This window comes from Alteromonas genovensis (assembly GCF_010500895.1).
GTDB lineage: Bacteria > Pseudomonadota > Gammaproteobacteria > Enterobacterales > Alteromonadaceae > Alteromonas > Alteromonas genovensis.
Window position 1 is genome coordinate 1 of sequence record NZ_JAAAWO010000016.1, and the last position, 56,901, is coordinate 56,901.

At 44.7% G+C, this 56,901-nt stretch carries 61 protein-coding genes and 1 riboswitch; of the genes, 31 read left to right on the forward strand and 30 right to left on the reverse strand.

All coding sequences use genetic code 11. From position 1 onward, the window contains the following. Positions 1-107 (reverse strand): TA system antitoxin ParD family protein (locus GTQ48_RS17845; protein WP_420837616.1); only part of this gene is annotated, 107 nt, incomplete at its 3' end. A 222-nt stretch (positions 108-329) separates the two neighbouring features. Between GTQ48_RS17845 and GTQ48_RS16470 the strand changes: the two genes are divergently transcribed. The 12 genes from GTQ48_RS16470 (at position 330) to GTQ48_RS16525 (ending at position 7,254) form a co-directional block, all read left to right on the forward strand. After that, positions 330-608 carry a type II toxin-antitoxin system RelE/ParE family toxin gene (locus GTQ48_RS16470; protein ID WP_012517116.1) on the forward strand — a complete coding sequence of 93 codons (279 nt, stop codon included), beginning with the start codon at positions 330-332 and terminating at the stop codon, positions 606-608. After that, positions 608-901 (forward strand): HigA family addiction module antitoxin, encoded by a 294-nt coding sequence (locus GTQ48_RS16475; protein ID WP_032095616.1) that lies wholly within the window; start codon positions 608-610, stop codon positions 899-901. Before GTQ48_RS16470 ends, GTQ48_RS16475 begins: the two co-directional genes overlap by 1 nt. A 185-nt stretch (positions 902-1,086) precedes the next feature. Beyond that, entirely contained in the window at positions 1,087-1,284 is a 198-nt protein-coding gene (locus tag GTQ48_RS16480; RefSeq protein ID WP_163107642.1) for an addiction module protein, read from the forward strand. Positions 1,285-1,717: 433 nt separating this feature from the next. Next, positions 1,718-2,041, forward strand: a complete 324-nt coding sequence (locus GTQ48_RS16485) for a putative quinol monooxygenase (protein ID WP_203565285.1) — start codon at positions 1,718-1,720, stop codon at positions 2,039-2,041. A 148-nt stretch (positions 2,042-2,189) separates the two neighbouring features. Then, the gene (locus GTQ48_RS16490; RefSeq protein WP_163107643.1) at positions 2,190-2,537 is read left to right on the forward strand and encodes a hypothetical protein; all 348 of its coding nucleotides are present in this window, start codon (positions 2,190-2,192) and stop codon (positions 2,535-2,537) included. 455 nt (positions 2,538-2,992) lie between these two features. Continuing rightward, the gene (locus tag GTQ48_RS16495) at positions 2,993-3,238 is read left to right on the forward strand and encodes a hypothetical protein (RefSeq protein WP_163107644.1); all 246 of its coding nucleotides are present in this window, start codon (positions 2,993-2,995) and stop codon (positions 3,236-3,238) included. 51 nt (positions 3,239-3,289) lie between these two features. Then, positions 3,290-3,460: a hypothetical protein gene (locus GTQ48_RS16500; protein ID WP_163107645.1), complete on the forward strand. Its 171-nt coding sequence runs from the start codon at positions 3,290-3,292 to the stop codon at positions 3,458-3,460. A gap of 316 nt (positions 3,461-3,776) precedes the next feature. After that, complete coding sequence (locus GTQ48_RS16505; RefSeq protein WP_163107646.1) at positions 3,777-4,244, forward strand: hypothetical protein; 468 nt, start codon at positions 3,777-3,779, stop codon at positions 4,242-4,244. Positions 4,245-4,300: 56 nt separating this feature from the next. Next, positions 4,301-4,645 carry a DUF6694 family lipoprotein gene (locus tag GTQ48_RS16510; RefSeq protein WP_163107647.1) on the forward strand — a complete coding sequence of 115 codons (345 nt, stop codon included), beginning with the start codon at positions 4,301-4,303 and terminating at the stop codon, positions 4,643-4,645. A gap of 136 nt (positions 4,646-4,781) precedes the next feature. Further along, positions 4,782-5,213, forward strand: a complete 432-nt coding sequence (locus tag GTQ48_RS16515) for a hypothetical protein (RefSeq protein ID WP_163107648.1) — start codon at positions 4,782-4,784, stop codon at positions 5,211-5,213. A 559-nt stretch (positions 5,214-5,772) separates the two neighbouring features. Then, positions 5,773-6,102: a hypothetical protein gene (locus GTQ48_RS16520; RefSeq protein WP_163107649.1), complete on the forward strand. Its 330-nt coding sequence runs from the start codon at positions 5,773-5,775 to the stop codon at positions 6,100-6,102. 114 nt (positions 6,103-6,216) lie between these two features. Continuing rightward, a complete protein-coding gene (locus GTQ48_RS16525) occupies positions 6,217-7,254 on the forward strand; it encodes a serine hydrolase domain-containing protein (protein ID WP_163107650.1) in 1,038 nt (345 codons plus the stop codon). A gap of 105 nt (positions 7,255-7,359) precedes the next feature. Here the strand turns inward: GTQ48_RS16525 and GTQ48_RS16530 are convergent, their stop codons facing one another. The 5 genes from GTQ48_RS16530 to GTQ48_RS16550 form a co-directional block, all read right to left on the reverse strand. Further along, complete coding sequence (locus tag GTQ48_RS16530; RefSeq protein ID WP_239060166.1) at positions 7,360-8,106, reverse strand: hypothetical protein; 747 nt, start codon at positions 8,104-8,106, stop codon at positions 7,360-7,362. A 421-nt stretch (positions 8,107-8,527) separates the two neighbouring features. Continuing rightward, positions 8,528-9,349 carry a hypothetical protein gene (locus tag GTQ48_RS16535; protein WP_163107651.1) on the reverse strand — a complete coding sequence of 274 codons (822 nt, stop codon included), beginning with the start codon at positions 9,347-9,349 and terminating at the stop codon, positions 8,528-8,530. Between the two features lie 120 nt (positions 9,350-9,469). Continuing rightward, positions 9,470-9,766, reverse strand: coding sequence for a YfcL family protein (locus GTQ48_RS16540; RefSeq protein ID WP_163107652.1), 297 nt, complete (start codon positions 9,764-9,766; stop codon positions 9,470-9,472). A 56-nt stretch (positions 9,767-9,822) separates the two neighbouring features. Further along, on the reverse strand, positions 9,823-10,953 hold the full coding sequence (locus tag GTQ48_RS16545; RefSeq protein WP_163107653.1) for an ATP-NAD kinase family protein: 1,131 nt from the start codon (positions 10,951-10,953) through the stop codon (positions 9,823-9,825). Further along, on the reverse strand, positions 10,950-11,528 hold the full coding sequence (locus tag GTQ48_RS16550) for an elongation factor P hydroxylase (protein WP_163107654.1): 579 nt from the start codon (positions 11,526-11,528) through the stop codon (positions 10,950-10,952). The genes GTQ48_RS16545 and GTQ48_RS16550 overlap by 4 nt, the downstream gene beginning before the upstream one ends. A 208-nt stretch (positions 11,529-11,736) precedes the next feature. On the opposite strand from GTQ48_RS16550, the gene GTQ48_RS16555 reads away from it, so the two are divergent. The 4 genes from GTQ48_RS16555 to GTQ48_RS16570 all read left to right on the forward strand — a co-directional run bounded on the left by GTQ48_RS16555 (position 11,737) and on the right by GTQ48_RS16570 (position 15,181). Then, a complete protein-coding gene (locus GTQ48_RS16555) occupies positions 11,737-12,447 on the forward strand; it encodes a DUF8198 family protein (protein WP_163107716.1) in 711 nt (236 codons plus the stop codon). Between the two features lie 42 nt (positions 12,448-12,489). Next, on the forward strand, positions 12,490-12,957 hold the full coding sequence (locus GTQ48_RS16560; protein ID WP_163107655.1) for a thioesterase family protein: 468 nt from the start codon (positions 12,490-12,492) through the stop codon (positions 12,955-12,957). Between the two features lie 85 nt (positions 12,958-13,042). Then, positions 13,043-14,281: a retropepsin-like aspartic protease family protein gene (locus GTQ48_RS16565; protein WP_163107656.1), complete on the forward strand. Its 1,239-nt coding sequence runs from the start codon at positions 13,043-13,045 to the stop codon at positions 14,279-14,281. 138 nt (positions 14,282-14,419) lie between these two features. Next, a complete protein-coding gene (locus tag GTQ48_RS16570) occupies positions 14,420-15,181 on the forward strand; it encodes an META domain-containing protein (RefSeq protein WP_239060172.1) in 762 nt (253 codons plus the stop codon). 76 nt (positions 15,182-15,257) lie between these two features. Here GTQ48_RS16570 and GTQ48_RS16575 read toward each other — a convergent pair whose 3' ends face one another. Further along, positions 15,258-15,671 carry an EAL domain-containing protein gene (locus GTQ48_RS16575; RefSeq protein WP_163107717.1) on the reverse strand — a complete coding sequence of 138 codons (414 nt, stop codon included), beginning with the start codon at positions 15,669-15,671 and terminating at the stop codon, positions 15,258-15,260. A 123-nt stretch (positions 15,672-15,794) separates the two neighbouring features. Next, a riboswitch (TPP riboswitch) is annotated at positions 15,795-15,906 on the forward strand. Between the two features lie 222 nt (positions 15,907-16,128). Here GTQ48_RS16575 and thiC point away from each other — a divergent pair. The 6 genes from thiC to thiH are packed head-to-tail and all read left to right on the forward strand — an operon-like array spanning position 16,129 to position 22,883. Then, positions 16,129-18,096 carry a phosphomethylpyrimidine synthase ThiC gene (gene thiC, locus GTQ48_RS16580; protein WP_163107658.1) on the forward strand — a complete coding sequence of 656 codons (1,968 nt, stop codon included), beginning with the start codon at positions 16,129-16,131 and terminating at the stop codon, positions 18,094-18,096. Between the two features lie 3 nt (positions 18,097-18,099). Further along, positions 18,100-19,746, forward strand: a complete 1,647-nt coding sequence (thiE, locus tag GTQ48_RS16585; RefSeq protein WP_163107659.1) for a thiamine phosphate synthase — start codon at positions 18,100-18,102, stop codon at positions 19,744-19,746. Then, on the forward strand, positions 19,736-20,614 hold the full coding sequence (locus GTQ48_RS16590; protein ID WP_239060167.1) for a HesA/MoeB/ThiF family protein: 879 nt from the start codon (positions 19,736-19,738) through the stop codon (positions 20,612-20,614). The genes thiE and GTQ48_RS16590 overlap by 11 nt, the downstream gene beginning before the upstream one ends. Beyond that, positions 20,611-20,982 carry a sulfur carrier protein ThiS gene (thiS, locus tag GTQ48_RS16595; RefSeq protein ID WP_163107661.1) on the forward strand — a complete coding sequence of 124 codons (372 nt, stop codon included), beginning with the start codon at positions 20,611-20,613 and terminating at the stop codon, positions 20,980-20,982. Before GTQ48_RS16590 ends, thiS begins: the two co-directional genes overlap by 4 nt. Before the next feature lie 2 nt (positions 20,983-20,984). After that, positions 20,985-21,758 (forward strand): thiazole synthase, encoded by a 774-nt coding sequence (locus GTQ48_RS16600; RefSeq protein WP_163107662.1) that lies wholly within the window; start codon positions 20,985-20,987, stop codon positions 21,756-21,758. Next, positions 21,759-22,883: a 2-iminoacetate synthase ThiH gene (gene thiH / locus GTQ48_RS16605; protein WP_163107663.1), complete on the forward strand. Its 1,125-nt coding sequence runs from the start codon at positions 21,759-21,761 to the stop codon at positions 22,881-22,883. A gap of 259 nt (positions 22,884-23,142) precedes the next feature. Here thiH and GTQ48_RS16610 read toward each other — a convergent pair whose 3' ends face one another. After that, the gene (locus tag GTQ48_RS16610; protein WP_163107664.1) at positions 23,143-25,185 is read right to left on the reverse strand and encodes an NADPH-dependent 2,4-dienoyl-CoA reductase; all 2,043 of its coding nucleotides are present in this window, start codon (positions 25,183-25,185) and stop codon (positions 23,143-23,145) included. 54 nt (positions 25,186-25,239) lie between these two features. Then, on the reverse strand, positions 25,240-26,079 hold the full coding sequence (locus GTQ48_RS16615; RefSeq protein WP_163107718.1) for a crotonase/enoyl-CoA hydratase family protein: 840 nt from the start codon (positions 26,077-26,079) through the stop codon (positions 25,240-25,242). Between the two features lie 366 nt (positions 26,080-26,445). Between GTQ48_RS16615 and GTQ48_RS16620 the strand changes: the two genes are divergently transcribed. Next, the gene (locus GTQ48_RS16620; protein ID WP_420837617.1) at positions 26,446-27,069 is read left to right on the forward strand and encodes a TetR/AcrR family transcriptional regulator; all 624 of its coding nucleotides are present in this window, start codon (positions 26,446-26,448) and stop codon (positions 27,067-27,069) included. A 41-nt stretch (positions 27,070-27,110) separates the two neighbouring features. Here the strand turns inward: GTQ48_RS16620 and GTQ48_RS16625 are convergent, their stop codons facing one another. After that, positions 27,111-28,760, reverse strand: coding sequence for a GMC family oxidoreductase (locus GTQ48_RS16625; protein ID WP_163107666.1), 1,650 nt, complete (start codon positions 28,758-28,760; stop codon positions 27,111-27,113). Positions 28,761-29,008: 248 nt separating this feature from the next. On the opposite strand from GTQ48_RS16625, the gene GTQ48_RS16630 reads away from it, so the two are divergent. Beyond that, entirely contained in the window at positions 29,009-29,761 is a 753-nt protein-coding gene (locus GTQ48_RS16630; protein WP_239060168.1) for a DUF1439 domain-containing protein, read from the forward strand. Between the two features lie 111 nt (positions 29,762-29,872). On the opposite strand, the gene GTQ48_RS16635 is transcribed toward GTQ48_RS16630, so the two are convergent. From GTQ48_RS16635 to GTQ48_RS16645, 3 genes are read right to left on the reverse strand one after another with little or no spacing between them, the layout of a single operon-like run. Next, positions 29,873-31,312 carry a wax ester/triacylglycerol synthase domain-containing protein gene (locus GTQ48_RS16635; protein ID WP_163107667.1) on the reverse strand — a complete coding sequence of 480 codons (1,440 nt, stop codon included), beginning with the start codon at positions 31,310-31,312 and terminating at the stop codon, positions 29,873-29,875. Continuing rightward, positions 31,312-31,989, reverse strand: coding sequence for a TetR/AcrR family transcriptional regulator (locus tag GTQ48_RS16640; RefSeq protein WP_163107668.1), 678 nt, complete (start codon positions 31,987-31,989; stop codon positions 31,312-31,314). Before GTQ48_RS16640 ends, GTQ48_RS16635 begins: the two co-directional genes overlap by 1 nt. A gap of 15 nt (positions 31,990-32,004) precedes the next feature. After that, positions 32,005-33,213, reverse strand: a complete 1,209-nt coding sequence (locus GTQ48_RS16645) for a DUF445 domain-containing protein (protein WP_163107669.1) — start codon at positions 33,211-33,213, stop codon at positions 32,005-32,007. A gap of 260 nt (positions 33,214-33,473) precedes the next feature. Between GTQ48_RS16645 and GTQ48_RS16650 the strand changes: the two genes are divergently transcribed. Both GTQ48_RS16650 and GTQ48_RS17950 read left to right on the forward strand, forming a co-directional pair. Beyond that, on the forward strand, positions 33,474-34,943 hold the full coding sequence (locus tag GTQ48_RS16650) for a DUF3336 domain-containing protein (protein ID WP_163107670.1): 1,470 nt from the start codon (positions 33,474-33,476) through the stop codon (positions 34,941-34,943). Between the two features lie 59 nt (positions 34,944-35,002). Further along, entirely contained in the window at positions 35,003-36,436 is a 1,434-nt protein-coding gene (locus tag GTQ48_RS17950) for a hypothetical protein (protein WP_163107671.1), read from the forward strand. Positions 36,437-36,609: 173 nt separating this feature from the next. Here GTQ48_RS17950 and GTQ48_RS16660 read toward each other — a convergent pair whose 3' ends face one another. The 3 genes from GTQ48_RS16660 to fadR all read right to left on the reverse strand — a co-directional run bounded on the left by GTQ48_RS16660 (position 36,610) and on the right by fadR (position 38,815). Next, positions 36,610-37,419: a hypothetical protein gene (locus GTQ48_RS16660; RefSeq protein ID WP_163107672.1), complete on the reverse strand. Its 810-nt coding sequence runs from the start codon at positions 37,417-37,419 to the stop codon at positions 36,610-36,612. Between the two features lie 125 nt (positions 37,420-37,544). Beyond that, positions 37,545-37,904, reverse strand: coding sequence for a phasin-related domain-containing protein (locus GTQ48_RS16665; protein WP_163107673.1), 360 nt, complete (start codon positions 37,902-37,904; stop codon positions 37,545-37,547). Positions 37,905-38,104: 200 nt separating this feature from the next. Continuing rightward, complete coding sequence (fadR, locus tag GTQ48_RS16670) at positions 38,105-38,815, reverse strand: fatty acid metabolism transcriptional regulator FadR (protein ID WP_163107674.1); 711 nt, start codon at positions 38,813-38,815, stop codon at positions 38,105-38,107. Between the two features lie 439 nt (positions 38,816-39,254). On the opposite strand from fadR, the gene nhaB reads away from it, so the two are divergent. Genes nhaB through GTQ48_RS16685 form a run of 3 tightly spaced genes read left to right on the forward strand, consistent with a single transcriptional unit; the run spans position 39,255 to position 41,917 of the window. Next, on the forward strand, positions 39,255-40,838 hold the full coding sequence (nhaB, locus tag GTQ48_RS16675) for a sodium/proton antiporter NhaB (RefSeq protein WP_032095954.1): 1,584 nt from the start codon (positions 39,255-39,257) through the stop codon (positions 40,836-40,838). Between the two features lie 3 nt (positions 40,839-40,841). Further along, positions 40,842-41,369, forward strand: a complete 528-nt coding sequence (gene dsbB / locus GTQ48_RS16680) for a disulfide bond formation protein DsbB (RefSeq protein WP_163107675.1) — start codon at positions 40,842-40,844, stop codon at positions 41,367-41,369. Then, positions 41,366-41,917 (forward strand): GNAT family N-acetyltransferase, encoded by a 552-nt coding sequence (locus GTQ48_RS16685; RefSeq protein ID WP_163107676.1) that lies wholly within the window; start codon positions 41,366-41,368, stop codon positions 41,915-41,917. The genes dsbB and GTQ48_RS16685 overlap by 4 nt, the downstream gene beginning before the upstream one ends. 21 nt (positions 41,918-41,938) lie before the next feature. On the opposite strand, the gene GTQ48_RS16690 is transcribed toward GTQ48_RS16685, so the two are convergent. From GTQ48_RS16690 to GTQ48_RS16750, 13 genes are all read right to left on the reverse strand, one after another. Beyond that, positions 41,939-42,442 carry a YcgN family cysteine cluster protein gene (locus GTQ48_RS16690; protein ID WP_163107677.1) on the reverse strand — a complete coding sequence of 168 codons (504 nt, stop codon included), beginning with the start codon at positions 42,440-42,442 and terminating at the stop codon, positions 41,939-41,941. Beyond that, a complete protein-coding gene (locus tag GTQ48_RS16695) occupies positions 42,442-43,107 on the reverse strand; it encodes a fumarylacetoacetate hydrolase family protein (protein WP_163107678.1) in 666 nt (221 codons plus the stop codon). Before GTQ48_RS16695 ends, GTQ48_RS16690 begins: the two co-directional genes overlap by 1 nt. Next, positions 43,107-44,078 (reverse strand): lytic murein transglycosylase, encoded by a 972-nt coding sequence (locus GTQ48_RS16700; protein ID WP_163107679.1) that lies wholly within the window; start codon positions 44,076-44,078, stop codon positions 43,107-43,109. Before GTQ48_RS16700 ends, GTQ48_RS16695 begins: the two co-directional genes overlap by 1 nt. A 1-nt stretch (position 44,079) precedes the next feature. Continuing rightward, positions 44,080-44,376 carry a YcgL domain-containing protein gene (locus tag GTQ48_RS16705; protein ID WP_163107680.1) on the reverse strand — a complete coding sequence of 99 codons (297 nt, stop codon included), beginning with the start codon at positions 44,374-44,376 and terminating at the stop codon, positions 44,080-44,082. A gap of 109 nt (positions 44,377-44,485) precedes the next feature. Continuing rightward, the gene (gene rnd / locus GTQ48_RS16710) at positions 44,486-45,643 is read right to left on the reverse strand and encodes a ribonuclease D (RefSeq protein WP_163107681.1); all 1,158 of its coding nucleotides are present in this window, start codon (positions 45,641-45,643) and stop codon (positions 44,486-44,488) included. 60 nt (positions 45,644-45,703) lie between these two features. Further along, positions 45,704-47,356, reverse strand: coding sequence for a long-chain-fatty-acid--CoA ligase FadD (fadD, locus tag GTQ48_RS16715; protein ID WP_163107682.1), 1,653 nt, complete (start codon positions 47,354-47,356; stop codon positions 45,704-45,706). 121 nt (positions 47,357-47,477) lie between these two features. After that, on the reverse strand, positions 47,478-48,317 hold the full coding sequence (locus GTQ48_RS16720) for an alpha/beta hydrolase (protein WP_163107683.1): 840 nt from the start codon (positions 48,315-48,317) through the stop codon (positions 47,478-47,480). 95 nt (positions 48,318-48,412) lie between these two features. Next, the gene (locus tag GTQ48_RS16725) at positions 48,413-49,141 is read right to left on the reverse strand and encodes a Slp family lipoprotein (protein ID WP_163107684.1); all 729 of its coding nucleotides are present in this window, start codon (positions 49,139-49,141) and stop codon (positions 48,413-48,415) included. A 449-nt stretch (positions 49,142-49,590) separates the two neighbouring features. Further along, entirely contained in the window at positions 49,591-49,887 is a 297-nt protein-coding gene (locus GTQ48_RS16730) for a hypothetical protein (RefSeq protein ID WP_163107685.1), read from the reverse strand. Between the two features lie 45 nt (positions 49,888-49,932). Beyond that, positions 49,933-50,676: a tRNA (adenosine(37)-N6)-threonylcarbamoyltransferase complex dimerization subunit type 1 TsaB gene (tsaB, locus tag GTQ48_RS16735; RefSeq protein WP_163107686.1), complete on the reverse strand. Its 744-nt coding sequence runs from the start codon at positions 50,674-50,676 to the stop codon at positions 49,933-49,935. A gap of 12 nt (positions 50,677-50,688) precedes the next feature. Continuing rightward, positions 50,689-52,611: a DNA repair helicase YoaA gene (locus tag GTQ48_RS16740; RefSeq protein ID WP_163107687.1), complete on the reverse strand. Its 1,923-nt coding sequence runs from the start codon at positions 52,609-52,611 to the stop codon at positions 50,689-50,691. A 119-nt stretch (positions 52,612-52,730) separates the two neighbouring features. Next, entirely contained in the window at positions 52,731-54,041 is a 1,311-nt protein-coding gene (locus GTQ48_RS16745) for an alpha-amylase family glycosyl hydrolase (RefSeq protein ID WP_163107688.1), read from the reverse strand. Between the two features lie 67 nt (positions 54,042-54,108). After that, on the reverse strand, positions 54,109-55,041 hold the full coding sequence (locus GTQ48_RS16750) for a sulfite exporter TauE/SafE family protein (protein ID WP_239060169.1): 933 nt from the start codon (positions 55,039-55,041) through the stop codon (positions 54,109-54,111). A gap of 136 nt (positions 55,042-55,177) precedes the next feature. Between GTQ48_RS16750 and GTQ48_RS16755 the strand changes: the two genes are divergently transcribed. Then, complete coding sequence (locus tag GTQ48_RS16755) at positions 55,178-55,660, forward strand: DUF2244 domain-containing protein (RefSeq protein WP_163107689.1); 483 nt, start codon at positions 55,178-55,180, stop codon at positions 55,658-55,660. A 115-nt stretch (positions 55,661-55,775) separates the two neighbouring features. Next, positions 55,776-56,021: a DUF6482 family protein gene (locus GTQ48_RS16760; RefSeq protein WP_032095937.1), complete on the forward strand. Its 246-nt coding sequence runs from the start codon at positions 55,776-55,778 to the stop codon at positions 56,019-56,021. Positions 56,022-56,068: 47 nt separating this feature from the next. Here GTQ48_RS16760 and betI read toward each other — a convergent pair whose 3' ends face one another. Next, the gene (gene betI, locus GTQ48_RS16765) at positions 56,069-56,644 is read right to left on the reverse strand and encodes a transcriptional regulator BetI (protein ID WP_239060170.1); all 576 of its coding nucleotides are present in this window, start codon (positions 56,642-56,644) and stop codon (positions 56,069-56,071) included. Between the last annotated feature and the right edge of the window lie 257 nt (positions 56,645-56,901).

The window sequence follows — 56,901 nt, forward strand, 5'->3', positions numbered from 1 at the left end:
TTTGCCCAATGCTCAATCTGTTTAGGCATCGTTCGGTTTAGTGCTTTACCCATAATGGTAGCTTTCTCAACTAGATCTTGGTCTAGTCTTACGCTCGCGGTTGCCATAATATGTCTCCTTATAATTCATTATCACATTGTAGCAATGCGCTACAGGTGTGGCAAATTGCGTATAACAAACGCATCAATTCAGTCGCTAGCGCTCCTTGGGACAAAAACACGTAGGCTCCCTGCGCTGCGCTTGGTATTCTAGCCTACGTATTTTTGCCCGTTATGCGGGCCGTTAGGCGTCAAGTTGCACCGCGTTGCGCAATACGCTACACTCTTTCCATGATTAAGTCATTTAAACATAAGGGCCTGAAGCTATTTTTCGAAAAAGGGAAAACTTCAGGCATACAGACTAAGCACGCGAAAAAACTTCGCATGCAGTTAGCTGCTATTCACACCGCGCAAGATATTGATGACATTAATTTGCCAGGCTTCTCTCTACATCAACTTAAAGGGGAAAGGTCAAACATTTGGTCGATATCTGTCAACGGTAACTGGAGAGTAACTTTCGAGTTCACGGATGGTAATGCTTACATCTTAAATTACGAGGATTATCACTAATGAATATGCATAACCCACCACACCCCGGTGAATTTATTGAGTCCATTTACATGGAGCCACACGGCATAAGTTGCAGGACACTTGCAACCCATCTTGGTGTAGCCGCTTCTACACTAAATCGTGTCGTTAAGGGAAAAAGTGCAGTAACGCCAGAAATGGCATTAAGGTTATCAAAGGTATTAGGGCGCAGCCCTGAGAGTTGGCTTAGTATGCAAGACAACTATGAACTTTGGCAGGCAAAGCAAAACATCAACTTGGATAACGTCCAGCCAATAGATCTGCATGCCGCCTAACAATCACATTAAGCCGCTCGCAGGCGCGCTAGGACAGTAACACGTGGGCTCTGTCTCTTCGCTCGGATTTTAGCCCACGTATTACTGCCCCTTATGTGGGTAGTTAGCTGCTTCAGTGAAATCGAAATGTTTTTTGTCTAATAAACAATTATACTTGTAGCACTCGATATATTAGGAGACCTGCTATGAAAATAGAGAACCTCTCAACTATAGAAAAAGTTGAACTCGCCCAGAGGATTTGGGACTCAGTAGCTGCAAAACAAGATTCTATTGAATTATCAAAAGAGCAAGCTCAGCTTCTTAACGCTAGAATAAAGTCCTTCGAAGCTGACCAAGACTTTGGTTCAAGTTGGAGCGACGTTAAGAGCAGAATCACTGGCTAATGAGATTTATTTTATCTATCAGGCCGGAAGCAGAAGAAGATATCAAAGACGCATATTCTTATTACTGCGCAAGGCCCAATATCGGAAGGGAAAGTTGCAGTCAAAAATAAGATACATCTTGCAGCTAGAAAAGCGTGCCGTTCTAGATATTACGAATTTAGTAGGTCTAAATTTGGAGAAAATATTAGTCTTAAAGGCATTTCAAATTCTACATCCTCAGAAGGCTGGCACGGTAATCAATCTTCAATATTAGAAGCTGTTGCTACTATCATGTGTTATGAGGGTTAGGTTAACAAATGGCATATAACAAAGCGCTTAACACGTGTAGCACTGCATGCCACACTGGGACACAAACGCAGCGCGGCTTCACCATTATCGCGCTGCACATGCGCCCCTTAGCTAGGTGTTATGTGCCAATCAGCATCGAGAACTAATGATGACAGGTAGAATAGTTATTGTCGGTTATAAGCCAAAGAAAGGTAAACAAGCTGAGCTTGAAGCTCTTGTAAAATCACACATTCCTACTCTCAGGGCGGAGGGCTTAATCAGTAATCGAGACGCTATTTCTATGCGTTCAGAAGATGGAACCATTATCGAAGTATTTGAATGGGCATCTAAAGACGCTATTGAAAAAGCCCACTCTAACGTGAAAATACGGGAAATGTGGGTATCTTTTTCAGAGGTTTGTGACTATGTACCGGTTTCTCAAGTTAAAGAAATCTCGTCAGTCTTTTCGGAGTTTACACCGTTAAGTTAATGCATGAATATTAGCTTAAAGTTAGCAGCCACGTTGTCATAAATACTCGCTTAGCGCGTATAGGACGTTAATACGTAGGGTGGCTTCGCTATTACTCTCCGCGTGCCTACGCCCGTTACAAAAAAGTTAAGCACTCAAAAGGAAAACTATGAAAACGTTGGCTTATTGTACTTCTTCTTTCGCTTTGGGGGCGCTTATTGCTGGATTCCTAGGGTATATTTTATTCATTCATAGCATTCAATCATCCAATTTTTCTGAGATGCGTACATTCTCTCAGTCCGTTAGCCTTTTGACTCAAGGCAATGAGAAGAATTTGAAGGCCTACCACTGTGCAAATTTAGAAACGAGTTTAAGTATATTTGAAGACCTCCAAGGTCTATTTTTATCAAGTAAAAAACTCTTCGGAACAGAAGAGCAAACGAATAAATTTATATTAGAAGTTAAAGAGCAATTGAGTAACGAGGGTGTTTGTAAACATGCCTTACAAAACGCTTAAGTCTTTCGCCAAAAGCGGGCTCACTGAAACACAATCGCAGCGCGCCTTCGGCTATTTTGCGCGCTACTTTTTGCCCCTTAGCTTAAGGTTAGAAGCCAAGGGGGATCATGGCTCGCCGAACTGAGTTCAAGGGTATTGTAAGAAACTTTACTCATATGCTTAATGGTCGTAATAACGATCATCTTGGTTACTGGGCAATAGGACAACTATGTTTACTTGCCAAGCGTAGGAATATCTCTTCTATCACAATCAATTTGTTAGCAGTAGAAAACAGCTGCAATGAAGAATGCCTTAAACCATTTTCTGTAAGCATGCGCAAATTGCTTAATGAGATGCTAAATTCTCATAAAATTCCTGCAGCATGGCTTACGTCAGCCACTCGTTCGCTGGGACGCCGACACGTGAGCTGCTTCGCATTTTAGCCAAGTTGAGTTTAAAAAAAGGAAACATAATAAATGGATTTTAACTCTCATTTCTTTTCATCAATGTCTATGTGGGCAATCTTGCCACTTATTGCAACTATAATTGTGCACCTCGCGTTTAGTGCCGCTATATTTAATGACTCCAGCAGATTAAACGAAGAAAATCGACAACTAGCGTTTGTGGGTCCAGTAATTTGGTCACTCGCTGTATTGGTAGGTGGCGTTTTTGTAGCCGCCGCCTATTGGCTAATTCATCACTCAGCATTGAGTAAGCCTTGAGTTTCATATCATATAACAAGCGTTTTAAGGCGTCTGCTGGTACACAAATTCATGGGCTACTTTGTAGTGTCGGGTCTACTCAGTGAATATTTTATTCAAGCATATCTGGTAGGTGGCTTTTTGCTTATTCCATTTCAAATTTTGGCGTTAATTGCGGCCACACTAGTAGGCTCTAAAGTCAGAAAGTTGATTGGCTCGAATTCAGACCCCGAATTCAGATAATATTTGCAATGTTACTTAACAAGAAAATTTATGATTGGAGAAGTATTGGAGTTGAGGATAAAGCATGAGTTATACGTTCAAATGGGAGTGGCTTGCCATTAACATGCAAAGAGGTATGCCCTGTGAGTAAAGTTGTTAGAATCAAAGAATATTTAATTTTAACTGTCGATACTATTGATTATTATGCTGGTGTTTAGTCCATAAAATTTAGCGGAACGGACTCACTGAGACAGCTACATAGCTCGCCGCCCTAGGCAATTTACGCGCAATGCAACTGCTCTTTTGCTTAACGTTAGGTGACAAGGAAAATTTATAGATGGGACCAGATTATTCAGGGTATTCAATTGCAGAGCTAGAAGATGCTCTAGCCAATATAGATAGAGAAGCCTTTCCAGATCGAGTTGAGCGGATAAAAGACGAGTTAAATTCACGACACCCATTAGGGAAAAATAATCCAAAGACACTCGATGATAATTTTGAATCAAACGAACAGTTCTTTAGGTGTCCAAGCTGTGAAGAAAAAATAGGCTTCTTTTCTAAAACTGCCAATAAGTGGGGAAAAAGAAAAGTTTGCCCACACTGCAACTCACCCTTTGAAACAATGTTTAAGCTGAAAGTATTCGCTATTGCATTCATACCAGCGCTCATTATTAATTTATTTGTCTTACGCCCGCTTGTAGTTTCTTTGGGCTTTAATGGAGCTTTTAGCACCGGCATTTTATGTGGCATTATTACAGTTCTTACTATGCGTTACAGGAAAATACGAAGCCCTAATACCGCCTAAAAACCAGACCAACTCACTCACTGCGTTTTCAGGGATAGACATATTTAAGGAAGACTATGAGAGTTTTATTTTTATCAGTTGCGTTTATTTCTTTATTGGGTTGCGCCAGTACCAAAGAAGAATTTGTTTTCAATGGAAGCAGCGAAACGTCGATCCAAAACGATATTAGCTACATGCTACAAAAGCTACCCAATCGTAAAAGAGTCGACTTTGCTGCAGCATTGGTTGCTATACAATTTTCTGACGTTACTAGTGCTGTTGACTTGCTTGATGACCCCACTATGGAGTCAATCAATTACTATATTTTAAGCAAAAAGATGGATGGCCTTACCTACAAACAAGTAATGGAGTTGGCAGCCAATTCACCGACTAAAGTTTCAGTGAAAGTATCACCTCATTAAATGTTACAACGCGCTTAATTTATGTGCCAAATAGCAGGTACACTGAAACGCAAGCATGGCTTTACTTCGTCGCTATCTTAGCAAACTACTATTAGCCTGATAGCAAGCTATTAGGCTTTTTAAAAGGAACTTTGATATGGAAATGAATCTAAAAAATAAGCCTTTGGCAAACAGGTCTCTATCTTTTGCTGCCGGCGTTTTATTTGTCTGTTTGTCGATAGTGATTATGGGCTATGGCGCTGCAGTTGCCGTCCCAGAAAAAATGCTATTACCCTTAATGCAACTTTCACCAACTTTGGCACTGTCATTAACAAGCTTCATCACCATTGGTCTGCCGCTCACACTTTCGTTTTATCTGCTCGCGATAATTTTTAGGCGGCTTTTTAATATGGTCAATTCTTCCTTTCTTATCGCTCCGTTCATTCTGTTTATGGTATATGGCTTAGCTACTATCGCGCATAATAATGACGATATGTGGTACAACCTTGCGCTTACATTAGCAAAGCTATTGCCGGTTTTGTTGTGTGCTATCTTTTTAGCTCGGCGAAATGTATCAACCAACAACTAGGTAAGAGGGAGCAGATGAGTAAAGAGGTTATAGGGAAATATATTACGATATTAGGTTTATTGCTTTTTTGGGCACTTCCATTGGGAATGGTAGATGCGCTCTTCCCATCTACTCTTCATTTCAAGACATAAGCCTTTTCAGTACCAATAAACCTAAAATAACCCCAGAAGAGATGTCAATGTTGAAACCTATTGTGGTGGGTTTTGGTCTTTTTATGCTGGGGATAATGTTTCTATTAATTTCCGTTACAGTACTAAAGTACCGCACAAGTTGGCTGTTTTGGACTTTGATATTTTACTCATTCTTATTGCTTTTTATCATTCCGATTGGCACTTTGTTCGCATTTATAGGGTTGATGACGTTAGGTCTGAATAGGAAGAAATTTGGTTCAAAGGGCCGGGTTACATAACAAAACATAGAACGGGTTCTGACAAGAGCCTCCAGAATCGTTTATTGTGGGTTGCGTTTCAATAGTCGCCACCTTTATGTTACTTATATATTTTTATCAGTAATGTCACAAAACGAAAATCCAGTGTAAACACATATAAATGGAATTTTTATGAAACTAGTACCCTACTCCCATTTAAAGCCGAATAACCTAGGCGCATTATTGTTTATCGCGCCTTGCCTAGCCTACTTGGGATACGTTTTCTTTGGTCTTGCTTTGGCGATTTTTCTTGCTGTTTCGTTGAGCTACTTTTCCCCAGGTGAGCAAATGCTGGTCAGAGGAACCCTTACTTACAGCGCTCAACCGGTTTTATTCAAATCAGTTATGGTTGGCTTCTATGGTATTGGCGCATCTATCCTCACTCTCATAATATCGAGCCTCTGCGCAGCACTAGTATCTTGGGAATCCACTTTTTCAAACCCTAAGCATGAACGCATATAAACTCGCTAACTTCCTTTACTCGGTAGCTTACATTCAGAGCAGTTTTTGCCGTTATGCCCTTGGTTTCTGCATTCGTTATTAAAAGTAATTAGAGCAATAACCGACTGAAGCGATATGAACAAAAATCAAAAGAAAAAAATTCTGAGAATCCCCCTTCTAATAGCGACTATAACTTCTTTGTACTTTGTACCGTGGCTATTAGTAAAGGCATGGATTCTGCCGCTGCCAAATACGGTTCAGGAACAGCTAGATGAAGCCATTGACCATGGTTTCGACGGAATGATTGTTTATATAGACCGAACTGGTCAGCCCCCGCAGTATGTTGCTTCGGGTTGGCACAATAAAAAAGCTAAAATACCCGCCAAACCTCATGCACTGTTTAAGATTGCCAGCATCAGCAAGCTATATGATGCAGTGGCCGTTACCAAATTAGTAAGCAGTGGACGACTTCATTTAGATAAGACAATTGCCGAATATTTACCTGAACTTGTAGGAAGAATCGAAAACTCAGACACAATCTCATTGAGATTATTATTACAGCATAGAAGCGGTATTCCCAACTTTACGGATGCTCCGAATTTTTGGGCTGCACCTACACAAAGCTATGAAGAAAGTATCGCATTGATCCTAGATAAGCCGGCCAACTTTAAACCCGGTGAAGATTATGAATATTGCAATACAAACTACCTATTGCTTAATAAGATAATGGACGATGTACTCGGTTATGATAACTTCCGTTTCATTCAGAAAGAAATTCTAATGCCGCTGAATTTGAACAATACCTTCAGTTCGCTAGAGGATGTGAGTATGGAGCATGTAATGAGTGGCTATCATGTAGGTCATCCCTTTGATTTAAAAAAAGATGAACATGGCATGTTGGCTACGGCAGAAGACGTGGGCACATTCGTGAGAGCACTGAACGATGGTTCAATGTTTCGAGCAGGAGAACAGGAAATCTATTCTTCCATTTATGAATATGAACATTCAGGTTGGGTGCCGGGATATCAGAGCTTTGCAGAATACAATAAAGAACTTGATACCGTCGTAATTGGGTTCTACGGCACTACCGACTCCGAACTGTACAATTGGAACTTGTCACAAATTATAAATAACAGGATCGTTAAAATTCTAAAAAAGCAGAATAGTTCATGATAGATGTACACATCGGTGCGACACCGATGGGCGCATTGGGAAACTCGCTGATCGCTGAAGAAGCGTGCAAGCAAAAGTACTCACAAAACCGTCGTTAGTGGCTGTCTACTTTGCTATAAGGCCCAGCTCTGAAAATTTAATAGTATCAAGTGAATCAAACTGAATAGCGCAGCCCTGTTCAATCATGGTGAGCCAGGCAAAGCGCAGCGCATCGGCTCGCTTTCCTGTCCAAAAATCTTTGGTTTTATTAATATAGGCAACCACTGGCTTAGTGTAACCATCGCGGTAGATACGGCGGATAAAGGTGAAGTCAGGCCCAAATGATTCCAAAACAGCTGAGTTACTCACATCAATTGACGTTAACAGCTCATTGAAGGCATCTTGGTTACGCCCCTGCCGATAGGCCACCCACGCCCTCGCTATTCCAACAAAATGCGCTTCCGTACTAAAATTATCAAATACATTACCGGCTATTTGCTGATCTCTGCTTAGGCGTTCGCCGTGCTGAAACATAAGGTCAATCTTGGCGTTCACGGTTTTTACCGGCTCAAATTGAGCGCTGTAAATAAGGTGTCGGCTCAAATCCCCTATCACCTGATACGGATTGCTTTTCGCTTGGCTGCTTCGCTCGTAGTCTCGCTGAGTACGCTTCATCATTCGCTTGTTTTTGCGTTCAAAATAGTCGAGCCGCTCTTCAACAAACTGCTTGTATTTCGGGTCAGTACAGCCTGTTGCGCTCAATTCTGCCTGCTCTTTTTCAACAAATGCGGGGGCAGGCACACTGAACGCCAATTCGCTAGCACTTATCAATAGGACAACAAAGCAAAATTGCGTAATCGAGTGCAGTGACATTTAACTTACCTTGTTAATAATTATCAGGGCGTGTTGCTCTTTGTTGTACGAGTTTTGGGCTAAATGGAAGCATTTTGTTTGCGAAACAGTCCCGTAGGCCTAGCGGGCTAAGTCAAAGAGCCCAAATAAAAAAGCGGCGACAAAAAGTAAAGTGCTTCCATAACGCCCCCTTCGGGCAGCGCCTGTGAGCTATTCATCCTTTGTTGAATGGTTTCGATTTAGCCCGCTAGACCTTCAACCATTCGCCTTGCCTAAATAGCTCACAGACCGCTGCAAAAATGTACAGCAAAGAGCAACACGCCCTAACTACATACTCAAAATACGTATAGATTGATCTACTTCGCAGCTCGTTCTAGAGGACGGATGGCAATAAAAAGCCCCGCATTAGCGAGGCTTTAGAAAGAGATAGCATTCGTGAGGCTTAAAATCTAAACGTACCTAATAGCGTTAATGAGCCTAGTGTGCCTTCATCGGTATCAACACCAGCACCAAAGCGAATTGATGAATGCGCATTAAACCAATAGTTGGTGCCCAACTCTATGACGTTTTCAGAACCAAAGCGATCATTGTTCTCGTGTATTGCCATAACGCCTACACTCCAGTTGGCTTTGAAGTAGTAATCCGCATCGACTTCTAACGTAAGCTCATCGTCAAAGTGCGTACCTTTAAGCTTGATATCCCAACCTGGTTTAAAGCTTGAAGGATTGAAACCGAAGCTTGTATAGCGAGCAAATACACTGGCACTGAATTCAGAATCACCAAAACGTTGCACATCGCTTCCACCATCAAAAGCCCTAAAGGTTTCATCAAGGTCGTAAAAGTCTATTCCTGCTCCCATTTCCCAATTTTCAGAAACAAACTTTGAAACATCAACGCCAAAACGCTGTAGGGTTGCATCGTAGAATCTGTTGTCGTCAGTAGTTCTGCCGTAACGGCCTCTTACCACTAAATCGTCTTGAGAAAACCATTCCCCGGTAACATTAAACTGATCGACGTTATCAATACCGAAATAGTCTACCGATATATTGTTGCTGCGCTGAAGGTATGGGCTTATTGCGTAAGCCTGCTCGCCGATATTTACCGTATCAAAATAATGACGGTAGCTGGCACCAATGAAATTATCATCTGCATCTCTGACATCAGAGAAACCAATGCTGACTTCATGGTTAATTGGCGTAGTTTCGGCAAATACGGTAGGAGTAGCTAGAGCGAGGGCGCAAAGGGCTGCACGTGTAACAAACATAATAAATCCTTTTTATAATGCTAGCACCGTTATCTATTCGATGCTTCTAAAAAACGAGAGCACAATATAATAGAAGTTATCTGAACATAAGATGAATAAATGAGGCAATTATTGCTGAATTTACAATGCATTAAATAAGCGAGACCACAGCGCATTGACGAGTTTTGCATCGTCTTTTTCAAGCTCGTTATTTGCAAACGCACGCTCTAAGCTCGTCGTCATGTTTTCATCAAGCTGCTTAATGGTTGCGCTTTCTTTCATTTCTAATTGGCGAGACTCTACTGCAAAATGCCCCTGCAGATAACTGGCGATAAACAGCTCATCATCATCTCCATGATTAACAACATCATCTAGTGCAGCTTCAATTTTTGCGATTTTTTCTACCACGTCGTGTGGTGCAGCAGCAGGTGGTAACACTCTCTTCTCCTTTGTTATTGCTTAATTCATTTTTACAATTTGTTTTTAAATTCGTTTTAAAGTGCGTTGTACAACACTTTGTCTTTATAGCCGGTGATAATAGTGAATGCTCCAGCAAGTTCCTCATCTAATTGTGGGTCGCCAGAGTCTAACCGAAGGGGTTTGCCATCTAGCGCTTGAACCTTTTGTTTGGTTGCCACAACTATCATGTTTTCTTTGCCCAACTGGCGAATAAAAGCAGGGCTTAACTGCTGATTGCCTCGCCCTAGTATGTGCCCCTGACCGCCGATAACGGTAAGTACCACCTTGCTCGGTTTGTCGCGAGTTAGCTCTATCAGTTCTGATGCCGTCACATCGTTGGCAACAAGCTCTCCGTTTTTGATGACATCGACACCGAGCAATGTGTTGTCTAACCCCAGATACTCCATTACCGAGCCTACGGTTGAGCCAGAGCCCATCACAAATAAGGTGTCTGGTTCGTCCTCCATAATCTCCGATACGTAGGCAGAAATATCATCAAGCACCAAAGCCTCGTCTTCCTTGCCTCCCATTTTTACTGCTTGAACGTAAGTCAGTTCGGCGGGAACTCGCATTTCACCGTAATGCTTGGCTATGACTTTACCGCCTCTAAAGGCATCTTCATCTATGTCGCGCACCTCTGCGTCCATGACACTGACTAACTCTCCAGCAATCATTTGGCTCACTACCTGCCCGGCAGCTGCCGGAGAAACGCAATACACGCCAGAATGAATTTTACATCCAGCGGGAACGCCGAGCACAGGGATGGCTTCACCTACAACGCGACATATATTGCGAGCGGTTCCATCGCCACCGGCGAATAACAACAAATCGACACCGGCTTCTACCATTGCATGGGCTGCATTTTCTGAATCTTCGCCTTCGGTTTGCACTTCAGGGGCGTGATAAATAACCTCGCAAGGAATACCCAAAGAAGCACAAACGGTTTCACCCATGTCACCCGATGCGGTGAGTACCGTAACTTGCCCTGAAAGCGCGTCTAGAATACTCAGCGCTTTGGCCATTTTTTCATTGGCTTTTTTCTCGGCTCCCATGGCGAGGGCCTTTTCTCTTATTTGAGCGCCATCACTTCCCTTTAATGCAAGCGCACCGCCAATACCCGCAAAGGGGTTTACAATAATTCCTAGCCGAAAACTTGGCTTACTCATGCGGCGTCATCTCCAATGCATCTAGTTGATGAAGTGTCGTTGTTTTCATCAAGCGAAAACGTGGTGGCGAGCGCCGAGATAAAGCGCTGGGCTCTATGGGGAAAACCAGCTTGCCTGTAGTGCGCTAACTGTGCGGCAACGTTTGCGGTAAACCCTTCTCGGTCAGGTTCGGCCCCATTGAGGTTATCAGTGCTGACCTGAAACTGCCTTCCCGCGGCCTCAGTAAACGCCCATTCAATAGCCTGGGGCTTTATTTCTACCTTTTCAAAGTCGAGCTGTTGCTGTGTATCTCTGCCATCTGGACAGTACCAATATCCGTAATCTTCTAACAGCCTGCGTTTGTCACCGGCAATGCACCAGTGCGCCACTTCGTGCAGTGCGCTAGAAAAAAAGCCGTTTGCAAAAACAATTTGGTGATAGTTGCAATGCTTACTCGCGGGCAGGTAAATGGGTTCATCACTCCCAAGCACTAATCGCGTGTTGAAGTCGGCAAAGGTGCTATTGAACAACGCGATAAGCGTTGGCACATCGGTGTCTACTTCGCTTAATTCGTTGTGGTGGACAGGGGTATTCATATCAACTCACGCTTACTTCTTATGGCTAGGAGGAAATATCTCAAAGCTTTGATAAACACTGACTATCGAGAATGCGTACTTTGAGCACGCAATTGATTTTGCGGGATTATACCAGTAAAGAAATGACTTCTCACTTGAAAGCTAGACGCGCATGAGTCAATCTACGTTTACAACACTAACCGCCCTCTTTGACGATGGAGTGAGAATTTTGGCGCAAGAGATCATTAAACATATTCATCGAGTTAATGCTCAGCGAGACTTGGCAAACAAACTCAACCTAATGGCGCTTATTCATCAACTTCAAGACTGGCAATGTCAGCGGCTTTTAGTATCTCACGATGACCTTGCACAACAGCAGCGCTATCAAAAAGCGATGGCTTTTTTCGTAGAAGAGCTTTACGGCCCCAAAGACTTTAGTCAACGAGATGCCGATTTGGTAAGAGTGATCCCGAAACTTGCCAAAGTGCTACCAGAGAAAGCAATGAACGCCATGAATGACGCACTGTCGTTAAATGCGCTGTCTTTCGATTTAGACATGGAAATGGCGCAATATTTAAATAAACATTTTGCTACACAACCGATTAACCGCGATTCTTACGCGCAAGCCTACCGAAGCGTAGGTCGAAAAAATGACCGAGAAAGCCAAATTACCATAATTTCACACCTTGGCGATCAATTAGCCGATGTCATCAAGGTTCGAGGGATTGGTATGCTAATTTCGATGTCTCGGCGGCCTGCCAAAATGGCTGGGCTACTGGCGCTACACGAATTTTTAGACCGAGGATTCAATGCATTTAAGGCAATTGGTGATGTTCAAAGCTTCATTCAGCCGGTGTTAGAACGCGAAACCAGGCTAATGGAAATATTACTAAGTGAAAACACCACACTGCCAGAAGATAACCCGCTGCCAGTGGTTTAAACCGAATAGATAGCAAGCATATGAACATGAAAGGAAAATTGCGTGACCGAGCATACGTTAAACTGGATGTATGATGCTCCATTTATTCAACATTGGCATATTGATGATACTCATATTGACCACTATAAGCATGTGAATAACGTGGCCTATCTGTCGCAGTTAGAAAAGCTCGCGTGGGCCCATTCTAATGCCCTTGGCCTGCAATTTGCCGATTACCAATCGCTTAATAGGGGCATGGTGATTAAGCGACATGAACTCAACTATCACCTTCCTGCTCACCTAGGTGATACCTTAGAGTGCGCAACCTGGATAGTGCAATGCGATAAACGCCTTACTCTTACTCGTCAGTTTCAATTTATTTGCCCTGAACGTAGTAAAACGGTATTTGATGCGCTAACCACCTTTGTTTGCGTTAGCCTTGATACCGGAGTGCCTAAGCGAATGCCCGCTCAGTTTATTGATGCCTACCACTCTGCCTGTATAACAACTGGCGACATTGCAAAACCCTAATTCGTTAACCCAGATACGCGACTAGCGAACTATTAAACATAATGATATTTACCTCCATTGCACAATTTTCTATAGGCTGAGTTAAATGAACCGCATGCTTCTGATAACACTGTTGCTGGTGCTCACCGCTTCGCTACTGCTTAATGTTTATCTTTGGCAGCGCTTTTCAAACTCTCCGCAGTCGAATCCTCGCTCAAATCCCCACTCAAATCCCCACTCAAATAAGAACGCGTTAAATCAAAACCTTGCAGCGCAAAACGATGATGCTATCTCGCCTAACGGGTCGCGCTCTGAAGAGGCATATAAACGCAGTGGTAGCAATAGTATCGACGGTGCCAGAAACATAGATGATAGAAACATGGATGCTAGAAACACAAATGGCGCATCGATTAAAGGGATGCGCTCACTGTCAGAGCTCAATGCGTTACTACAAAGTGGTGATATGGCCGCACTGGCTGCGTCCCTCAACAGACAGCTGAAAATATCGCCGTTAAGTGAGCCCTTATTGCTGTTAGAGGCAGAGCTTATAAGACAAACCAAGCCGTTACCTACTGCACTACTTAACTATTATGATTTGGCAGATTTGCCCCTATCGAATACAGCGTTAGTTGAAATAAATGAAAAAATTCAAACCTTGTATCAGCAAGCTCAGCAGCAACTTAGCAGTAGTCATCAGTGGGAGCTGGTAGCAAAGCTTAACGAACCACTTTTTCAGCGCGTGCCAGATAACAAAACGTACACCCTTAACTTAGCAACTGCTTATGCCCATCAGTTAAAAGCTACCCTAATGGAAGATGTATTAGCAGCCCTTCCCTTTAACGACCGCGACGCGCAAGCTATTCGAAAGATAGCGTTTGAACAGCAGGTAGCAGCGACAGATTCTAACACCACAGACGAACCCCAGCTTCAAGACTCGCTTTTAGAGGACGATAATACCGTACGTGTAAAACTAGAACGCATTGGAAATTCATATCACGTTAATGCCCAAGCTCTTAATCAGAGCGCGTCTATGATCCTCGACACGGGCGCAAGCACGACGGCAATTTCGTCTAATTTGTATGCCCGTTTAGGCAAAATGCGAAATTTAACTTTTATTGGCATATTTACTATTCAAACGGCTTCTGGAAGTGTTGAAGCCCCCCTTGTACGAATTCCAGAATTTAGGTTTGCTGGGTACACGTTTAACAATGTCTCTGCCATTGTATTGCCTGAAGAAGCGTTGCCCGATGCAGATGGGCTTTTAGGTATGAATATTCTCGGTGAGTTTGATTTTTCGATATTGCCGCAAGAAGACGTGCTGGTCTTAGATAAGCGTAGTTTTTAGATAAGAGCAGTAAACTCGGGCTTATAGGATGTCTGTGAGCTTTTGCAGCGGACTTTGTGCTGTTTATCATCTGACCCAGATGTTGTGCTTTTTCTTGTCATTCCTTCTAAGCACCTTTATGAAAAAGGAAAATTCGTGATGTGTAAATTTTGGTTACTCGCTGTATTCGCACTCTGTTTTTCAGGTTGTGCTACTAACTTTAGCAGCTCGTCGCCTAAGCAAGAGGGATCTGCGCTAGAACTCGATGGAAACTGGCTTATTGAGAATATAAACGGCGCCGGCGTTATCGATAAAAGCCATCTAACGGCTATGATTTCGGGAAATACTATTTCTGGTCGTGCAGGCTGTAATAACTTTACTGGGCAGATTTCACGCACGATTGACAAGATTTCAATACGTAAGTTAGCACTAACAAGAAAGATGTGCTCCCCTGCGCTAATGGCACAAGAGCAGCGATTGATTGGTGCACTTGAAAGCGCAAATAAACTAGAAATAAGTAAAGACAAACCATGGGTATGGTTTTTATCAAAAAACCAGACTACATCCCTAAAGCTGGTTAAAATAAACGATGGCAACATTACCAAGCCAGCTGCTAGCAATAACACATTACGCGCTGTTGATTTAAACACAAAAAACAAACAGGACGATAAAAGCTCAGAACACCATGTTTTTCATTGCGCGACTCTAGGGCGTATCGAAATGCGCTTTTTAGGTCCAGAAACCATATTACTGACGCTGCCAGAAGAGTCTGTAATATTGCAACGAGACAGAAGTGCTTCAGGTGCCCGGTACAAAAGCGAGAGCAATAGTGAAAACGATAGTGAATCGTTCTCCTTTTGGAACAAAGGACATGAAGCCACGTTGTTGCTAAAAAACACAACGTACTCGTGCACGCATTAAGCGACTTTTAAGTGTGCGTCTGACAGGTTAACAGCAGCATATTGCGCAGTATTGATAATGTTGTTCATCAATACGTTTAAGTTTTGGGTAGCCAAGAGCGAATCTTTGCGGCAGAAAGAGGCTTGCTAAAATAGTACCCTTGGAAAAGCTCACACCCCATATTATAAAGCGTTTCAACCTGATGTTTCGTTTCTATACCTTCGGCAATAACACCTAGCTCCATAGATTTGCTTATCGCAATAATGGTTTTTACTAGCTCTCTGTCTTTTACATCGTCTAAGCCATCTACGAAAGATTTATCAATTTTCAATACATCAAGAGGCAGTGCACTTAAATATGATAATGATGAATATCCCGTGCCGAAGTCGTCGAGAGATACAGTAAAACCATGTCCTCGAAGAATGCTTAATTGTGCAATAGCACGCTCCTTCTCAATAAGCAGCCCAGACTCCGTTAATTCAATCTCAATTAAACTTGTTTCAATATCAATTACTTAAAAACAAAACCAAGACTTAACAGCTGGTGAGACCGACTGTATTTGCTGTTGCCCCCCTGAATATGAAAGATGACTAGGCTTGTAATTAGATACAGGGTGAATATATAGTAATAGCTCAATCACTTGTCGGAGTGCTTCACTGGAAATCCAGTAAGCTGAGACTGCGAAAGCGGGATCCGTAGAACCTGATCAGGCTAATACCTGCGAAGGGAACAAGAGAAAATGTTGGTTTTGTATACAACCATTTTGCATAAATCACTGTTTCTTAAATAAACATTTTATGTAAATTCGGTGCGTAAACAAACTCGGTACGTAAAATTACGGCTCTCAAAGGCTGTCGCCCAAGGCGATGACAATGAGTGCTAATTAATTGAACTTTCCTCGCCTTCATTTTCCTTTTCACTCCTGACAAGCATTTTATCTAACGCCAACTCAAGAAGGCCAAAATGCTATGTCGACACGACGCGAACAGCGCCAACAAGCGCAACAATTTATCAATGAATTAGCCGGTGAGGCTTACCCAAATTCTACTCGTCATTACGAAATAGGAAGTAGCAATGATATTAAAGTTGCTATGCGCCTTATCCACCAGCATGACAGTTTAATTGGCGGCACAGAAGAAAACCCACTTTTAGAACCTAACCCTCCTATTCCTGTTTATGATACCTCAGGGCCTTATGGTGACCCCCTTGAAAATATTGATGTGCACACCGGTTTACCAGCCCTTCGCACGCCATGGATAGAGAACCGCGCCGACACTCAAGAGCTCGCTGGCGTAACTTCGTCTTTCGCCAAAGAACGAGAAGCAGATTTATTTACTGAGGATTTTAGGTTTGTTCGCACTGCAAAGCCTAAAAAGGCAAAAACACAAAAAAATGTAACGCAACTGCACTATGCTCGCAGAGGCATTATTACCCCCGAGATGGAATACATCGCCATTCGGGAGAACATGGGCAGACAATCGATAAAGCAGGCAGAGCTATCTCAGCAACACGCTGGCGAGAGCTTTGGCGCTCACCTACCCAACGCAATTACCCCAGAGTTTGTTCGCCAAGAAGTGGCGGCGGGCCGGGCAATCATTCCCTGTAACATCAATCATCCCGAACTAGAGCCAATGATCATTGGCCGCAACTTCTTAGTGAAAATTAACGCCAATATTGGTAACTCAGCAGTGACTTCTTCTATTGAAGAAGAAGTCGAAAAGTTGGTGTGGTCTACCCGATGGGGCGCCGACACCATTATGGATTTATCCACGGGCCGAAACATTCATGAAACCCGTGAATGGCTGTTGAGAAACAGCCCGGTGCCGTTAGGTACTGTGCCCATTTACCAGGCACTCGAAAAAGTGAATGGCGTGGCCGAAGACCTAGATTGGGCTATTTTTAAAGACACACTTATTGAGCAAGCCGAGCAAGGTGTAGATTACTTCACTATTCATGCCGGGGTGTTGCTTGAATACGTGCCGCTTACGGCCAACCGCGTTACGGGCATTGTCTCTCGGGGTGGTTCAATTATGGCAAAGTGGTGTTTAAGCCATCATAAAGAAAGTTTTTTGTACGAACACTTTCGCGAAATTTGTGAAATTTGCGCTCAGTACGACGTGTCACTCTCTTTAGGCGATGGCCTTCGCCCTGGAAGCGTTGCCGATGCCAATGACAAAGCCCAATTTGCCGAACTTCATACCCTTGGTGAACTGACCAAAATTGCATGGGAATACGATGTTCAGGTAATGATTGAGGGCCCAGGTCATGTACCAATGCACATGATTAAAGCCAATATGGAAGAGCAGCTTACCCATTGCCATGAAGCGCCATTTTACACCCTTGGCCCCTTAACCACCGACATTGCTCCGGGGTACGATCACATTACTTCAGGCATAGGCGCAGCAATGATTGGCTGGTATGGCTGCGCAATGCTTTGCTATGTAACGCCTAAAGAACATTTAGGCTTACCCAACAAAGAAGACGTGAAGCAAGGGCTTATCACTTACAAGATAGCGGCCCACGCAGCCGATTTAGCAAAAGGCCACCCTGGAGCTCAAATTCGGGACAATGCCATGTCTAAAGCCCGCTTTGAATTTCGATGGGAAGATCAGTTTAACCTTGCCCTCGACCCTCACACCGCTCGTGCGTATCACGATGAAACCTTGCCCCAAGCATCGGGTAAAGTGGCTCACTTTTGTTCTATGTGCGGCCCTAAATTTTGCAGCATGAAAATATCTCAAGAAGTGCGGGAAGTTGCAAAAGAGCAAGCTAAGGAATCAGCAAAAGAGCAAGCCGAAGTGGCTGAACAAAAGACAATCAAACAAGAAGCACTGGAAGTACAACAAGAAAAAATGCAAGGGATGCAAGAGATGGCGAAAGCGTTTAATGAGAGCGGCGCCGAACTGTATCACAGTGCTGATAAAACAGTAGGTTAACTGATGAGTGAACCAGAAAAAGCCTGCTCGCCAATAGTATGGTGTGTGGGCGGCTCAGACTCTAGTGGCGGCGCGGGTATTACCCGCGACCTTGCTACGCTTGCCGACTTAGGTGTGCATGGCTGCGCCATTGTCACATTGGTTTCGGCGCAGTCACACTACGCTATGACTAGCAGTAAAGCTATGCAGCTATCGTTAATTAATGAGCAATGGCAAGTGTTAGCGGCTGAAGCATTACCTTTGTGTATAAAAATTGGCGCTATCGCAAACGATGCGCAGGCTAAAGTTCTGAGCACTCGAATTGAGATGCTAAGTGTCCCGCGCCCTTTGATTGTGTGGGACCCAGTATTGTTTAGCTCATCAAAAGGCGCCTTGAGTAACCTGAGTAAAGACGTCATAAAACAGCTGCTTCGTGTTGTAGATTTAGTCACGCCCAACACACATGAATTAGCAAGCCTGGCTGGTATTTTCATAGACAGTGAAATTGACAATGCATTTGAAACTAAAAGCGAAATTAAAAGCGAAGTTAAAAATAATCGCGACGTTCGACATGCAGCAAAGACGCTGATAAATAGCGGAGCGAAAAGCGTTTTAGTGAAAGGCGGTCACGCGCGATGGCAGCATAATGCCACCGATACTTACTTCACCGACAGTGAAGAAATTGCCTTTTCTCAACCGCGAGTTCACCACAGCGAACTACGGGGAACGGGATGCATGCAGGCCAGTGCCATCGCAGCGTTTGTGGCAAAAGGCTACAGCATTATCGATGCGCTCACCCTTGCCAATGCCTATGTGAAAAATGTTCGAGATGTCTCATCGTCATCCTATTCGCAAAGCTCGCTAACAGGTTCTCGACAAAGTGTGCCCCAAGTCCCGAGGTTGGCGGGTTTCCCCACAAATAGAGATGCATTTCCAACGGTAGCTTTTATAAAAAGCGGCGCTTTTAACAGTGTTGACGGGTGTAAAACTGAGAGCGATGTGTTTGATAAACATCATAATGAAAGGCGTGAAAAGCCGTTCTTGCCATTGTCACATACTAAGCGTGGTATTTATCCAGTGGTTGATAGTGCTGACTGGATAGAGAAGCTTTTACCAACAGGGGTAGAAACTATTCAACTGCGGATTAAAGAGGATATTAGCCCATGGGATAAAGCCCGTATTTCCAAGGAGATACAACGGGCAGTGGCACTGACGAAAAGCACATCATGTCAGCTTTTCATTAACGACCATTGGCAGCTAGCCATTGAGCATGGTGCGTATGGTGTCCACCTTGGTCAGGAAGACCTTTTTACCGCAGACATCGATGCAATAAGGAAAGCAGGCCTGCGCCTAGGCGTGTCTACCCATGGTTATGCTGAAATTCAGCGAGTAAAATCACTGGCGCCTTCTTATATTGCCTTAGGTCACATTTTTGCCACCAAAACGAAAGACATGCCATCACAACCGCAAGGCATTGACCGACTGAAGCACTATGTCGATTTGTGTGGCGGTATTCCTACAGTGGCGATTGGCGGCATTAACAAAAACCGCTGTAAAGCAGTAGCCGACACGGGAGCTACACACATTGCAGTAGTAACCGCAATTACCGAAGCGCCCTGCCCTCATGCCGCGTATCACACTCTTCAAAAGGAGGCTGGCTTTGTTGAATAGAGACGATATTCGGCGTTATAGCCGACAGCTGTTGTTAAACGAAATTGATGAAGAGGGCCAAGCGAACCTTCATCGCGCCCATGCGGTAGTAATAGGCCTTGGCGGATTAGGTACGCTGGCATCTCGATTTTTAGTGGGGGCTGGCCTTGGTAATATTACATTAATTGATGGCGACATTGTGGACGTAAGCAACTTACAGCGTCAGGTAACTTATAATGAAACTCACTTAGGTGACTTAAAAGCGAAGGCACTAGGCAACGAGCTGCATAAAGTCGATCCTAACATCAATATTAGAGCAAAAAGCGTGTTTGCTGAGAAGCGCAACCTTCAGAAGCTTATTGACGATGCTACCTGTGTGCTCGACTGCACCGACTCTGTTGCTATCAGACGAGACATTAACGCTGCCTGCGTTGCAGCTAAAAAACCGCTTTTTATTGCAGCAGCTAGCGGATTTTCTTGGCAAGCGATAAACTTACCCTGCCATTCCTTTCTTGCTTCGGCACATCAGTTAGCCCCCGGCTCTGGTTGTACTTGCGAGACTGATTATTCTAGCCAGACTGAGCATGCCGGCCAAGCTAATCAGCAATGCCAGACACAGAACGTTAGTCGCAACGTCGCTCCCCCCTGTGGTTGTTATAACTGCCTAGTGGCACAGCATAATGTAACCCAAGACTGCCAAAGCCAGGGCGTTTTAGGCCCTGTCGTGGGGATTGCTGCCTGCCATCAAGCAACACAGGCCCTACTTTTTTTAGCCAAAAGGCACTTGGCAAAAATTCAATGGGGGCGCTATATCGTAGGCAACGCAATTGATGCCAGCGTTCAATCCTTTCATTTACCTCCCTCACCAGATTGTAAGGTATGCCAATGAATTCTACTCATAATCAATCTAATAACATCCACACTGGCCTTGTCAAAAACGTCGCCAGCGCTGACAAGAATGACAGTGCTGTTACTAATTGCACTGATGTTGCCAATTGCACTAATGTTAGTGGTACCAGTAAAAAAAATGCTAAAAGCAACGCTGAAACGACAACAATCACTATCGTTTTAAACAACCAATCTCAAACCTGTGAAAGCCCCATTTCTGTTGGTGAAATAGTGCATGGTTATGCGACAAACGTTGAAGGTACTGCAGTTGCCTACAATCATTCTATTTTAAGTAAGTCTCAATGGTTCCTCACCCACCTTCAAGACGGAGACCACATCGATATATTTACCTTAGTGGCGGGAGGATAAGCATGTTTACACTCGCAAATCATGAGTTTTCTTCGAGGTTACTTACGGGCTCAGGCAAATTCAGTAATGCCAATACTATGCATGATGCGGTTTTCGCAGCTGGCAGCGACATGGTCACGCTTGCGATGAAGCGCGTAGCTTTTAGTGAAGGGGGCGCTACCAATGATGAAACGCTCACCCAGTTGCGAAAGCTTAGTGTTACCTTACTGCCAAATACATCGGGGGCGAAAACAGCCGAAGAAGCCGTTTTTGCCGCTGAGCTTGCCTTTGAAGCCATTGGCAGTCAATGGATAAAGCTGGAAATTCACCCTGATCAACGCTATTTGCTGCCCGACCCAATCGAAACATTAAAAGCGGCCGAGACATTAGTTAACAAAGGCTTTAAGGTGCTGCCTTATTGTGGTGCCGACCCTGTGCTATGTAAGCGGTTAGAAGAAGTTGGTTGCGCAGCAGTTATGCCACTAGGTGCGCCTATTGGCAGCAATCAAGGGCTACAAACAAAACCCTTCCTTCGCATTATTGTTGAGCAGGCAAAAGTGCCCGTTATTGTTGATGCCGGTATTGGCAAACCCAGCGATGCGATGGCGGCCATGGAAATGGGGGTAGATGCGGTATTAGTGAATACTGCCATAGCGACTGCTAAAAAACCTATCGCCATGGCAGCTGCTTTTAAGTGTGCGGTTGAAACTGGACGTAAGGCGTTTGAAGCGGGCTTAGGGGCTTCGCAAGAACACAGCATTGCTACCAGCCCGTTAACCTCGTTTTTGGAGTCGTAAATGGACGTAGCCCGACAATTATTGCAGCAAGATTTAGCTCATATCGCCTTATCCCTTAATGCTAAAACGGCAAAAGATGTAGAGTGCGCGCTCACTAAGGAAACTCTTAATATTGATGACTTTATGGCGCTTATCTCTCACGCCGCGCTGCCCTATGTAGAAGCCATGGCTGCGCTGTCGCAACAGCGCACTCGCCATCGATTTGGCAATACTATGAACTTGTTCGTTCCTTTGTATTTGTCTAACTTATGTGCCAATGAGTGCACGTACTGCGGCTTTACCATGAGCAATAAGATAAAGCGCACCACCCTGGATACCAATGAGATACGAAACGAAATAAATGCCATTAAGCATATGGGTTTCGACCACGTATTGCTGGTAACAGGTGAACACGAAACTAAGGTAGGTGTTCACTATTTTGAGCGTGTACTCAAGGCAATACGGCATAATGTGAGTTACCTTATGATGGAGGTGCAACCGCTAAAGCTTGATGATTATGCCAAGCTAAAAGCGCTGGGTTTAGACGCGGTATTGGTTTATCAAGAGACCTATTCGCCACAGCACTACGCTAAATATCACCAACGAGGCAAAAAGCAGGATTTTTTGTGGCGACTAGAAACCACCGATCGCCTTGGTAAAGCAGGCATAGACAAAATTGGTATTGGTGCGCTGCTTGGCTTAGGAGATTGGCGAGTAGACAGCGTAATGACAGCACTCCATGGCCAACTGCTACAGCAACACTATTGGCGAAGTCGTGTGTCAATTTCATTTCCTCGCCTTAGGCGCTGCGAAGGCGGTGCAAACCAGCTGCAGTACGCCCAACTTCCAGATGAAAAGCAGTTACTTCAGCTTATTTGCGCGCACCGATTATTTAACCCTCAAGCCGAACTATCGTTATCAACTCGGGAATCGGCAAGGTTTAGAGACGGCGCGCTTTCATTAGGTATAACCAGTATGTCAGCGGCATCCCAAACTCAGCCCGGAGGCTACAGCCAACCTACCGAAGCCCTTAGCCAATTTGATATTGATGATAATCGGCCTGTAGAACAAGTCGTTGATGCAATCACAAAGCAAGGACTGGACGCGGTGTACAAAGACTGGCTTGCATTTTCATCTACTGCTTAGTGGAGGATTAGCTTGTCAAAAACCGTCGCAAAGGCGGTTATGCGAGGTATTAGCGAAAGCTTTTTATAACGGCTGATTACGAGAACTGTTTGTAAAGGTAATTGGGAACGACATAGGTATCAGCCGCTTACATGGCAATAAAATGCCAGTAAAATGGCAATAAAAAAGGAGCCTTGGTTTAAGACTCCTTTTTCTATCTTGCGGGATTTAGGATATGAAGATTGTGCTGCACGCAGTTTCTGCGAAGCAGAGGTGAAAACTACACCTCAGCGCATACTCTTGTACCTTGGTCGATAGCGCGCTTTGCATCAAGTTCTAATGCTTCATCTGCACCGCCCACTAAGTGGTAAGACATTTTCAGCCCTTCAACAATATCACGCAATGGCTCTTGGCCTGCACAAATGATGACATTGTCTACTGGCAATACTTGGCAGTTACCGTCTACGGTAATGTGCAGCCCTTCATCATCAATTTTATCGTAAGTAACGCCTGGGATCATAGTAACCCCTTTTGCTAGCAAGCCTACTCGGTGTGCCCAACCAGTGGTTTTACCTAAGCCACGCCCCACTTTCGATGACTTGCGCTGTAGCAAGAATATTTCTCGAGGCGATGGCTCAGGCTGAGGTTTCATTCCTTCAATTCCCGCTCGCGCTGTCATTGTCATATCAATGCCCCACTCTTTCATAAACGCCGGAATGTCTAAGCTAGGGGTTTCTTTTCCGTGTGAGAGGTACTCTGCAGTATCAAAACCAATACCACCGGCGCCAATAATAGCCACTTTGTTACCTACCGGTTTCTTGTCTCTTAGTACATCAACGTAAGACATCACTTTGCTGTGCTCTATCCCCTCAATAGCTGGCATTCTTGGCTTGATACCTGTTGCCACTAGCACATCGTCAAACCCTTCATCGTTTAGGGTTGAGGCGTCAACGCGGGTATTGAGTTTCAAGGTAATGTTGTCGTGTAGCTCTATTTGACGAGCGAAGTAACGAAGGGTTTCATAAAACTCTTCTTTGCCAGGAATTTGCTTGGCAATATTGAACTGCCCACCAATTTCACTTGCGGCATCATAAATGACAACATCGTGGCCTCGTTGAGCTGATGTGACCGCAGCTGCGAGACCCGCAGGTCCAGCGCCTACGACCGCTACCCGCTTTTTGTTGTCAGCAGGTTTTACATTAAGCTCTAGTTCGTGACACGCACGGGGGTTTACCAAGCAGCTGGTCATTTTGCCGCTAAATACATGGTCTAGACAGGCTTGGTTACAGCCAATACAGGTATTAATTTCATCCGCTTTGTTTTGCTGAGCTTTGCGCACAAAATCGGGGTCTGCAAGAAACGGGCGCGCCATAGACACCATATCTGCATCGCCACGAGCAAGCACGGTTTCAGCCACATCGGGCGTGTTTATGCGGTTTGACGTAATAAGAGGAATAGACAACTGCTCGCGGAATTTCGCCGACACCCAAGTAAACGCCGCACGCGGCACTTTCGTGGCAATGGTTGGAATTCGCGCTTCGTGCCACCCAATACCCGTATTGATTATAGTCGCACCGGCTTTTTCTATTTCTTTACCTAGCTGCACAACTTCATCAAAAGTAGAGCCGCCTTCCACTAAATCCAGCATAGACAAACGGTAAATGATAATAAAACGCTCACCTACGGCTTCGCGAACCCGGCGAACGACCTCAATAGGCAATCGAATACGGTTTTCGTATTCACCGCCCCACTCATCATCGCGATGGTTAGTTCTGCGGGCAATAAACTGATTTAAAAAGTAGCCTTCAGAGCCCATTATCTCTACGCCGTCGTAGCCTGCGCGCTGGGCTTGAGTAGCGGTGGTAATAAAGTCGTTAATCTGCTTTTCAATTTCATCCGCTTCAAGGGCTTTAGGCTTATACGGATTAATGGGTGCCTGCACCGCTGAAGGCGCAACCAGTTTAGGACCATAGGCATAACGACCGGTATGCAGAATTTGCATACAAATTTTGCCACCAGCGATATGCACAGCATCGGTCACTTCTTTATGGTTTTTAATGGCTTCATCAGTATCAAGGCGAACCGTAGATGGGTGAGTTGAGCCCTCTTCATTTGGGCCGATGCCGCCGGTCACGATAAGTCCTACACCGCCACGAGCACGCTCACCGTAAAATGCAGCCATGCGTTTATGACCATCAGGAAGCTCTTCTAAGCCGGTATGCATTGAGCCCATGATCACGCGGTTCTTTAATTGGGTAAAGCCTAAATCGAGAGGACGAAATAAGTGAGGATATACAGTGTGGTCGGTAACGGTCTGGTTCATAGTCTATTCCTGAAATTAGAGTCGTAATTGTGTTGTTATCAGTGCCTGCTGAAACTACGATTTCATTTGTTTTACAGCGCCATGTAGGGGCGGAAATTCTGGTTGTTGCTGCGCTTTCTGTGATTCCATCGCAGTGAATACGTCTTCCATATGAAACATGCCAGCTTGCCATGTCGCCATATAATCTAAGCTTTCTGAAACACTGTGCTCGACAGCGTAGTTAATCATGGTTTTGGTGCCAGATACCGCCAGAGGTGAATTGGCAGCTATCTGCCCAGCCACTTTAGTAACAGCCTCAAGCATTGCGTCTTGGCTTTCGAAAACGTCATTCACGAAACCTAGCTGCTGCGCTTCTTGTGCACCAAAGTTTCGACCCGTATACGCGAGCTCTTTTACCATGCCAATGGGAATTAGCTTAGGCAGTCGCTGAAGGGTACCTACATCGGCAGTCATACCAAGCTGCGTTTCTTTAATGGAAAAGAAGGCATCGTTAGTGCAATAGCGCATATCACACGCACTCAATAAGTCTACCGCACCGCCAATGGCGCCGCCTTGCACAGCACCTATCACCGGCATACGGGCTTCTTCAATAGCGGTGAAGCTGTCTTGCAGCATTTTTACTGTGCGTCGCATGCGCTCTGCACGACGAGACGGATCGCCTTTAAAATCTTCCTTCATGTTCAAGAACACCGCTAAGTCCATACCGGCAGAAAAGTGCTTGCCTGTTGACGACACTATAATCACCCGCGCTTTGGCCTCGTCATCGATGGCACGAACGGCCGCGGGGAACTCGGTCCAAAACGCCGGGTTCATGCTGTTCATCGCTTCTGGACGATTAAGTACAACATGTGCAATCAGCCCTTCGTATTTAACTTCTAGCGTAGAGTATTTCATGGTTTGCGGTGTCTCCATGGTGAAAATCCTATTAACATTTTTGCAAACTAGACAGCGTCAAGATAAAAGGCTATGTTGACGGTGTCAAGATAAAGTAGCCTTTTTAGAAAACTATCGAGTAAAATGGCGAATGCCGCGAGGCGGTTCCTATCTCTGTATAAGTGATCACGAGATATTCAATATCACGAAAGAGTAAAAGCCCGCAGGCAGCAAAAACCGAATACACATTAAATAGAGAGTGCAAATAGAGGGTGCGTAGAGAATGAGACTACAGCGATGAGTGCAGTAAACGTGACGGACACGAGGGAGGAAGAGGCAGTGGTTACTTCAGCAACAGATGCAGCGGTAAATACAATTTCAAATGCAGTGTCAAATTCAGTATCAAATACGGCCCAGTCCTACCATCACGGTGACCTTCGAACTGCCCTTTTAAACGCGGCGGCAAAGCGCTTATCCGAACATGGGGTAGATAGTTTGTCTTTACGCAAGCTTGCAGAAGATGCAGGCGTGTCTCGTACTGCGCCCTATCATCATTTTAAAGATAAAAGCGCACTGCTTAGCGCTATTGCCGCAAAGGGCTTTAGCGATTGGCACTCAACAGCAAAACGCATATTCGAACAAGAAGATAAAACACCCAGTGCACGCTTTAGAGAGTTCGTTTGTGAATATGTAGGCTATGCGGCAGCTAACCCTGAAATGTATGAGCTTATGTTTGGCCGAACCATTTGGCAGAACAACGCGGCCACTGGCGACTTAAAAGACGTGGCCTTTCCCTGCTTCCAGTTTCAGGTAACGATGACTAAGTTTTGGCAACACAAAGGACTGTTGCCGGACAATCAAGACGCACTGCGACTAGCACAAGTGACTTGGGGCACCCTTCATGGCATTGCACGCCTATTAATAGATGGTATTTATGCAGACAGCAGCCACATTCAAGAAATGTGTGACTGCGCCGCAGATTTATTTATGCAGGCGTCGAACAAAGCCTAAAGCGCTGGGGCGCTTTATTACACCGAACCCTATAGCTAATCCTACGCCGACGCAGTTTGAATGGGTATTGGCTGCCCTTCATGCGAGGCCTTGATAAAATCAGCCGCTCGCTCTGCAATCATAACCGTAGGTGCGTTAGTGTTACCGCCAATAAGACTTGGCATAACCGACGCATCGACTACCCGTAAACCATCGATTCCTCTTACTCTCAACTGTGAATCTACCACCGCCAGCTCATCGGATTCGCTACCCATTTTACAGGTCCCTATTGGGTGATAGATAGTTTCAGCACGCTCTCTCAAAAACTCCAAAATTTCTTCGTCAGTTTGTGCCTCAACACCAGGATACAGCTCACTTCCCTTAAACTTTTCAAAATTGGGAGCTGCAAGTAATTTTCTGGCCATTCTTACCCCATCAATCATTACCTGCTGATCTTCCACCGCACTGAGGTAGTTCGGATCGATAAGCGCATGGTCTGCGGGGTGATTGCTTTGTAGCGATACCGTACCGCGACTTTTAGGATATAGGCAGCATACGTGCAGTCCGTAACCATAACCGAATGCAACCTGCCTGCCGTGATCGTTAAGAATAGCGGGTAAAAAGTGAAGCTGAATATCAGGGTGTTCTCCTGCAATTGACGAGCGTAAAAAACCACCTGCTTCGGCAATGTTGGAAGAAAAAATTCCATCGCGCTTAAGGGCGTATTCTGCCGTTGCTTTAACGTACTTAGGCAGTGCACCTGCGGCAACTGCATAGCCTTCTCGGGCCTCACAGGTAAACTGCACAATTGCATCGAGATGGTCCTGCAGATTTTGTCCCACACCAGGTAAATCTTGGTGAACGTGAATGCCTTTCTCTTCCAACTCAAGGCGAGGGCCAATGCCTGAGAGCATTAGCAACTGGGGTGAATTAATTGCACCGCCGCACAAGATCACCTCACTTTTGGCAAAATACGTGGCCACAGAGCCCTTTTCTCTTACCTGCACCCCCACCGCGAGTTTATCTTTTAACACAACTTTTTCAGCAGCCACCTTGGTAAGCACAGTGAGGTTATTACGGTGCTTTGCTTGTGATAAATAGCCTTTCGCCGTAGAGCAACGTTGCCCGTTAACCTGAGTAACGTGGTAATAACCTATACCCTCACGCTGGTCGCGATTAAAGTCATCGATTTGCTGATAGCCGCCATAGGAGGCTGCGCTAACAAAAGCATCGGAGAGCACGCTAGTATGACGAAGCTTACTCACATTAAGTGGGCCACCTGTGCCATGGAACTCATCAGCCCCTTCTTCAAAGTTTTCAGCACGTTTGAAGTAAGGCAATACGTCGTCAAACGACCACCCCACCGCGCCTTCCTCAAACGCCCAGCGATCGTAATCTTCGGCTTGGCCACGTATATAGCACATAGCATTAACCGAGCTGCTGCCGCCTAGGGTTTTTCCCCGCGGCCAGAAGAGTTCTCGGTCGTACATCTCTTTTTGCGGTGCAGTATGATATCCCCAACCAATGCCCTCGAAACGACTTAACAAGGAAATGCCAAAGGGAATGTGGATCATAGGGTTGGTGTCTTTTGCGCCCGCTTCGATAAGTAAAATATCAAGGGCCGGATTTTCAGACAATCGAGTCGCTAACACCGCTCCCGCAGAGCCTCCTCCTACGATGATGTAGTCGTACTTACCTTGTATTTCACTCATAGTCACTGCTCCAAAAACGGGATGGGTAAAACGCTACGCGTCTATCTTTGTATTCCGCACTGCTCTATTTTTTAATGCTCTATTTATTAACGGCCTAGTTGTTAACGCTCTAATTGTTAACAAATGGTTGTGGTAAGACCAGATTAGCAAATTAGCCGTGCTTCGGGAAAGTTTTATGTTGTAACTTTCACAAAACATAATAGTCTTGAAGTGTTCTCAGTTTTAATACAAGGGTCTACACCGTCGCTATGCCTCTCTCTTCGCCGTCTATCGACAGTCAACCATCGCGCATGCCGCTTAAAGATAGGTGTAAGCTACTCATTGCTAGACTGCTTATCAAACTCGGTAGACTGCGCTTTGATGACTTCACAAAAGAGGAACTTCACGAGTTAATAGCTGACCTATTCCCCCACCGTTTTTCACTTAATATTCCTATCGGTACTGGCTCACTCAACGTTCAGGAGGGCGAAATAGCCTTCGATAATGAAAATAATAAACTAGTGCTTCAGAGTCTTGCCACTATTAATATCGACGTGGCTAATAACACGCTTTATCGAGCGCACCTTGTGGTTGTATCAAGCGCAACGCCCCAATACGATGAGATAAGCAAAACCGTATTACTCACCCACATCAATATCGACACCATCACACTGGTCAATGATAATTACGCGCTGATACAAGACTCTCGCTATCTGTTAAATAAATTCTTCCCGCAGGGCATTAATAATTTAGTGACATCGTCACTGCGTTCGGCAATGTCTTTGTTTACCGTTGGTACGTCAGATGTGGCTGCTGAATATTTAAAGCTTTATTTATCAGGCTCGAAACAAGCGGTATTGGACTATCACAAACCGCAAATTAACCAGGCCATTCAAAGTGAGCTTAATACCGCTAACCTGAGTCATACCATGCGCGAGTCGCATTGGCGCGAGGCCCTGTTTGCACGGGTTGGCAGAAGTGTGCGCGTAGAAGACGACCGACTTCGCTTTTATCTCGTCTAGCTGAGCGCTTGATTGACATAACCCTAGCCCTCAATCGACATAGCCCTAGTGCGAAAGCAACATAGCCCTAGTGCTCACCCGACGTAGCTAAAATGCTAAGCCAAGAAAGCCCTAATGTTCAGTCACTATAGAAAGCGGCACTTTATCGATGTGTTCACCAATATCGTCAATGTTTAACCTAGGGTCGTCCACACTTGCCTCCAGCATATCAAAGGCTTCTTTCACATAAAGAGCGAGTGGCTGCAAGGACTCTACGTTTTTATTGCAACACACAAGACCTACGTTGGCGGTGTCGGCATAGGTCATAAAAGTAATGTTCACCCCGCCCCCCGGTGTCATTGTTGATATGGGGTAACAGGCAAGTAACTTGGCATCTTTTAAATATCGCGTTTCTTTAGGACCCGGCACATTGGAAATAAGTATATTGGCAATGGGCTTTACCACGTTTGATAAGCGCAGCCACTCAAAAACCAATGCCATCGATTGAATAACAATTGTGTAGCCACTAAACGCAGCCGGACGGGCGTGCTGAGCCGCGTGCTTCACTATGCGATGATTAACGACTATCTGTCTTAACCTAAGGTAAGGATCGTTTTCGCCGTGAGCGAGCTTAACTGGAACAATCGCAATTTTATTACCAGTAGTTTTTTCACCCGGTTTGCGAAGGTTTATGGGCATATTGGTGTACAGCGCCTTTTTAAACACCTGGCCGTGCTCTTTAAGCAGTTTGTGAACACCAATATCAAATGCACACAACAACACTTCGTTTGCAGTAGATCGGGTGCGCCGCGCTAATGCTTTTACCCGTTTAAAATCTAAATCGACAGTTGCCACTGCCCTTCCCGCTTTTACCTGCCCGGTAAGCATGGTTTTGGTACCGGTGAATGGCACCGGCATATAGTGCGGGTTCACTCTAAGCAGCTTCATAAAGATTCGGATGAAAATAACCAGCAAATCAAATACGGTTTTAAGAGCATATCCCACGCCAACTAAACGTTTCACTAAACTGATCGGATCCCGCTTTTTATTTTTAAGCCGCTTCGTTGCCCAAATGGGCGTAAATTTGCCATCGGTAGAGTGTGAGACATAGCCCGCTTGGAACCAGCGAACTAACGTGGTGCCATCGCCATACATGTGATGCACACGCGCATAAATGGCAAAGGTGTCGCTAATCTCATCAAAAATAAAATGGTATTGCCAAAGGGGCTTGTCAGGGTCTAAACGGGAGGCGTGAAGACGGGCGACAAAGGCGTCGAGGGCTTCTCTGTTTTGCACATTTGCTACCCGGTGAATTTGCACATGGTAATCCATGTGCAGCTTTTTGACCGGCCTAAAACCGATGGGGTATCCAAGAAAGGTTTTCACTGCACAACTAAATGGCGATGTGGCCCGAGTGTAGCTTTTTATCTCATTAAACAGTGTCGGTACGTAGTTTTTTTTATCGGCGTTTTTAGGTAGCGCAAGTAGTTGTAAACACGCTACGTGCTTTGGGTTTTCATCCGATTCCGTTATCCAGAACGATTTGTCTAAGAAACTAAGGGTTTTTGACATTATTTATCCCCGTTAACGGCGTAAAGTGGTGATTCGCTTTTTATATTATTGGCAAACTCGTGGGAATTGAGTATGGCCACCAGCTTTGCCTTTTCTTCTTCATTCATAGCAAGTCGCGGAAGAATACTCACCATCATGAGTGATAAGGCATGAAAGCGTTGAGTCTCGTCATCCATGTGACTATTTAATTCATCAAACTGGCAAGACTGGGTAATGATGAGAAGAATAAGTTCGACCAACAAAACGCGATCGGCGTCGGTAGCAATTAGCACCTTCTGCTTGACTAACGATTCGAATAGAAATGTGATTTGACGTTTAAGATTGGCCAAAATATGCTGCCGACGCTTCACTATCTGTGGGTATTTCTCTGCCAAGTCAGCGGGGCTTTTATATAAAAAATGAAATACGTGAATGCTATCGACAAGCAAATACAGGTAGTACATTATGTCTTCTGCACGTAAGGTATCGAGCTTGTCTCGGGTCAGTAATGCCTGCATTTGCTGTTCGTGCATTTTCATCAGCGCCACCACGATGCTTTCTTTACCCTTAAAGTGATAGTAAAGGTTGCCAGGACTTATATCGAGTTCGATAGCAATATCGACACTCGTGACAGAGTTTTCTCCGTGCTCATTAAACATCGCCAAGGCAGTAAGCAAGATACGCTGTGCTGTTTTCATTGCGCTAAACGCTCCCTACATAAACACCAAATAAAGCTGCATAAAGCCAGCGGCCATACCTAGCAACGCGCCGGTTAATATCAATTTCCACTCATCTTGTTGGTACGCTGGACGCAGCACGCCCTCGAATTCTTCTGCACTTAGCGCCTGCATTCTTAAGCTCAAGTCTTGGCCTATTTGCATGGCGCCATTGGCGTAATCGTAGGCATAAAGCAGGTATTTTTCCGAGTTATCAAAAATTTGCTGCACTGCTAACGCTTTCATTTTGTGATAGTTCTCTGACCCTACCCCAAGCGCAAAATAAGGCTGTGCAATGGCCACGTAGCGCTCGATAGCGTCGTTAACATGTAGCTCAATAAGCTCGAGTAGCTGCGCCGACCCAGAGCCGTGTAAAATGATATTGGTGATATTTTTAGGCGTAATCAGCTTCTCTTCTATAATCGACGAGTACACCTCAGACACTTCTTTTTGACGCTTTAAGAACATGCCTTGAACCACAAAGGGACCGATTTTTCGGGGCCGCTTGGGCTCAAAGATAATTTTAATGGCTATCCAATTTGTGGCATACCCCACTAGCAAGCCGCCTAAAGGTAAAATCCACCACGCTTGGTAGAAGTACCACAACAGCATAGTGGGTAATCCAAAGATAAAACCAAAATACAGCCCTGAACGCACGATAAAGGGAAACTCTTTACTGCCTGCTGTAAGAAAAATTTCGTTGATCAGCTCTGGTGAATTAACCAGTTGCTCAACAACGAGCTCTTTAATATCGAGAATTTCGGACACATTGTGCTGAAAATCATCCATCATTTTATGCACAACATTCGGAATGTCGTTTTCAATGCGCTGGTAAACTAAATTCTTTCCTTGAACCGGCAGTGCTGCCCACATTTGAGGAGCTGACTCGGCCATAACATCATTAACCACTTTGCGAATAACTTGGCTAAGTCTGCGTTCAATAGCTTTGGTGAGTTCATCGGGATCGAGCCGTTGAGCAAGCTCCTCAACGCTCAGTAACTTACCTAAAACAAGCTCTACTTCTATTTCAGCCATTTGCCGACGTTTAGCCGGAATGAGACCCTGCCAGCCCAAAAAAGGCTTAATGCCCACAAACTCGATGGGGTAAAACATCATCTTAACTGCAAGATAATTTGTCGCCCAACCAACTACTGCACTTATCAGTGGTATTGATAGCAAGCTAAGGGTTTGAATATTCCAGTCCATACAGCGAACAAACGTTCCAATTTATTATTCTACTACTCAGGCTACTGAGTGCTTATGATTTGGTCAACGTAAAAAATGTAATTAGACGTAATTGTTGATAGAAAACAAATTTTCACAACCAATACCTACGCGATGTTACTAAATAACGCTGAATGTCGCTAAATAACGGGATTTATACCCAACCTTAGGTAGTGAATTCTAATTTTGATATCTACTATGATTTTAGGCGTTTTGTGCTTGGAATAAATAAGGTGGTTGCCATGACAGCATTCGATTTACCGTTAAAAAAGCTTGAACGTGATATAAAACACGCAAGTAACTACGATGAATATGAGGCTGCTTGTCTGGCTTATGATGCCTTATCTGGCGCTGACGACTGGAAGGCAAAGGATGAGAGTGAAGACTACGACTACAAACTTATTCAAAAACGGGTGCAACGCCTTCAAATTGCAAGAGGTCGAGGCGATATCCATGCCCTGATGTCCATACTGCATGAGGGACTGCATGGAAACTTGGGCAATATTGCTAATCCAGCCTTACAAACTCACTGCAAAATAGGCACCAAAAAGCTCATTGAACAATTTATCGATGAGGTTTCCTTAACGCTTGAGCAGATTGTGAATGCAAATGAAGACGACGTGGACTTTTATGAAAAGCTCTCGTTTTTTGAAGAAACTGCCCACGCTTTCGGCCGCAGTTGCCTTATGCTGTCTGGCGGTGCAGGCCTTGGCTTCTTTCACGCAGGCGTTGTAAAGTCGTTAAATCAAAGACGACTGTTACCCACCGTTATATCTGGTGCCTCTGCAGGTTCCATTATTGGCGCTATGCTAGCTACCCGAACCCACGATGAGCTTGAAGAATCCTTAGATTCACAACGAATTTACGAAATGTTTAAGCACTGGCGTACTTTTGCTGGTCTTAGCAAAGACAGTCTTTTTGATAGCTCCATGCTGGAAAATGCACTTATTGAGTTATTCGACTTAACGACGTTTGAAGAAGCCTTCAGAAAAACAGGTCGACACGTTACCATTACGGTATCGCCTGCCGATTTGCATCAGCACTCTCGCTTACTGAATGCAAAAACATCGCCCAATGCTATTATCAGCCAAGCGGTAAGAGCATCTTGCGCTGTGCCTATCGTATTTAGTCCCGTGCAGCTAAAAGCGAAGACGCCATCGGGCGACATTGTGCCCTACATTCCCAACCGACGGTTTGCAGATGGATCGTTAATGGCCGATTTACCGTTTAAACGATTGGCTCGGCTTTATGGTGTTAATCACAGCATTGTGAGCCAAACGAACCCGCTAGCAGTACCCTTTATCTCTTCCAGAAGAATTGATGCACATTCTCTGTGGGACATGACAACTCGTCACATTGGCCAGTTGGCGAAATCAAACAGCGTTTTCGCTATTGATATGATTGAAAAAATGGTGGGCAATAAAAGTGCTAAACTTGCTATTCACAAAGTAAGGTCGATAATTGATCAGCAATATGTCGGCGATATTAATATTTTGCCGAAGCGTCAATTGAGCAATATTTCAAAGGTATTGGCTAATCCAACGCTAGAAAGCATGGATGAATTGATGACTAGCGGAGAGCAAGCGTCTTGGCCGCAACTCCATGTAATAGAAAGAAATACCAAAATAAGTGAGAAACTGCGTTATCATTTAGCGCAGTTAAAAAAACGAGAAGCGGTGGAGCTTCGACATCTTGCGCATCACACGCCATAACGCGAGTTCGTTATGGCAACGTGTCGTTGGCTGATGCGAGAACAATTTAAAGGATCACGGTGAGTTCACAAAGCCAAAACCCCGACAATATTTACACGCAACAAGTCAAACAATTGCTTTCTTTAGTTTATCCCAAGGAGACCGGGTTCGGCTCTATCTTTGAGGATGCGCGGCACTACTTCACGCTAACCACAACATTAGAACAGCACACCAACGATTTAAAAGAGCAGCTACTCAAAATAAAAGATAATAAAGACAAAGAGGTGCTTGCTAGTCAACTCGCTAAACAGATTAAAAACAATAACGAGAAGCTTGAAGAAGAAAGGCTAGCCCGCCTTGAACGACTTGAAGCCGTTTGTACTAAAGTGATTAAGCTATGTGAGGGTGAAACATGGGCTGAAACTCAGCAATTAAGCGCCAAGTTTCTAGGAACATTAATGCTGCTTACTCGCGGCGCCGATGGTAACTTCGCAAAAGTACATCAACGCTACAAGCCTATATACAAAGCCGTTCTTACATTAAGGCTGGCTGATCGCTTGTTAGACCACGACACGATAGCCCACTCTTATTTATCTAAATACCGCGAAGCTATTTCCCGCTTTCGAAACGATCAGTATTGGAAAGACAAGTGGAAAACTGAATTGGGAATGCCGCTTATCGCCGCAGCCCTACTTCAAGATATTGGCTTGCAAAGCCCTGCAGCACTTACCATTTTAAAAGGTAAAGATGGCGATTTAGACGAGTTTAGATTGCTTGATGAAGAGCAGCGCAAAAACTTACTGAAGATAAACTATCACTTTACTATGAAGTATTTATCTGACGGTTTAGGCATTCCGAAATACACCGGCAATATAAGAGAAGAAAGAGACCGCTTTATCAAAGCCCATACAGAGGCGTCCGAGTTTCTTCAACAACTGGTAAAAGACGCGTTCTTATCAAAAACAGGGCTGGGAGAGTTGGTCAAAATACCACAAATTTATGTGTCTATTGTGCTATCTACCAAGGCAGATTATACCCGCCTCGATTTGCCGAAAGGCTACTTACTTATAGAGCAGCTGGCAAAAAAAGGTAGTTTGAACAAACATTTATCACAAGACTTTATGAGCCTAGTCGGGTATTTCCCACAAGGCTTTGGTGTTGCCTTTATTCCGAAAAATGAAAAAGGCGAGGAAAAAAACCAGTTTGAATACGCGATAGTAACGGGTCTAAATCCAGCTAAACCTGCCGAGCCAATTTGCAAAGTAGTCACGCGAAATCAGAACTTTGTGACAAGCGGCGCTCAAGAAGTGATAGAAAAGAGTAGAAACCTGTACTTCCCTGCTAATAGAAAAAAACTGATGCGGTTGGGAGAAGCAAGACTCAGTGAAATAATGAGTCAGTTATCGAGTAACTTCTCGCAAAAATCATTAGATGATTTAGTGCCTAGCTTTTGGGAGCCCCACGACTTTTTTGGCTTTAAAAAGCACCAAAACATTTGGGCAAAAAATACGTAAGCTCATATCTTATGAATAATGTTGAGATTAGTGGCTTCATACTTTTGCCAAGTGACTAGATATAAAAATGTAGGCAATAAAAAAGCAAACCGGAAGGTTTGCTTTTTTATTTGGTTAACCGGCTCGTTTAAGCTAGTGAAAACTGACTTGCTTGAGCTAATTTAAAAACTCGCTCAGCCGTTTTTCTTTTCAGTGTTGCTCGGTGAAACGGTTGCGCTCGCAGCTTTGGCAGGAGTCGCAGCCTCTGCTTTTGTTGCAGATTTAGACGCAGTCGTTTTTGCTTCAGTTTTAGACGCAGTCGCCTTGGCTGATGGTTTAGTCGCAGTGGCTTTCGCTGCAGTTTTAGACGCAGTCGCTTTCGTTGCAGTTTTAGACGCAGTGGCTTTTACGGTAGCCGACGCAGCAGTTTTCCCTTGGCTTGCTTTTGAAGCTGCTGTTTTAGTTGTCGAGGCTGCTGTTTTGGTTGTCGAGGCTTTAGTCGCTGCTTTTGCAGGTGCTGTTTTTACAGGAGCTCGTTTGGGCGCCTCTTTTTTCTCAGCCTGCTTTACCGCTTCTTTAGCCGCTAACAGTGCTACTTGCTCTACTAACGCATCTACCTTAGCGGAAAGCTCATCTATTTGCTGCGCTTTACGCTGCTGCTTTTGCCCGCCAGATAACACTGAATAGACAGATGTCGATTTTACTAAATTCTGAGCAGCATCAAAAAATACAAACGGGCTAAATGAGCGTCTTAAATCAGCTTCAACTTCAATGCCTTTTGACTGCATCTCTTGCAAGGTTTCGCTGGTTTTATCAATTTGCTTGCTCACTAAGCCTGCCACTTGATCCAACTCAGCAGAAAGCATGTCTGCGCCAGCGTAAAACCAACCAAAAATAGGCGAAGACTTTAATGATGTCGTGATAGAGCCTTGCGATGTAGCCGGAGCTTTCACTTCAGCGCTAACCACAACAGTCTTTTTCGGCTCTGTAGAATTATTACTCATGGTGCCTCCTTGATGAAGGAGATAAAGATGGTGTAGTCATTATCCGAATTCGGTCTTTCCCACTACACCACCTATCTTTTAACGTATGGTTGCTGCGCTAATGTTTAAAAGCAGCACGTTGGGTATTACTTGTTTGCAGCTAACTTAGCAACCGCTTCAGTTAACGCATCAATTTTTGCAGATAGCTCGTCAATACGTTGATCTGCTGGCTCTGCATCTAAACCCAGCTTTTTACGAACATCAGCAACGCGGTGTTCAACATCATTTGTTGTTGATTTAAACTTACTGCGTGCATCGCCTTCTAGAGTTTCGCCTTTTGACACAAGCTCATCAAACATTTTGTTTGCTTCTTCACTTAGCTTGTCATATCGACCTTGAGCTTCATCAACGCTTTTTCCATAAGCGCCAAGACCTGCTAACCAAATTTTACGCGCCATTTCTTCAGCGTCATTAATTTTGCTTTTGATAGTATCTTTAGTAGTCATTTTGAGCTCCTATGAGTGCCTAATTGGGGTGTGACTAAACACCATGATTAAACTCTACGCTTTACAATTAGAAACCGCATACTAAAAACAAAAAAAAAAAACGCCCTTCGGTGAAAATACTCTAATTTGGCAGGTTTTCCCTGCACTGAGTAATTTTTAACGAAAGGCGTTTTTATCAACAAAAGCTTGAAACGAAATAACTAGTCTACGAGATCTTTTGGCATGTCGTTTCGAATTTCTTGCCACATCTTTCCGCTTTCTATGCCGTAGTTTCTTACTACATTTGGCACACGGTCATGGTCGCCACTTTGGGCAACTTCAAGCAAATCTGCATAGTACTTCATGGCGATGTCGCGGGCGTCTTGGTGAGCAAAGAAATATCCACCAATACGTGAATACAGACCGCGAAATCCATTCATCATTAGCACGAATACATTATTGTTAGATGCAAGGGCTAAGTCGTGAGTCATTTGATAATCGAACTGGGCAAAGGCAAGACCTTCTTGCTCTACGTCTTTATATCGAGCAATAATATCGGCCGACGCTTGCGCGTTGTGACGAATAGCACCTCTAATAAATACTGCACTTAAGTTTGTGCGTGCTGCTAGCAGATTATCAACTAACTCAGGAATGCCTTCTTGATCGAGTCGAGCAAGGGTTTCTAGAATGTTTAAACCGCACGTTTCCCAAAAGTTGTTCACTTTTGTTGGTTTGCCGTGCTGAATAGTTAACCATCCATCTCTAGCGAGTCGTTGAAGCACTTCTCGTAACGTAGTTCGGGTAACACCTATTAGCTCAGATAACTCTCTTTCTGCAGGTAAAATAGTACCTGGTGGAAAGCGGCCGCTCCAAATTGATTCCACAATGTATTCTTCGGCGAATCCAGCGGGACTCTGCGCCTTATATATCATAACTAATCGCCTGCACGTTTACATAAGATCATAAAATTTAACAACTGATTGTACCAGATGGTTGCACATTTACACAACGAAATATACGCCAGCTGTGGGACCTAGACGCTATTACCTTCAGTTTTGTTCCCGTGACAAAGCGATAAACTGATTTTTTGTTCACAAAATACTCACATTCGACAGACTTTCGAATAAGCTGTCATTCCATGATGAAAAATTCGACAAGTTTTCAGTAACTTTCGTCATTAGATGCCCGTGAATTGCTTTCTCAACACGTTAATATCATGTACGCTTAAATCCCGACTATAATAACTGCGATAAAACTGTTTTTACGGTGAGTGAGACTACTCATCGACAGATTTGTAACGCGATGAATCGCAAACATACAGTGTAAAGATGCGCACAAATGCGTGCTTTGTTGTAAAAGGAACAGGAACTCATGCAAACCTCAATGATCTCGGCGATCTATAAGAACTTCCTGGGACATGCGCCCGATTGGTACAAAAAGACGATTATTGCCTTTCTCATTGCCAACCCCTTTATATTTATGGTGGACCCATATATTGCAGGTTGGTCACTGGTCATTCAGTTTATTTTCACCCTTGCCATGGCACTTAAATGTTACCCCCTGCAACCAGGAGGATTACTGCTTATAGAAGCCATGTTCATCGGAATGACCACCCCCGGTCATATGATGCATGAAATTGAGGTTAATTTAGAAGTGTTGCTACTGCTGGTCTTTATGGTCGCGGGCATATACTTCATGAAAGACCTTCTGATGTACCTATTTACCAAACTGGTTATTAAGGTTCAAAACAAGCTCATTCTTTCCCTTTCATTCATCTTTGCCTCTGCGTTTTTATCAGCGTTCCTAGATGCCCTTACTGTTGTTGCAGTTATCATCAGTGTTGGCTTAGGGTTTTACTCTATTTACCACAAAGTCGCTTCGGGCAAAGAATTTCACTCCGACCACGACCACACCAGTGATGATGGCGTGCACGATATTGGTCGAAATGATTTAGAAGACTTCCGTGCGTTTTTACGCAACCTTATGATGCACTCTGCCGTTGGTACAGCGCTTGGCGGCGTTATGACCATGGTAGGTGAACCTCAAAACCTTATCATTGCAGACAAAGCGGGCTGGAATTTTGTCGAATTCTTTATTCGTATGGCACCCGTTTCTCTGCCTGTTTTTGTGTTTGGTTTGCTTACGACTATTTTTGTAGAAAAAACGAAGCTGTTCTCTTACGGCGCCGAGCTCCCTTCTGCGGTAAGACAAATTCTTGTCGATTACAATATGCACATGGATGAAGGGCGCAGTAAGCGCGAAAAAGCAAAGTTACTGGTTCAAGCGTTAATCGGTGTTTGGTTAATTGTTGGTCTAGCCACGCATATGGCATCCGTTGGCCTGATTGGTCTTTCTGTTATTGTGCTAGCCACCTCTATGAGCGGCGTTATTGAAGAACATGCCTTAGGCAAAGCGTTTGAAGAGGCACTGCCATTCACTGCACTGCTTGCCGTTTTCTTTGGTGTTGTTGCCGTTATTATCGACCAAGGGCTTTTCCAGCCAGTTATTCACTGGGTACTGTCCTTTGAAGGTGAAACCCAAATGGTGATGTTCTACTTGGCCAATGGTGTTCTCTCTATGGTCAGCGACAATGTGTTCGTTGGCTCGGTATACATTACCGAAGTCACAGCCGCCTTAGAAGCTGGGCAAATTACACGAGATCAATACGACATGCTTGCAGTAGCTATTAACACAGGTACAAATTTACCCAGTGTGGCAACACCAAACGGACAAGCTGCGTTCTTATTCTTACTAACTTCTGCCATAGCGCCGTTACTGCGTCTGTCCTATGGGAAAATGGTTATTATGGCACTGCCGTATACCGTCGTGCTGACCATTGTTGGTTTGTTGGCAACCTATATAGGTTTAGCCGATGCCACCGCATGGTTATACGATATGCACTTAATTGAGCACCACTCTGCCACCGCGGTTGGCACTGAAGCGGTAGGACACTAAGTAATGCGAAGCCTTATTCACGGTATTAGTCAGTGGGCCGAGCACAAGTCATCATGGCTTGTGCTTTTTGCCACGTCACTGGCACTTGAAGTTGCAGCCCTGTACTTTCAGTACGCCATGGGTTTAAAGCCCTGCATCATGTGTATTTACCAGCGCACAGCGATGTATGGCATCGTATTTTCAGCGTTAATTGTAGTGATTAGCAATAATGGGTTTACGCGCATGCTTGGTTTTGCCGGGTGGGCAGTGTCCGCAGGATGGGGGTATTTACTTGCTACTGAGCATGTTGAGCTGCTTAATGCGTCTAATCCGTTTTTTGCAAGCTGCGAGATTGTGCCTAACTTTCCATCTTGGCTGCAGCTTCATGAGTGGATCCCTGCCGTGTTCGCCGCCGAGGGTGACTGCTTGGAAAACACATGGCAATTCCTGTCAATGGGCATGGCAGAATGGATGCAAATCATCTTCGCCACCTATGCCATTGCGTTTATCGTCGTGTTTGCATGCAGGCTATTGGATAAAAAGCCCTTTTGATTGATTTATCAATACTTCCTTCTCGCCTTCCTCCGATTCATACTGAGCAAGGCCCCGTCTCCATACAGCGTATTGCTCGCAAGCATTGCGACATACTGTGTGAAGCCGGGCAACAGTCTATTCATCATGTAAAGCCATGGTTTGGGGCGTCAACCTGCCCCGTGACTCCGGCTTTGTCTAAGCAGTGCATAGAGAGTATGGAAAAGGCGAGAGAGAGTGGCTATGGCTTAACCTATTTACTTGTGCATGAAGAGCGATGCTTGGGCATGGGTATTATTAACCACATACATCATACTCATCTTAGTGCAAACCTTGGTTACTGGTTGCGTCCAGATGCCTGTGGCAGAGGCCTTGCCACAGCAATTTGTGAGGCACTGAAAAAGCTCGCCTTTTCTCAAATGAACTTAAATAGATTGGAGTGTTTTGTTGAGCCAAACAATAAAGCCAGTTTGCGAGTGGCCGAGCGTATAGGTGCTATAAAAGAAGGGCTATGCCGCAAGCGTGTTTTTGGCAGAGACGCCCTACTTTATGCGCTTATTAGTGAATAAAGTAACGAATAAACTTCAGACCTAATCTAAGTCTTCCAGCGGCCATATCGCAATGTAGTTCTCAAATTCATTTAAATCTACATCGGTCTCAAATATGGTTTTATTGCGAACAGACATGCCCTTAGCATGCATGACATGCTTTTTACCCTTATTAAGCAACGGGTGCCACGACGGCATTCCCCTGCCCTCATGTAACCTTCTGTAGGTACAGCTTGTTGGCATAAAAAAGATGTCTTTCAGGTTTTCTTTCGTCAGTTTGACGCAATCTGGCACTAACACAGTTCTGTTTTGATACTCGGTACACTCACATTTTTTTGTATTTAAATAAGAGCATACGATATTGGTATAGTGTATCTGCTCGTTAGCATTGATAAAGTCGGTTGGGCTGTATTCTTCTGCACTTTCGTCATCAATAAATTTGTGTAGACAGCACTTACCACATCCATCGCAAAGTGATTCCCACTCGGTTTGGTTCATTTCTTCCAATGATTTGGTTTCCCAAAATGGCGCTGACGATGCGGGCATTACACAATTACCTTAGTTTGAAGCGAAAAGAAAGCGTCTAGCGATACTGCTACTGTATCGCCGTCGTTAAGCGGACCAACGCCTTTTGGCGTACCGGTGAGGATAACATCGCCGGCGTCGAGAGAAAATACGGTGGACATGTGCGCAATTAACGGAATAATTTTATGTAGCATCAACGCCGTGTGGCCTTGCTGTCTCACTTCGCCATTAATCTTCAGGCTAAAACGCAAGTTGTCGAGATTATCAAACTCTGCCAACGGAACAAAAGATGAAAGTGGTGCGCTGTTATCAAAAGCCTTTGCTCGCTCCCAGGGCTGCCCCTGCTTTTTAAGCGATGCTTGCACATCCCGTAGCGTTAAATCTAGCCCTAAACCAATACCCCAGATAGCGTCGGCAACTTCAGGCTCACTGGCATTTTTGAGGCTATTTTCTAGCAGCACTGCGACTTCTAACTCATTGTGACAGGCACCTTTATCAGTGGGTATCGCAAGTGGCATTGTCATATCACACATAGCCGACTTGGGCTTCATGAAAAGCAAAGGGGCTTCAGACACCACTGAGTTCATTTCTTGAATATGGTCTAAATAGTTTCTACCAATACACACAACTTTATTGACTGGAAGAGCAATAGGCTGCTCAGCTACGCTTTTGTGTTGATAAGGCATCAATATCCTCTCTTTATGCGCTCAGACAAATACCCAACAGAAACGCCAAAATAGGTCGAACGATTCCATTTCATCAATGTGTGAAAGTTATTATAGACAAGATAGACCCTGCCGTTTTCACCGTCAGGCATAATTAACGACGCTTTAATATCCACATTGGGAAGGTCGCTACCGTCAAACCGTCTTACGCCTTGGTCTTGCCAAAACGAGAGCGGCCTCATGTTGGCTTTAGCCAAGCCAGATATCGTTACTGGCTTAGTGAGTCTTACTTGGCGGCCCCATGTCCCCGTGTCATCCCAGCCCTCTGAGGCCAGATAATTAGCAATCGAGGCAAACACATCGGCTTTTGTGCCCCAAATGTCTTTTTTACCATCGCCGTCATAATCTTCAGCATAGGTGAGAAACGATACTGGCATAAATTGAGTCTGCCCCATCGCTCCGGCCCAGGAGCCTTTAAAATTATCCACCTGTGCGTGCTTTTCACTTAAAATAGTAAGCGCAGCAAAGAAATTCTTTTTGAATAGTGCTTCCCTACGCCCTTCATAAGCAAGAGAGGCTAATGCCGACAGTATGCTATACGAACCCTGTATTTTTCCAAAGTTTGACTCATTGCCCCACAGCGCCACGATAAAGCGTGGTTGAACACCATATTTGCGTCCAATTTCGTCCAGTAACACTTTATTTGAAAGGTATTTCTGTACTGCCTGCTCAGCTTTCCAATCAGGTACTCGCGATACAATGTAATCGTCTAAGGTGATTTTCTTTTCCGGCTGATTTTTATCTGATTTAACGGCAGTAGGTCGAAATGTGATATCGCTAAAAGCGCTATCAATAAACTGTACGTCATAACCTTTTTCTATCGCTTCGCTTTTTAGCGTTTTAAGGTAATCATTAAATTCATTGTCGCTGGCTTGAGATGAAGACACTGCAATACTTGCCACCAGCATTGCTAACAACATAGTTAAACGCATACTAAAACTTTTTGTCCGGTGAAGAAGATAGGCCAAGAGAAACTCGATGAGTAGACAGAAGATCATCCTCTTTAGGCGGCATTTGTAGGTAAAAGCCGTTGCTATTTAATTCATCTGTGAGCTTCTGCTTGTCGATGCCTGCTATCTTTTCACGCTTGTCTAGTGCTAGCAGTGTGACTAACTCAGGCTTACCAAAGCGCTGCATAAGAGGCTCTGGCACGTCGTCGAATACATCTTTTTTAGTCACGTATAAATACATGCCCTGTTTTTTTCGGGTTTTATAAACCGCACATAACATACTATTTCTCGTTTCTACTCTGTGTTTACGTTTACCAAAACTGACGCTTTATTTTGGCTTTTGAGTTTCAGTGCTTTTATTTCAGTACTTTCATTGCTAATGAAGTATTCTAGCCCTCAGGCAGTTCACCAAGTAGCTCAACCACTTTTGGCGTAAACAGTGGCCCACGCCATGTTGATAACACGTCAGGTTTTAAGCCCAGGATACGGGTTTCATCTACATTAAACCAATACCACTTTAATAATTGATTTAGCTGTTTTTTCGATGACATTACTTCGTTATTCACGCCGTTTTCTTTTGCAATCTCCTCGCTGATGACTTTGAGATCGGCAAGTGTTTTCTTGTACTTAGGAATATCCATCAAGCGCAATACTTGCGGTAGCCGCAGTTTATCGGGAGTTTGAGCGAACCGTTCACGAGCCTCGGCGATTAAATCAATAATGGTATCGCCATATCGACGTATTGCCTGTTGATTTAAATCGTTAATTTTCGATAAGTCTGATTTACTCGATAAAAGGCGCTGTGCCGCCTCGAACAAATGCCCCTCTTTAAAGACAAAGTTTAAGGCGAGATCTTTTTTTCTTGCCGTTGTTAAACGCCACGACGCTAACGCCTGAAGTACCGTAAGTTGTTCGCTATTCAATCGCCAATTATTTTTAATAGTGAGGTAGGCAAAATCTGCTGGCATTTGCGCCCGCTTTTTCGCAGCTAGCAACGCAATTTCTTGATAAACCCAGTTCTCTTTTCCTGCGTCTTTTATCTTGACCACCAAATCTTCATAGCAAGGCAGCAGATACAGCACGTCGTTAGCAGCGTAACTTAGCTGCGACTCACGCAGTGGACGGGCAATCCAATCGGTTCGAGATTCACCTTTATCAAGGCTCACGTTGCAAATCATCTCTACAAGACGGGCATACCCTAAACTTGGCCCCATATCTAATAGACTGGCCGCAAACTGGGTGTCGAAAACAGGCTCCGGAATCGTATTGAAAGCAACGAGAAACGTTTCTAAGTCTTCAGAACAGGAGTGCAATACCTTCACAAGCGATTTATTTTCCAGTAAATCGATGAATGGCTGCATATTGTCTATGGCGATAGGGTCGATAAGAACAAGTTGGTGCCCATCGTAGAGCTGTATTAACCCAAGGTGAGGCGTAAGTGTTCGCGTTCGAACAAACTCTGTATCAAGAGCCACAGCACCTTGCTGTTGCGCCAAAGCGCACACGTTGTCTAGCTGTTCGTATGTTGTAATTAATTGATATTGCATTATTTCGCACATTAAATAAAAAAGCCGGCTCACGCCGGCTTTAAAAACTAGTTAAAGAAATTAGTCTCTAAGCTCCCGACGCAGTATTTTACCTACATTGGTTTTTGGCAAATCATCTTTAAAGACAACTTGTTTAGGCACTTTGTAGCCTGTTAGTTCACTACGGCAGTGAGCGATAACGTCTTTTTCAGTTAACGAGTCGTTGTTACGTACTACGAATAACTTAACAACCTCACCACTGACTTCGTGAGGTACACCCACCGCGGCCGCTTCGACGATATTTTCGTGCATAGCAGCGACTTCTTCAATTTCATTAGGGAACACATTGAAGCCTGAAACTAGGATCATATCCTTTTTGCGGTCAACAATATAGAAGTAACCTTCATCGTCTACCGTGGCAATGTCACCTGTGGCAAGCCAACCATCTTTCAAGATATCTTCCGTCGCTTCTGGGCGATTTAGATATCCCTTCATAACTTGCGGGCCTTTTACCCACATCTCGCCTGGTTCGCCTTTTCCTACTGGATTGCCGTCATCGTCTAATAGTTTGATGTCGGTAGAAGGAACCGGCATTCCGATTGCCCCTTTATACGCCTCTATCTGAGGTGGATTTACCGCAACAACTGGAGAGCATTCAGTAAGGCCATAGCCTTCTAAAAGTACGGTGCCCGTTACTTTTTCCCACTTTTCAGCCACTGGGCGCTGAACCGCCATACCGCCACCGAGTCCAAACTTGAAATTAGAAAAATCTAATTCATCAAATCCGGGGGTGTTAAGTAGGCCGTTAAAAAGCGTGTTAACACCGGGTAATATCGTAAAGGGGTATTTCCCTAACTCACTGACAAATGCAGGCATGTCCCGTGGGTTAGTGATAAGTAGGTTGCGACAACCGTACTTCACAAACATCAAGCAGTTCGCCAGCAACGCGAAGATATGGTAAAGCGGCAGTGCCGTGACGACAAAATCTTTACCTTCTTCTATAACAGTTTCAAGTATTCCTGATACTTGCTCTAAATTGGCAACCATATTTCTATGCGTTAGCATTGCCCCTTTAGATACACCTGTTGTACCGCCGGTGTATTGCAAAAACGCTATGTCTGAGTTTTCTATATTTGGACGCTTATATTCTAAAGACTGCCCTTTTTTGACTGCAGACATAAATGACGTGGTGGCCGAGAGATTAAACGACGGCACCATTTTCTTCACGTATTTGACTACCGCGTTCACTACCCAGCGTTTTGGCGCTGGAAGCATGTCGCCAAGTGCAGTAAGGAACACTTCTTTTACTTGGGTATCGCCAATAACTGCCTCTAGCGTACAGGCAAAGTTTTCGACAATGACAATGGCTTTTACATTAGCGTCGTTAAGCTGATGTTTTAGCTCTCTGGCCGTGTACAACGGGTTAACATTAACAACGACCATACCAGCGCGCAAAATACCAAACATGGCGACGGGGTATTGAAGAAGGTTCGGCATCATTATCGCTACGGCATCACCGCGCTTTAGTCCGCTTGCCTGTAGATAAGCCGCATATTGAGCTGATAACGTATCAAGCTCACCAAACGTCATTGAATGCCCCATGTTAATAAAGGCTTCTTTATCTTTAAACTTTTTTACTGATTGTTCAAAAATGTCGACGACAGAGTTGTAGCGATCGGCATCGATTTCTGCGGATACACGAGGGTCGTAATGTTTAAGCCAGGTTTTTTCCACCAAAACCTCCTTTACTTTATTCTTCTACTAATAATTGAGCCCGTGAGAAACCGCGCCCATGTAACTGGTCTGATAACCTGCGAATAGTATAGGAAGTGTAAAAAAAAATAAACGCTGCAATTTACATTTGCTCAACAAATTGACAAATAAGACGCCCTACATCCTCACTATTTTCCATGTGAATGTGATGGCCGCCTACAAATTGTTCATATTGCGCAGATTCAAACCAGTGTGCTCGTTGCTCATAAACATGAGGTAAATTTTTAAAACTCCTTGATGCGCCGATAAAGAGTATAGGACATGTCACCGACTCCATTAAGGTTTGTGCTTGTTTTTCTGTAAGTCTAAGTGTGGATTTTGTCCGAAGCTTAGGGTCGCTACACCAATAGGTATTGCCATCTGCCTCTGTAATCATGTTTCGCATGAGTATTTGCCGTGCATGATCAGCTGTCATATCAGATATTTTGCACCGCGCTTTCACCGCATCATCAAGGTTAACCGTGCGGCGGTGGCTGCTTGATTTACCCTGCCTGCTAATTAACGCATTTCGCATTTGCTGCTGTGTCGTTTCTTCGCTTTCGGTAAGCGGCCCACAGGCATCAATACTCACTACCGCTTTTACTTTCTCAGGGAATAACGCGGCATACATAGTCACCAGGATACCACCAAGAGAATGCCCTATAAGAATGACATTGTCCCAGCCCTCGCTCTCAATGAGCCCATGCAGGTCTTGTAAATAGTCAGCTTGATTATAGTGCGTGCCCACAGGTCGATGAGAGGAACGCCCATGCCCTGCAAGGTCGATAGCGATATAGCGACAGGACGATAAATAAGGCGCTACTACTCGTAAGCTTTCAGCGTTATCGAGATAACCGTGAAAGCCAATGACAACTTGCCCACTTCCTTCATTGTCTAAACCCGCTAGTTTAAGGGGGCCTGCCATTGCTTCAAACTCAATCATAAACGCATCACCATCGGCGGCAAACTATTGCCGCATTCACTTTTTAAACTCACTTACAAACAAAAAAGGCGGCATCAACTTGCCGCCTATTGCTACTAATACTGCTGGACTTTGGGGTTAGTTATCACCGGCCCTTTTTGGCCACCGCTTGACCTAGAGCTTCTTTTTGCCGGGCTAGGTCCATTCATATTGGTTATTCTAGCGCGTCTTGGCGCATTACTGTAACGGATAACCCGCATACGATTCATTTGAGGGAACATCCAAGGGCCACCTATGAAGCGTCCGCCCATCCAAGGACCTCCGCCCCATCCCCATGGGCCGCGCAGACCATAGAAGGGTGAATACCACCCGCTATGGTAATTAAAGAAGAATGTATTTACGTCGTACACTTCCCTATCTCGCCACATATGATAATCATCGGCCGCTATAGTGGGGTAGATATAAGGCTGCTCACCTACCATCCCCGTGGTGGGTGCGATAAGCGTACCCAAGAAAGTTGCAGTTCGGCCTTCTTCAAACACAATAGGATCGACAAAGCCGTCTATCTGCACCTTAAAGCGCCCAGATGTCTCGCCAGAACTGCGGGGCTTGCCGTAGTGATTGAGTGGGAAGTGCGCGAGTTCGATAAAGGTTTTGTTCGGTTTATTCTCAACACCAACCACAATGCCGCCCCAGCGAGCCTTTTGCCCTTGAGCACTGGCGCCTGATGTAACGGCACTTGAATACGAAACTAATGCGGTGCCTTCGGGTACCTCTAAGGTATCTGGCACCATGGCACATCCTGCAAACATGAACACGGTCAATAAAAGTAAATATCGAGACATATGCGCGCTCCTTTGTACATCATTTGACGATTAACCCCGGCGTTACCACTGAAGTAGAAAATTGTGTAGACGGCCTTCGCTTTGCTTTTTTCGTCGAGCATTTGAGAGCCTCATAACTAAGACTAAGTTAGCATTGATACGTTCACAGAACCACTAGAGTTCTATTACAAAATGATAAAGACTCTAAAACAAACTCTGCAAAAGCTTCGGAATTTCAGCCACCTGACACTCAATGTCTTACCACGGGATAATTCCAGACTGTTGGTGAGATCTTCTGATAGTAAGCTTCCCCCCCTGAATTAGCAGCAACAATACTAAACAAGGAATGGGAGCGACTAAGCAGGTAGTAGAGGGCTAGTTGGCAAAGGAATAGGTAGTAAAGGAATACGTTACTTAGAACATACTAACGAATTGCTTCGGAAGCATTTACCAGAACACCGGGTTTCTCTCTACGCGTAAATATCAACACCAAACATGTCTTGTATCGACTCTCGCTGCTGCTGTTTTTCAAAACTTTGGTACGATGCAATGGCCTGCTGAGAATAGGCGTTGCTGTCTTCTTTTATAAAATCTTGGTAGGCCTTTGCATTGCTAGTGCCCTGTTCGTCAGGCGCAACAACGACCGCCTTAATTTGAGACGATTCACTTTGCCCTTTGTTCTCCTGCTGAGGGTCTTTCGAAATTTTCGAGACCCGGCCTTGAGCGGCGTCAGAAGATGATATGCCAAAATTAGTATTAATATTCATAACGCTCTAGCAACTGCAATTTTCGTTCCTAGTATAAGATAATCCTTATTCCCGACCAGGAAGCTTTTTCCACGTCACCTTATCTCTTAAGTAAACCGGTTTCACTTCTGCAGCGCTTGTAGTTGTGTTTGCACGGGCAGCTTCTTTGGCGTCTTCAAGCATGAATGCCGCGTTCGGTAATGTTACGGCTGGTTTTTTTTCTGTGTTTGCTGCTTTGCTTATGGCTGTTTCTCCATCGCCCTGCGTATTCAACCACTGCTGAAGCTCCTCATAGGCCGCCCAGCCAGTGCCAGCAACAATCACATTATTGTTGAGCGCCTCGCCCAATTCACTGAGGTAATTGACTGCTTCTGTGGGCGGACACACTTGTTCAGGAACGACTGTTTCTAACCCATTATCCGACTGTTTGTATACACAGAAATAGACTTCACCCATACGTGCGTCTGACGCAACGGCAACGAATTGTCCGGTGCTCTTTTGTGCAGCTTCAACTGCCATTGCCTTTAGCGTACTTACGCCTGCTACGGGTAAGCCCGTGCCAAGCGCTAGGCCCTGAATCATGCCGGTTGCAATTCTCACTCCCGTAAAACTGCCGGGGCCGCGACCAAACGCCAATAAATCAAGTGAAGCTAATTCAACACCGGCTTCCTTTAGTATCGCATCAATCATAGGTAACAGACGCTGACTGTGCTGCTGGGGACATACTTCAAAATGGCTATACAGCGTATTATCGACTTCTAAGGCGACTGAACACGCTTCTGTTGCTGTATCAATAGCTAAAATATTCATTACAACTCTCTATCATTCTTCATCATCGATGCCGGCAAGAAATGCCTCTACATCATCTAGGCTTCGCGTGCGTTTCATGTCGGGCAAGCTGCCTATAAACGTTTTTGCATAAGGTTTAGTCACCAAGCGATTATCACAAATGACCAACACCCCTTTATCGGTAGGGTCGCGAATGAGGCGTCCCGCCCCCTGCTTTAAGGTGATAACCGCTTGTGGAATTTGAATAATGCCAAAGGGGTTTGCACCGCGTTTTTTCACATCTTCCATTCGAGCTTGAAGCAAAGGATCATCCGGTGAAGCAAACGGAAGCTTATCTATCATCACGCAGACGAGGTCGTTACCACGCACGTCTACGCCTTCCCAAAATGCACCTGTGCCCATGAGTACGGCTTTCTCATCGGCTAAATACGCATCCAACAATGCTTGTTTTGTGGTGGTTCCCTGGACAAGCAGCGGATTATCTATTTCATCTTCTAATTTCTTTGCGATTTCTCTTAGCATCGCGTGACTGGTGAACAACAAGAAACAACGCCCGCGACTGGCTTTAATTAAACGCTTAGCGGTGTGCAGCAAGGTTTCACGCATTGAATAGCTGTTTGGCTCAGGCAAGTAGCGCGGTACACACAGCATGGCCTGTTCTGGGTAGTTAAAAGGGCTGTCTAAGCCAAGGGTTTCTGAATCTTCTAATCCCATTCGACGCTGAAAGTGCTCGAAACCACCATTGACCATCAACGTGGCCGACGTAAACACCCAGCCTCGCGGCGGTGACTCAACAAAGCGTCTAAATTTTGCGGCGATAGACAGCGGTGTTAAATGCATAACAATGTGCCGCGGGGTAGTTTCGTACCACAAACTAACATTTTGCTGTTTGTTATCGCTTAACGCGTCAAGCTGCTCTCTCGATGCAACAATGCGCTCGTACATATTGTCTAAATCTTTATCGCGGCCTAAATGCAGCTTGCACACTTCATAAAGAACGCCTAGCGCTTCGGCAAGCTTACCCACCTGCAGGCGGACTTCGTCGCGATCGAGTGCGAGTGCCCAATTTCCCCGCTCAGGATCATGAGGAAAAAGCAGACGTAAATCAGATGCTATCATGCGACATTTATCAGCGGCTTTATCTAGCTGCCCAGCATCTTTGAGTACTGTTCTAAACAGTAAGGTAATGTCTTTGGCAATATCTTGAATTTGGCGCGTAGACAACGACTCACCAAAGTAGTCGCTGGCAATATCGGGGATTTGGTGGGCCTCATCAAAAATAATGGCATCGGCTTCGGGAATAAGCTCGCCAAACCCCGTGTCTTTCAGCGCCATATCGGCGAAGAAAAGGTGATGATTAACCACGATAATATCGGCATCTAGGGCTTTGCGGCGAGCTTTCACTAGGTAGCAGTCTTCGTAGTCTGGACACTCTCGGCCTAAACAGTTGTCTACGGTAGATGTCACCATAGGCAGCACTCGCGCATCTTCTGGAAGGGTTTTAAGCTCTCCCATATCTCCGCTTTTGGTTGTACTTGACCAGCGCTTCACTTCAGATAACTGACCCAACACCTCTTTTTCTACCAAGGTGGAGTTACCGCCATGCTGAGACAGTCGGTGCAAACACAAGTAATTCGACCGCCCTTTTAGCAGTGCCGTTTTTCGCTTGCTGCTCAACGCTTTTTTTACCAGCGGTAGGTCGCGATGAAAAAGTTGCTCTTGCAGATTTTTTGTTCCGGTGGAAATAATGGCTTTACCACTGCTGATTAACACCGGCGCGAGATAAGCAAAAGTTTTGCCCGTTCCGGTGCCGGCTTCCACCACCAAACTGCCCGTTGTATCGATAGCGTGCTTTACCGCGTTGGCCATGTCGGTTTGCGCCTCTCTTGGCACAAACCCTTTTATGGTTTTTGCAAGCAGGCCATCAGATGAAAATACATTTTTTATAGTGGGCATTTTTGGGACGTTTCAAATACATTGCATTATTAGGCGCGCATTATGCCAAAAACAGCGTTGAAAACCTATCGAACAACACATGTAAACATAAAGAAGTACCCTGTTATTTGTGCCAGAATTCAAGTGTGCCAGATTTCAAAGCCCCAGGGGTTTAACGTGAGCGCGGTATCGGATGAAAATGTCGTTTTCTTATTGCGCTTCCAATGATGCAGCGTACCTAGATGCAACGACTCTTCAAATGTCACCGTTGCGGGCACATCAGAAAAGTTAATCACCACAAAGACTTTGTCGTCCTCGCGCTCTTCTCGTCTTACAAAACTGAATACCTGAGCCATTGATGAGTTAGGCACTTGGATCATGCGTGCTCCAAACTCACCATTGCCTAAAAATGGCTTCGATTTTTTAAGGGCGATGAGTTCTCGGTACAGTTCGCCGATAGGATGTTCTTGCCACTCAATGGGATCTCGTTCAAAAAAAGCCAGACGTTTGGTCTCTCCAGCTTCTTGTCCGTTGTGAATAAGAGGCATCCCCTCGCCTATAACTGAAAGCGCAATACACGCCTCGAGTGCGTCACCAAACTGCTCACGCTGCGTGCCGTCCCATGCGTTTTTATCGTGATTGCTCACAAACGTCATGCGATAGGCGTTATGCGGCCATGCTCTCTCATTCCATGAGTAGTATTTTCTGAGTCTGTCTACGCTGCAGCGACCCTTGGCTAATTCGTGAAGAGTTTCATTCCAACTCCACGCATAGGTCATATTGAAAGCGTTCTCGTGTAAATCTCTGTTTTCCCACTCAGCAAGCAAAAATACAGGCTTAATGGCGTCGAGAGCGTGACGGGCTTGCTCCCAAAAATCGTTGGGGATATAGCCTGCAACATCACAACGAAATCCATCGATATCAAACGCTTCCACCCAATAGCGCATTGCAGAAATCATGTATTCCCTCAGGCCAGGCTGGGAATAATCAAACTCGATAATGTCAGACCAGTCCCACCAGGGCGATGGACGAAAGTCGCCTTTGTGATCTTTTGCATACCAATGAGGATGAGAGTCGACAAGTGCGTTGTCCCATGCACTGTGATTAGGTACCCAGTCTAGAATGACTTTAAGGTTGAGCTTATGGGCTTGAGATACAAGCTGTTTAAAGCTTTCTTTATTGCCGAACTCTGGATTCACATCAAGATAATCACTGACCGCGTAGGGGCTACCGAGCTGCCCTTTTCTGTTTTTTTTACCAATAGGATGAATTGGCATTAACCATATAATATCTGCGCCTAGGCTCTTAATATGCTCAAGGCTGTCAGTCACCCCATCAAAGGTTCCCTGGGTACTGAACTGCCGGGTGTTTATTTGATAAATAACCGCGTGGGAAGACCACTTGGGTTGCGATACCCTATATAGAGGACGAGGTGTTACGTCAAATTCCATAGACTAACTCCCTGTAAGGATCAGCCGCTTATCTTGCACTGAACATTAAGCGACATATAAAAAAACGCTAAAAAATAGGTAGGCTGGTTACGCCTAGTAAAAATACCCACAACCCAAAAAATAGCTTTAGTGATTGCGTAGAAAAAGCCAGCACAAGGTATTTAGCCATAACACCACCCAAAATAGCACCTGCGCCAGCAAATATGACAACGTCATATACTATGGCATGGCTGACAAGTACATGAAAGGGAAGTGCTGACCACACTGTAAATGCTGATAAAATAACCGCAACCGCTATAGACATGGTGACGTTGAAACCGCGGATAATGAGGTAAACAGCGACGAGTTCGCCCACACCAATAGATAGCCAAGCAGTAATGCACCCGCCCAAGAAGGCGATGGTGGGAAGACACACAATATCGTTTCCAGCTAACACGCTGCTGAACACCTGGCGCTTCATCAGCGGAATTGACGCTATAATTGCAATGGCCAATATAACGGAGAACACACCGAATACCGTGTGTAAGTTTTCAGGCCCACCCAATACATTGAGTAGAAGCGCTGAGCCATGCGTGGTGTATTGCGAAAAAAGGACACCACAAAGAGAAGGTATGACAGTTAATAAAAGAGCACTTGGCAGCGCGCCCCACTGACTGTCTGTTTTACGTTGGTCTGTTTGGCGTTGAGTGCAGAAAAAGCGAGTCCAAGTAATTGCTCCTGCCGTCATACCACAACACTGAATAGCAAAGCTTGTGGCTACAATACTGTCAGGGGTAAAGGAAAGATACGCAAAAAAGGGGACAAATACCACGCCGCCGCCAGCGCCTGTGGCATTGGCAAATACCGCCCCTACTATGCCGACAAAGGTAAAGAAGCCATATTCTTGCAGCAAAGTCCCCACATTATTTTGTGAAAAAATAACAAAAGCCCATACTGCAATAAAGGCAAAAAGCCATGCTCTTTTGCGAGAAAACAGTGGCAATGATAGGGAATATGACAAGTCTCTTTTTCCTACAACGAGTTAACTGAGTGTCCGAGCGGCTACCTGCAACTGAACAAATTTCAATCTAAATGCTTAAATCGATACGTATAAGGCTTCATGTTTGTTTTCACGGCCGTATCGTTAACGCAGCGACATGATAGTAGTATCAAAAGAAAATAACGACACCGTTATTCATATAACACCGAATAGGTCTGCCACGTGGAAGCAGACAAAGTTTCTTATGCTAGCCTTTGCGCTGTTTATTAGCTCAATAGCAACCGCTTGGGCTGTAGCGGGTGCATGGGTAATTCTTCCTTTTGCTGGCGCAGAAGTATTTGCGCTTATTTGTGTTATGTATATTACCTCTCGCGCAACCTATCGATGGGAAGATATCACCATTGCTGCAGCCGCTATCGAAATTACCACCTCCCAAGGCAATCGCTGGGTGTTGAACAAAACCGCCTCGTATCTCTATTTTATTGAGGACACCCGTTTTGGCCGGTTACCCCGAGTTATTTTAAAAGACGACGTATGCGAATGTGAGGTTGGCAGTTTTTTAAACGAATCAGATAAAGACCAACTCTCTTCACACCTGACATCGGCAGGCCTACTGCGATGCAGTAATAAGTGGTGGTAACTGCTGCCAAATTTGGCCACGGCGGCGTGTCGGTTTATATAAATGAATCATAATTAATGATCACTTTTCAAATATTTCGACTAAACATTAAGTAACGTTAAGGAGAAATTCAGCTATGAACTTGTACATTGAATCATTAGAGGGCGGTAATTATCTTGCGTCTACCGGTGTCGGCGCATCTCGAGCACTTGTACGAGACAAGAGTTCGCAACCAAAGACGTTTCATTGTTTGAATGAAATAAGAGAGCATTTCGACACACAATCTTTTGAGCACGTGTGGCTAAGACAAAATACACCCTACGAAGAAATGGTAGGCCAGACCGATCATCCAGGCGCATTAGAACTGGAAATTGAATTATAAAGAACCGTTAAGGTTCTTTTTTATTGCCATGGAATGCCGATTAGGCCTCAGTCAGCAAAGAGATTAATAGTGTCTCTTACGTATTGCTTAATTCTCACTACCGGCTCTTCGAAGTTGCCGTTGCCAACGCTTCCCATGGAATAACGCAGCCAATAGCCATCGATAAGCGCAGCGGTTGATGCTGCTGCGTTTTTTGCTTCACGGGGCGGTAAAAGCTGTCGATAACTGTACGCTAAATTACTTTCAAGACGTCGGTGGTTAATGCACTGTAACCTGTGCAACCCTTTATTGTGCAAAGACAGCGCCCAAAAGTTAAACCACGTATTTGTTGCCGAACTTGCGCCCTGTGTTTGCGAAAAGTTATTTTCAATAATAAAGTCAATTCGCTCTAGCGGGTCGGCAATATGGGTGGTTATTTTCAACGCTTCCAATAGATGCCGCATCGTTGCTTCTATAAGTCCCTGCTTGTCTCCAAAGTAATGGCTCACGATCCCCGATGACAATCCCGCTTTTTTGCTAATTAAGCTAATCGTTGTCCCGTGATAGCCAACCTCTGTCATCACTTCTAATGTCGCTTCAATTAATTGCTTTTTGCGAACCGGCTCCATTCCCACTTTGGGCATGCTAGAACTCCAAATATTTATCCAATGACTACCTGTAATGACCTGAACTGCGCTGCTGCAGTTGAGCTATTACCAATAAACTAACTGTAAATAGGTTACCTACTAATATGTTACCACGATTAAAAGCCGCACCGCGCGCTTACTATTTGGGTAGTTGAGCCTACTATTTTAAAGACGCAAAGTGCGAAGGAGGCGCGAAGGTAAATTCAACATTAAAAAATACTGTTAGCACTAAGTATTTTATGTGTATTCCAGTT

What these genes read in the sequence shown, in the direction of transcription:
- GTQ48_RS16470 (WP_012517116.1), top strand. Translation starts at nt 330, where the DNA reads ATGATTAAGTCATTTAAACATAAGGGCCTGAAGCTATTTTTCGAAAAA.
- GTQ48_RS16475 (WP_032095616.1), top strand. Translation starts at nt 608, where the DNA reads ATGAATATGCATAACCCACCACACCCCGGTGAATTTATTGAGTCCATT.
- GTQ48_RS16480 (WP_163107642.1), top strand. Translation starts at nt 1,087, where the DNA reads ATGAAAATAGAGAACCTCTCAACTATAGAAAAAGTTGAACTCGCCCAG.
- GTQ48_RS16485 (WP_203565285.1), top strand. Translation starts at nt 1,718, where the DNA reads ATGATGACAGGTAGAATAGTTATTGTCGGTTATAAGCCAAAGAAAGGT.
- GTQ48_RS16490 (WP_163107643.1), top strand. Translation starts at nt 2,190, where the DNA reads ATGAAAACGTTGGCTTATTGTACTTCTTCTTTCGCTTTGGGGGCGCTT.
- GTQ48_RS16495 (WP_163107644.1), top strand. Translation starts at nt 2,993, where the DNA reads ATGGATTTTAACTCTCATTTCTTTTCATCAATGTCTATGTGGGCAATC.
- GTQ48_RS16500 (WP_163107645.1), top strand. Translation starts at nt 3,290, where the DNA reads ATGGGCTACTTTGTAGTGTCGGGTCTACTCAGTGAATATTTTATTCAA.
- GTQ48_RS16505 (WP_163107646.1), top strand. Translation starts at nt 3,777, where the DNA reads ATGGGACCAGATTATTCAGGGTATTCAATTGCAGAGCTAGAAGATGCT.
- GTQ48_RS16510 (WP_163107647.1), top strand. Translation starts at nt 4,301, where the DNA reads ATGAGAGTTTTATTTTTATCAGTTGCGTTTATTTCTTTATTGGGTTGC.
- GTQ48_RS16515 (WP_163107648.1), top strand. Translation starts at nt 4,782, where the DNA reads ATGGAAATGAATCTAAAAAATAAGCCTTTGGCAAACAGGTCTCTATCT.
- GTQ48_RS16520 (WP_163107649.1), top strand. Translation starts at nt 5,773, where the DNA reads ATGAAACTAGTACCCTACTCCCATTTAAAGCCGAATAACCTAGGCGCA.
- GTQ48_RS16525 (WP_163107650.1), top strand. Translation starts at nt 6,217, where the DNA reads ATGAACAAAAATCAAAAGAAAAAAATTCTGAGAATCCCCCTTCTAATA.
- GTQ48_RS16530 (WP_239060166.1), bottom strand. Translation starts at nt 8,106, where the DNA reads ATGTCACTGCACTCGATTACGCAATTTTGCTTTGTTGTCCTATTGATA.
- GTQ48_RS16535 (WP_163107651.1), bottom strand. Translation starts at nt 9,349, where the DNA reads ATGTTTGTTACACGTGCAGCCCTTTGCGCCCTCGCTCTAGCTACTCCT.
- GTQ48_RS16545 (WP_163107653.1), bottom strand. Translation starts at nt 10,953, where the DNA reads ATGAGTAAGCCAAGTTTTCGGCTAGGAATTATTGTAAACCCCTTTGCG.
- GTQ48_RS16550 (WP_163107654.1), bottom strand. Translation starts at nt 11,528, where the DNA reads ATGAATACCCCTGTCCACCACAACGAATTAAGCGAAGTAGACACCGAT.
- GTQ48_RS16565 (WP_163107656.1), top strand. Translation starts at nt 13,043, where the DNA reads ATGAACCGCATGCTTCTGATAACACTGTTGCTGGTGCTCACCGCTTCG.
- GTQ48_RS16570 (WP_239060172.1), top strand. Translation starts at nt 14,420, where the DNA reads ATGTGTAAATTTTGGTTACTCGCTGTATTCGCACTCTGTTTTTCAGGT.
- thiC (WP_163107658.1), top strand. Translation starts at nt 16,129, where the DNA reads ATGTCGACACGACGCGAACAGCGCCAACAAGCGCAACAATTTATCAAT.
- thiE (WP_163107659.1), top strand. Translation starts at nt 18,100, where the DNA reads ATGAGTGAACCAGAAAAAGCCTGCTCGCCAATAGTATGGTGTGTGGGC.
- thiS (WP_163107661.1), top strand. Translation starts at nt 20,611, where the DNA reads ATGAATTCTACTCATAATCAATCTAATAACATCCACACTGGCCTTGTC.
- GTQ48_RS16600 (WP_163107662.1), top strand. Translation starts at nt 20,985, where the DNA reads ATGTTTACACTCGCAAATCATGAGTTTTCTTCGAGGTTACTTACGGGC.
- thiH (WP_163107663.1), top strand. Translation starts at nt 21,759, where the DNA reads ATGGACGTAGCCCGACAATTATTGCAGCAAGATTTAGCTCATATCGCC.
- GTQ48_RS16610 (WP_163107664.1), bottom strand. Translation starts at nt 25,185, where the DNA reads ATGAACCAGACCGTTACCGACCACACTGTATATCCTCACTTATTTCGT.
- GTQ48_RS16615 (WP_163107718.1), bottom strand. Translation starts at nt 26,079, where the DNA reads ATGAAATACTCTACGCTAGAAGTTAAATACGAAGGGCTGATTGCACAT.
- GTQ48_RS16625 (WP_163107666.1), bottom strand. Translation starts at nt 28,760, where the DNA reads ATGAGTGAAATACAAGGTAAGTACGACTACATCATCGTAGGAGGAGGC.
- GTQ48_RS16630 (WP_239060168.1), top strand. Translation starts at nt 29,009, where the DNA reads ATGCCTCTCTCTTCGCCGTCTATCGACAGTCAACCATCGCGCATGCCG.
- GTQ48_RS16635 (WP_163107667.1), bottom strand. Translation starts at nt 31,312, where the DNA reads ATGTCAAAAACCCTTAGTTTCTTAGACAAATCGTTCTGGATAACGGAA.
- GTQ48_RS16640 (WP_163107668.1), bottom strand. Translation starts at nt 31,989, where the DNA reads ATGAAAACAGCACAGCGTATCTTGCTTACTGCCTTGGCGATGTTTAAT.
- GTQ48_RS16645 (WP_163107669.1), bottom strand. Translation starts at nt 33,213, where the DNA reads ATGGACTGGAATATTCAAACCCTTAGCTTGCTATCAATACCACTGATA.
- GTQ48_RS16650 (WP_163107670.1), top strand. Translation starts at nt 33,474, where the DNA reads ATGACAGCATTCGATTTACCGTTAAAAAAGCTTGAACGTGATATAAAA.
- GTQ48_RS16660 (WP_163107672.1), bottom strand. Translation starts at nt 37,419, where the DNA reads ATGAGTAATAATTCTACAGAGCCGAAAAAGACTGTTGTGGTTAGCGCT.
- GTQ48_RS16665 (WP_163107673.1), bottom strand. Translation starts at nt 37,904, where the DNA reads ATGACTACTAAAGATACTATCAAAAGCAAAATTAATGACGCTGAAGAA.
- fadR (WP_163107674.1), bottom strand. Translation starts at nt 38,815, where the DNA reads ATGATATATAAGGCGCAGAGTCCCGCTGGATTCGCCGAAGAATACATT.
- nhaB (WP_032095954.1), top strand. Translation starts at nt 39,255, where the DNA reads ATGCAAACCTCAATGATCTCGGCGATCTATAAGAACTTCCTGGGACAT.
- dsbB (WP_163107675.1), top strand. Translation starts at nt 40,842, where the DNA reads ATGCGAAGCCTTATTCACGGTATTAGTCAGTGGGCCGAGCACAAGTCA.
- GTQ48_RS16690 (WP_163107677.1), bottom strand. Translation starts at nt 42,442, where the DNA reads ATGCCCGCATCGTCAGCGCCATTTTGGGAAACCAAATCATTGGAAGAA.
- GTQ48_RS16695 (WP_163107678.1), bottom strand. Translation starts at nt 43,107, where the DNA reads ATGCCTTATCAACACAAAAGCGTAGCTGAGCAGCCTATTGCTCTTCCA.
- GTQ48_RS16700 (WP_163107679.1), bottom strand. Translation starts at nt 44,078, where the DNA reads ATGCGTTTAACTATGTTGTTAGCAATGCTGGTGGCAAGTATTGCAGTG.
- GTQ48_RS16705 (WP_163107680.1), bottom strand. Translation starts at nt 44,376, where the DNA reads ATGTTATGTGCGGTTTATAAAACCCGAAAAAAACAGGGCATGTATTTA.
- rnd (WP_163107681.1), bottom strand. Translation starts at nt 45,643, where the DNA reads ATGCAATATCAATTAATTACAACATACGAACAGCTAGACAACGTGTGC.
- GTQ48_RS16720 (WP_163107683.1), bottom strand. Translation starts at nt 48,317, where the DNA reads ATGATTGAGTTTGAAGCAATGGCAGGCCCCCTTAAACTAGCGGGTTTA.
- GTQ48_RS16725 (WP_163107684.1), bottom strand. Translation starts at nt 49,141, where the DNA reads ATGTCTCGATATTTACTTTTATTGACCGTGTTCATGTTTGCAGGATGT.
- GTQ48_RS16730 (WP_163107685.1), bottom strand. Translation starts at nt 49,887, where the DNA reads ATGAATATTAATACTAATTTTGGCATATCATCTTCTGACGCCGCTCAA.
- tsaB (WP_163107686.1), bottom strand. Translation starts at nt 50,676, where the DNA reads ATGAATATTTTAGCTATTGATACAGCAACAGAAGCGTGTTCAGTCGCC.
- GTQ48_RS16740 (WP_163107687.1), bottom strand. Translation starts at nt 52,611, where the DNA reads ATGCCCACTATAAAAAATGTATTTTCATCTGATGGCCTGCTTGCAAAA.
- GTQ48_RS16745 (WP_163107688.1), bottom strand. Translation starts at nt 54,041, where the DNA reads ATGGAATTTGACGTAACACCTCGTCCTCTATATAGGGTATCGCAACCC.
- GTQ48_RS16755 (WP_163107689.1), top strand. Translation starts at nt 55,178, where the DNA reads ATGATAGTAGTATCAAAAGAAAATAACGACACCGTTATTCATATAACA.
- GTQ48_RS16760 (WP_032095937.1), top strand. Translation starts at nt 55,776, where the DNA reads ATGAACTTGTACATTGAATCATTAGAGGGCGGTAATTATCTTGCGTCT.
- betI (WP_239060170.1), bottom strand. Translation starts at nt 56,644, where the DNA reads ATGCCCAAAGTGGGAATGGAGCCGGTTCGCAAAAAGCAATTAATTGAA.